Origin of the sequence: Sinorhizobium sp. RAC02, from assembly GCF_001713395.1 — a bacterium.
In the GTDB taxonomy this organism is placed as follows: Bacteria; Pseudomonadota; Alphaproteobacteria; order Rhizobiales; family Rhizobiaceae; genus Shinella.
In genome coordinates this window covers 2,027,612-2,082,345 of record NZ_CP016450.1, presented here as the reverse complement: position 1 = coordinate 2,082,345, position 54,734 = coordinate 2,027,612, and the positions used below count along the sequence as shown (strand labels likewise).

At 63.8% G+C, this 54,734-nt stretch carries 55 protein-coding genes and 1 tRNA gene (1 of these 56 cut by a window edge); 26 read left to right on the top strand and 30 right to left on the bottom strand.

The features are described from left to right. Positions 1–93: 93 nt before the first annotated feature. The 5 genes from BSY16_RS10000 to BSY16_RS09975 form a co-directional block, all read right to left on the bottom strand. The gene (locus BSY16_RS10000) at positions 94–357 is read right to left on the bottom strand and encodes a hypothetical protein (RefSeq protein WP_069059520.1); all 264 of its coding nucleotides are present in this window, start codon (positions 355–357) and stop codon (positions 94–96) included. Positions 358–479: 122 nt separating this feature from the next. After that, entirely contained in the window at positions 480–1,706 is a 1,227-nt protein-coding gene (locus BSY16_RS09995; protein WP_286157116.1) for an MFS transporter, read from the bottom strand. Between the two features lie 265 nt (positions 1,707–1,971). Next, positions 1,972–2,685 carry a peptide-methionine (S)-S-oxide reductase MsrA gene (gene msrA, locus BSY16_RS09985; protein ID WP_069061476.1) on the bottom strand — a complete coding sequence of 238 codons (714 nt, stop codon included), beginning with the start codon at positions 2,683–2,685 and terminating at the stop codon, positions 1,972–1,974. Positions 2,686–2,753: 68 nt separating this feature from the next. Further along, entirely contained in the window at positions 2,754–3,245 is a 492-nt protein-coding gene (gene msrB / locus BSY16_RS09980; RefSeq protein ID WP_083242877.1) for a peptide-methionine (R)-S-oxide reductase MsrB, read from the bottom strand. A gap of 484 nt (positions 3,246–3,729) precedes the next feature. Next, positions 3,730–3,806 (bottom strand) — tRNA-Pro (locus BSY16_RS09975). A 155-nt stretch (positions 3,807–3,961) separates the two neighbouring features. Between BSY16_RS09975 and BSY16_RS09970 the strand changes: the two genes are divergently transcribed. From BSY16_RS09970 to BSY16_RS32605, 5 genes are all read left to right on the top strand, one after another. After that, positions 3,962–4,474: an MgtC/SapB family protein gene (locus BSY16_RS09970; protein ID WP_069059517.1), complete on the top strand. Its 513-nt coding sequence runs from the start codon at positions 3,962–3,964 to the stop codon at positions 4,472–4,474. Positions 4,475–4,681: 207 nt separating this feature from the next. Beyond that, positions 4,682–6,418 (top strand): type I secretion system permease/ATPase, encoded by a 1,737-nt coding sequence (locus BSY16_RS09965; protein WP_069059516.1) that lies wholly within the window; start codon positions 4,682–4,684, stop codon positions 6,416–6,418. Between the two features lie 12 nt (positions 6,419–6,430). Continuing rightward, the gene (locus BSY16_RS09960) at positions 6,431–7,747 is read left to right on the top strand and encodes an HlyD family type I secretion periplasmic adaptor subunit (RefSeq protein ID WP_210187391.1); all 1,317 of its coding nucleotides are present in this window, start codon (positions 6,431–6,433) and stop codon (positions 7,745–7,747) included. A gap of 66 nt (positions 7,748–7,813) precedes the next feature. Further along, a complete protein-coding gene (locus BSY16_RS32380; RefSeq protein WP_171902358.1) occupies positions 7,814–7,951 on the top strand; it encodes a hypothetical protein in 138 nt (45 codons plus the stop codon). 202 nt (positions 7,952–8,153) lie between these two features. Next, entirely contained in the window at positions 8,154–10,943 is a 2,790-nt protein-coding gene (locus BSY16_RS32605; RefSeq protein WP_210187406.1) for a patatin-like phospholipase family protein, read from the top strand. 142 nt (positions 10,944–11,085) lie between these two features. Here BSY16_RS32605 and cysN read toward each other — a convergent pair whose 3' ends face one another. The 3 genes from cysN to BSY16_RS09940 are packed head-to-tail and all read right to left on the bottom strand — an operon-like array spanning position 11,086 to position 14,329. Continuing rightward, a complete protein-coding gene (cysN, locus tag BSY16_RS09950) occupies positions 11,086–12,576 on the bottom strand; it encodes a sulfate adenylyltransferase subunit CysN (RefSeq protein WP_069059514.1) in 1,491 nt (496 codons plus the stop codon). Position 12,577: 1 nt separating this feature from the next. Next, positions 12,578–13,531, bottom strand: a complete 954-nt coding sequence (gene cysD / locus BSY16_RS09945; protein ID WP_069059513.1) for a sulfate adenylyltransferase subunit CysD — start codon at positions 13,529–13,531, stop codon at positions 12,578–12,580. A gap of 45 nt (positions 13,532–13,576) precedes the next feature. Then, positions 13,577–14,329, bottom strand: coding sequence for a phosphoadenylyl-sulfate reductase (locus BSY16_RS09940; RefSeq protein ID WP_069059512.1), 753 nt, complete (start codon positions 14,327–14,329; stop codon positions 13,577–13,579). Positions 14,330–14,595: 266 nt separating this feature from the next. Between BSY16_RS09940 and BSY16_RS09935 the strand changes: the two genes are divergently transcribed. Beyond that, positions 14,596–15,714: a calcium-binding protein gene (locus BSY16_RS09935; protein WP_150129920.1), complete on the top strand. Its 1,119-nt coding sequence runs from the start codon at positions 14,596–14,598 to the stop codon at positions 15,712–15,714. A 63-nt stretch (positions 15,715–15,777) separates the two neighbouring features. Here the strand turns inward: BSY16_RS09935 and BSY16_RS09930 are convergent, their stop codons facing one another. The 5 genes from BSY16_RS09930 to betI all read right to left on the bottom strand — a co-directional run bounded on the left by BSY16_RS09930 (position 15,778) and on the right by betI (position 21,632). Continuing rightward, positions 15,778–16,056 (bottom strand): hypothetical protein, encoded by a 279-nt coding sequence (locus BSY16_RS09930; RefSeq protein ID WP_069059511.1) that lies wholly within the window; start codon positions 16,054–16,056, stop codon positions 15,778–15,780. A 63-nt stretch (positions 16,057–16,119) separates the two neighbouring features. Beyond that, positions 16,120–17,775, bottom strand: a complete 1,656-nt coding sequence (betA, locus tag BSY16_RS09925; RefSeq protein WP_069061472.1) for a choline dehydrogenase — start codon at positions 17,773–17,775, stop codon at positions 16,120–16,122. 149 nt (positions 17,776–17,924) lie between these two features. Next, complete coding sequence (gene betB, locus BSY16_RS09920) at positions 17,925–19,388, bottom strand: betaine-aldehyde dehydrogenase (RefSeq protein ID WP_069059510.1); 1,464 nt, start codon at positions 19,386–19,388, stop codon at positions 17,925–17,927. 1 nt (position 19,389) lies between these two features. Continuing rightward, entirely contained in the window at positions 19,390–20,919 is a 1,530-nt protein-coding gene (betC, locus tag BSY16_RS09915; RefSeq protein WP_069059509.1) for a choline-sulfatase, read from the bottom strand. Between the two features lie 56 nt (positions 20,920–20,975). Continuing rightward, complete coding sequence (betI, locus tag BSY16_RS09910) at positions 20,976–21,632, bottom strand: transcriptional regulator BetI (RefSeq protein ID WP_069059508.1); 657 nt, start codon at positions 21,630–21,632, stop codon at positions 20,976–20,978. A 149-nt stretch (positions 21,633–21,781) separates the two neighbouring features. On the opposite strand from betI, the gene BSY16_RS09905 reads away from it, so the two are divergent. From BSY16_RS09905 to BSY16_RS09890, 4 genes are all read left to right on the top strand, one after another. Beyond that, positions 21,782–22,330: an HdeD family acid-resistance protein gene (locus BSY16_RS09905; RefSeq protein WP_069059507.1), complete on the top strand. Its 549-nt coding sequence runs from the start codon at positions 21,782–21,784 to the stop codon at positions 22,328–22,330. 9 nt (positions 22,331–22,339) lie between these two features. Continuing rightward, a complete protein-coding gene (gene crcB, locus BSY16_RS09900) occupies positions 22,340–22,729 on the top strand; it encodes a fluoride efflux transporter CrcB (protein WP_069059506.1) in 390 nt (129 codons plus the stop codon). Further along, positions 22,726–23,163 carry an EamA family transporter gene (locus BSY16_RS09895; protein WP_069059505.1) on the top strand — a complete coding sequence of 146 codons (438 nt, stop codon included), beginning with the start codon at positions 22,726–22,728 and terminating at the stop codon, positions 23,161–23,163. The genes crcB and BSY16_RS09895 overlap by 4 nt, the downstream gene beginning before the upstream one ends. Before the next feature lie 122 nt (positions 23,164–23,285). Next, positions 23,286–25,100 (top strand): GGDEF domain-containing protein, encoded by a 1,815-nt coding sequence (locus BSY16_RS09890; protein ID WP_069059504.1) that lies wholly within the window; start codon positions 23,286–23,288, stop codon positions 25,098–25,100. Between the two features lie 144 nt (positions 25,101–25,244). Here the strand turns inward: BSY16_RS09890 and BSY16_RS09885 are convergent, their stop codons facing one another. Further along, positions 25,245–25,505: a DUF1344 domain-containing protein gene (locus tag BSY16_RS09885; RefSeq protein ID WP_069059503.1), complete on the bottom strand. Its 261-nt coding sequence runs from the start codon at positions 25,503–25,505 to the stop codon at positions 25,245–25,247. A 325-nt stretch (positions 25,506–25,830) separates the two neighbouring features. Here BSY16_RS09885 and BSY16_RS09880 point away from each other — a divergent pair, with 325 nt between their 5' ends. Further along, positions 25,831–26,832, top strand: a complete 1,002-nt coding sequence (locus tag BSY16_RS09880) for an NAD(P)H-quinone oxidoreductase (RefSeq protein ID WP_069061471.1) — start codon at positions 25,831–25,833, stop codon at positions 26,830–26,832. 5 nt (positions 26,833–26,837) lie between these two features. Here BSY16_RS09880 and BSY16_RS09875 read toward each other — a convergent pair whose 3' ends face one another. From BSY16_RS09875 to BSY16_RS09860, 4 genes are all read right to left on the bottom strand, one after another. Then, a complete protein-coding gene (locus BSY16_RS09875) occupies positions 26,838–27,770 on the bottom strand; it encodes a sensor domain-containing diguanylate cyclase (RefSeq protein WP_069059502.1) in 933 nt (310 codons plus the stop codon). Between the two features lie 156 nt (positions 27,771–27,926). Next, positions 27,927–29,363, bottom strand: coding sequence for an MFS transporter (locus BSY16_RS09870; RefSeq protein ID WP_069059501.1), 1,437 nt, complete (start codon positions 29,361–29,363; stop codon positions 27,927–27,929). Between the two features lie 144 nt (positions 29,364–29,507). Next, entirely contained in the window at positions 29,508–29,834 is a 327-nt protein-coding gene (locus tag BSY16_RS09865; protein ID WP_069059500.1) for a hypothetical protein, read from the bottom strand. Between the two features lie 129 nt (positions 29,835–29,963). Then, positions 29,964–30,422, bottom strand: a complete 459-nt coding sequence (locus BSY16_RS09860; protein ID WP_069059499.1) for a carboxymuconolactone decarboxylase family protein — start codon at positions 30,420–30,422, stop codon at positions 29,964–29,966. 106 nt (positions 30,423–30,528) lie between these two features. Between BSY16_RS09860 and BSY16_RS09855 the strand changes: the two genes are divergently transcribed. Beyond that, positions 30,529–31,395, top strand: a complete 867-nt coding sequence (locus BSY16_RS09855) for a sigma-70 family RNA polymerase sigma factor (protein ID WP_069059498.1) — start codon at positions 30,529–30,531, stop codon at positions 31,393–31,395. Between the two features lie 21 nt (positions 31,396–31,416). Here BSY16_RS09855 and BSY16_RS09850 read toward each other — a convergent pair whose 3' ends face one another. Together BSY16_RS09850 and BSY16_RS09845 are read right to left on the bottom strand one after the other, a co-directional pair. Then, positions 31,417–31,842 (bottom strand): GFA family protein, encoded by a 426-nt coding sequence (locus BSY16_RS09850; protein WP_069059497.1) that lies wholly within the window; start codon positions 31,840–31,842, stop codon positions 31,417–31,419. Between the two features lie 115 nt (positions 31,843–31,957). Further along, the gene (locus BSY16_RS09845; RefSeq protein ID WP_069059496.1) at positions 31,958–32,695 is read right to left on the bottom strand and encodes a DUF3750 domain-containing protein; all 738 of its coding nucleotides are present in this window, start codon (positions 32,693–32,695) and stop codon (positions 31,958–31,960) included. 83 nt (positions 32,696–32,778) lie between these two features. Between BSY16_RS09845 and BSY16_RS09840 the strand changes: the two genes are divergently transcribed. The 3 genes from BSY16_RS09840 to BSY16_RS09830 are packed head-to-tail and all read left to right on the top strand — an operon-like array spanning position 32,779 to position 34,401. After that, positions 32,779–33,786 carry an asparaginase gene (locus tag BSY16_RS09840; protein WP_069059495.1) on the top strand — a complete coding sequence of 336 codons (1,008 nt, stop codon included), beginning with the start codon at positions 32,779–32,781 and terminating at the stop codon, positions 33,784–33,786. Positions 33,787–33,824: 38 nt separating this feature from the next. Next, entirely contained in the window at positions 33,825–34,109 is a 285-nt protein-coding gene (locus BSY16_RS09835; RefSeq protein ID WP_069059494.1) for a type II toxin-antitoxin system RelE/ParE family toxin, read from the top strand. Beyond that, positions 34,081–34,401, top strand: coding sequence for a HigA family addiction module antitoxin (locus BSY16_RS09830; protein WP_069059493.1), 321 nt, complete (start codon positions 34,081–34,083; stop codon positions 34,399–34,401). The genes BSY16_RS09835 and BSY16_RS09830 overlap by 29 nt, the downstream gene beginning before the upstream one ends. On the opposite strand, the gene BSY16_RS09825 is transcribed toward BSY16_RS09830, so the two are convergent. Then, positions 34,402–35,157, bottom strand: a complete 756-nt coding sequence (locus BSY16_RS09825) for a DeoR/GlpR family DNA-binding transcription regulator (protein ID WP_069059492.1) — start codon at positions 35,155–35,157, stop codon at positions 34,402–34,404. Positions 35,158–35,257: 100 nt separating this feature from the next. Here BSY16_RS09825 and BSY16_RS09820 point away from each other — a divergent pair, with 100 nt between their 5' ends. After that, positions 35,258–35,623: a DUF4406 domain-containing protein gene (locus BSY16_RS09820; RefSeq protein WP_069059491.1), complete on the top strand. Its 366-nt coding sequence runs from the start codon at positions 35,258–35,260 to the stop codon at positions 35,621–35,623. Positions 35,624–35,731: 108 nt separating this feature from the next. Continuing rightward, the gene (locus BSY16_RS09815) at positions 35,732–36,127 is read left to right on the top strand and encodes a VOC family protein (protein ID WP_069059490.1); all 396 of its coding nucleotides are present in this window, start codon (positions 35,732–35,734) and stop codon (positions 36,125–36,127) included. A gap of 219 nt (positions 36,128–36,346) precedes the next feature. Here the strand turns inward: BSY16_RS09815 and BSY16_RS09810 are convergent, their stop codons facing one another. The 3 genes from BSY16_RS09810 to BSY16_RS09800 form a co-directional block, all read right to left on the bottom strand. Next, positions 36,347–37,084, bottom strand: a complete 738-nt coding sequence (locus BSY16_RS09810; RefSeq protein WP_069059489.1) for a DUF4198 domain-containing protein — start codon at positions 37,082–37,084, stop codon at positions 36,347–36,349. 100 nt (positions 37,085–37,184) lie between these two features. Beyond that, positions 37,185–37,529, bottom strand: a complete 345-nt coding sequence (locus BSY16_RS09805; RefSeq protein WP_069059488.1) for an MmcQ/YjbR family DNA-binding protein — start codon at positions 37,527–37,529, stop codon at positions 37,185–37,187. A 55-nt stretch (positions 37,530–37,584) separates the two neighbouring features. Next, positions 37,585–37,791, bottom strand: a complete 207-nt coding sequence (locus tag BSY16_RS09800; protein WP_069059487.1) for a hypothetical protein — start codon at positions 37,789–37,791, stop codon at positions 37,585–37,587. Positions 37,792–37,894: 103 nt separating this feature from the next. On the opposite strand from BSY16_RS09800, the gene BSY16_RS09795 reads away from it, so the two are divergent. Further along, positions 37,895–38,812 carry a LysR substrate-binding domain-containing protein gene (locus BSY16_RS09795; RefSeq protein ID WP_069059486.1) on the top strand — a complete coding sequence of 306 codons (918 nt, stop codon included), beginning with the start codon at positions 37,895–37,897 and terminating at the stop codon, positions 38,810–38,812. Here BSY16_RS09795 and BSY16_RS09790 read toward each other — a convergent pair. Then, complete coding sequence (locus tag BSY16_RS09790; RefSeq protein ID WP_069059485.1) at positions 38,796–39,455, bottom strand: glutathione S-transferase family protein; 660 nt, start codon at positions 39,453–39,455, stop codon at positions 38,796–38,798. The genes BSY16_RS09795 and BSY16_RS09790 overlap by 17 nt on opposite strands. A gap of 263 nt (positions 39,456–39,718) precedes the next feature. Here BSY16_RS09790 and BSY16_RS09785 point away from each other — a divergent pair, with 263 nt between their 5' ends. The 3 genes from BSY16_RS09785 (at position 39,719) to BSY16_RS09775 (ending at position 42,067) form a co-directional block, all read left to right on the top strand. After that, positions 39,719–40,090 carry a hypothetical protein gene (locus BSY16_RS09785; protein WP_150129919.1) on the top strand — a complete coding sequence of 124 codons (372 nt, stop codon included), beginning with the start codon at positions 39,719–39,721 and terminating at the stop codon, positions 40,088–40,090. 65 nt (positions 40,091–40,155) lie between these two features. Next, on the top strand, positions 40,156–41,544 hold the full coding sequence (locus tag BSY16_RS09780; RefSeq protein ID WP_069059483.1) for a PepSY-associated TM helix domain-containing protein: 1,389 nt from the start codon (positions 40,156–40,158) through the stop codon (positions 41,542–41,544). Positions 41,545–41,566: 22 nt separating this feature from the next. Further along, positions 41,567–42,067, top strand: a complete 501-nt coding sequence (locus tag BSY16_RS09775) for a copper chaperone PCu(A)C (RefSeq protein WP_069059482.1) — start codon at positions 41,567–41,569, stop codon at positions 42,065–42,067. Positions 42,068–42,166: 99 nt separating this feature from the next. Here BSY16_RS09775 and BSY16_RS09770 read toward each other — a convergent pair whose 3' ends face one another. Beyond that, positions 42,167–43,537 (bottom strand): TIGR03808 family TAT-translocated repetitive protein, encoded by a 1,371-nt coding sequence (locus BSY16_RS09770; RefSeq protein ID WP_069059481.1) that lies wholly within the window; start codon positions 43,535–43,537, stop codon positions 42,167–42,169. Between the two features lie 233 nt (positions 43,538–43,770). Between BSY16_RS09770 and BSY16_RS09765 the strand changes: the two genes are divergently transcribed. The 5 genes from BSY16_RS09765 to BSY16_RS09745 all read left to right on the top strand — a co-directional run bounded on the left by BSY16_RS09765 (position 43,771) and on the right by BSY16_RS09745 (position 50,132). Further along, complete coding sequence (locus tag BSY16_RS09765; RefSeq protein ID WP_069059480.1) at positions 43,771–46,071, top strand: EAL domain-containing protein; 2,301 nt, start codon at positions 43,771–43,773, stop codon at positions 46,069–46,071. A 63-nt stretch (positions 46,072–46,134) separates the two neighbouring features. Continuing rightward, positions 46,135–46,581, top strand: coding sequence for a MarR family winged helix-turn-helix transcriptional regulator (locus BSY16_RS09760; RefSeq protein WP_069059479.1), 447 nt, complete (start codon positions 46,135–46,137; stop codon positions 46,579–46,581). 94 nt (positions 46,582–46,675) lie between these two features. Next, positions 46,676–47,113, top strand: coding sequence for a VOC family protein (locus tag BSY16_RS09755; protein ID WP_069059478.1), 438 nt, complete (start codon positions 46,676–46,678; stop codon positions 47,111–47,113). Between the two features lie 63 nt (positions 47,114–47,176). Next, entirely contained in the window at positions 47,177–48,187 is a 1,011-nt protein-coding gene (locus BSY16_RS09750) for a ligase-associated DNA damage response exonuclease (protein WP_069059477.1), read from the top strand. Between the two features lie 319 nt (positions 48,188–48,506). Further along, the gene (locus BSY16_RS09745; protein ID WP_069059476.1) at positions 48,507–50,132 is read left to right on the top strand and encodes a cisplatin damage response ATP-dependent DNA ligase; all 1,626 of its coding nucleotides are present in this window, start codon (positions 48,507–48,509) and stop codon (positions 50,130–50,132) included. Between the two features lie 6 nt (positions 50,133–50,138). On the opposite strand, the gene BSY16_RS09740 is transcribed toward BSY16_RS09745, so the two are convergent. From BSY16_RS09740 to BSY16_RS09725, 4 genes are all read right to left on the bottom strand, one after another. Continuing rightward, positions 50,139–50,384: a hypothetical protein gene (locus BSY16_RS09740; RefSeq protein ID WP_069059475.1), complete on the bottom strand. Its 246-nt coding sequence runs from the start codon at positions 50,382–50,384 to the stop codon at positions 50,139–50,141. Between the two features lie 51 nt (positions 50,385–50,435). Beyond that, positions 50,436–51,395, bottom strand: coding sequence for a glutathione S-transferase family protein (locus BSY16_RS09735; RefSeq protein WP_069059474.1), 960 nt, complete (start codon positions 51,393–51,395; stop codon positions 50,436–50,438). A gap of 93 nt (positions 51,396–51,488) precedes the next feature. Then, positions 51,489–53,621 carry a methylmalonyl-CoA mutase gene (scpA, locus tag BSY16_RS09730; RefSeq protein ID WP_069059473.1) on the bottom strand — a complete coding sequence of 711 codons (2,133 nt, stop codon included), beginning with the start codon at positions 53,619–53,621 and terminating at the stop codon, positions 51,489–51,491. Further along, positions 53,618–54,734: the 3' portion of a methylmalonyl-CoA mutase family protein gene (locus BSY16_RS09725; RefSeq protein WP_069059472.1), read on the bottom strand. The gene runs 281 nt beyond the window's last position; 1,117 of the gene's 1,398 nt are visible here — the last part of the coding sequence; the start codon falls outside the window, past its right edge; it ends in the stop codon at positions 53,618–53,620. The genes scpA and BSY16_RS09725 overlap by 4 nt, the downstream gene beginning before the upstream one ends.

Below are 54,734 nucleotides of genomic sequence, written 5' to 3'. Positions count from 1 at the left end.
TCATACGCGGTCAGGCGGAGAGCTTCGAAGCAGGTACGGAGGGTGGCTTGAGCCACAGGTCCGGTAGCTCAAGCCGGCCGCCGGACCCTTCGATCAATGGGTCGTCGGCACATCGTCCTCTTCGAGGAAGGATTGGATTCCGTCGCGTGCCACGGTCGCGAGGAATTCGTGAAACGCTTCCCGATCCGTCGGGAACGGTTCGTCCCATTCAAAGAGGTCTTCGTTCTGCGTGACGACCTCCATCCGCCAGTCCTGCTGGGTGCCTGCCGGACGGTAGATGTCGACGAGCACGGTCACATCGTCCTCGGTGAATTCACCGGACAGCTCGGAATGTTCCAGTTTTGGTTTTTTCGTCATTCGTCGTCCCACTTAACCTTGCTCTGCCGGTTATATAGGGTCTCTCGTGTCTGTGGGAAGGCGGAGAATGACCGGCGGGTCACAAACGCCGTCCCAGCCGAGTTTCGGCAGCAGGCTTGGGCCTAACTCCCGCCTTCCTCGATCTTCGGAAGGAACCACGCGAGCAGGCCCGCAAGCGGCAGGAACGAGCAGATGGTGTAGACCATCTCCACGCCATAGGCATCTGCAAGAAACCCGAGAAGCGCTGCCGCTATGCCGCCGAGACCGAAGTTCAGGCCGTAGAACAGGCCGCCGATCAGGCCGATGCGGTGGGGCAGGAGCTCTATCGCGTAGATCAGGATCGACGCGAAGGCGCTGGCCATGATGAGGTTGATCATCACGGTCAGGACGCCCGTCCAGAACAGATCGACATGCGGCAGGATGAGTGTCAGGGGAAGCGGTCCGAGCACGGAAATCCAGATGATCCGGTAACGGCCGATTCTGTCGCCGACAATACCGCCGATCAGCGCGCCGGCGGCTGATGCCAGCAGGAAGATGAACAGCATCATCTGTGCGGATGGGATCGAGAGGCCGAACCGCTCCATGAGATAGAATGTGTAGAACGAGCGGAAGCTTTCGCCGTAAGCGTTCTTGGTGAACATCAGCAACGTCAGGACGGTCAGCGCCACGGCGATCGTTGCCGGTGCGTGGCGCACCGTGCCGCCCGCCTTCTTGCCGTTCGCCCGCATGGCCGCGAATTGCGTGCTGATTTCCCGCTGCTTGCCGCCGATCCACACCAGCAGCGCCATGGCCATCAAGGCGAGAACGGCGAACCAGGCAAGGCTTGGCTGTCCAAAGGGCACGATGATGAGGGCGGCAAAAACCGGGCCGAGCGCGCCGCCAGCCTGGCCGCCGACCTGGAACAGTCCCTGCGCCAGACCCTGACGGCCGCCCGCCGCATAACGCGCCATGCGTGTCGCCTCCGGGTGGAAAATGGAGGAGCCGATGCCGATCAGCGCGACGGAGACGAGGATCATCGCATAGCTGTGCGCGAAGGCGAGACTGACCAGACCCGACAGCGTGAACATCATGCCCACGACCGGGGAATAGGGGGCGGGGTGCTTGTCCGTTACCATGCCGATCGCCGGCTGCAGCAGCGATCCCGCGATCTGGAAGGTCATGGTGATCATGCCGATCTGTACGAAATCCAGCGCATAGACGTCCTTCAGGATGGGATAGGCCGCCGGGATCAGGGATTGCATCAGATCGTTGAGGAGATGGGTGAACCCCAGGATGACCAGCACGGAGAGATAGGTTCTGGAGCGCGCAGTGGTGGGAATGGCGGCCGTCATGTCGTCTTTCGCTATCATTTGGAGGTCGCCGCTCGGCATCGTGACCGGTGGCGAAAAGGCAAATCATTTTTCCACTATATCGCGGCAGATGCGAAGATCACCGCAAAACAACAGCCTGATCGTTTTCATGATGGCACACAACCCGCTCGTTGTGCGCTGGATGCTCTGCGGCGATCGATGAACGGGCAGGCGGCCAGTTTGCCGTCACATTCAGCAATGTATTGCCGCGGATATATCGATCCGCCGGTAAAGGCAACAGCCGGGTCAGTGACAGCCGTTTTCTTTATTCACCAAGGCCGACCTTGGCGACGAGAACCGGTTTCGCCTTGAAGCTTGCCGGGAACAGGCGCTTGAGGTTCTCGATCTTCGGCATGTCGTTATAGACGATATAGGGGTAGGTGGGATTGTTGGTCAGGAAATCCTGGTGATAGTCCTCGGCCGGATAGAAGGCCTTCTTCGTCTCGATCGTCGTGACGATGGCGGCCTCATAGAGGCCGGCCTTGTTCAACTGGTCGATATAGGCCTTGGTGATGCGCGCCTGTTCCTCACTCGTCGGGAAGACGGTCGAGCGGTATTGCGGGCCGATATCGGGGCCCTGTCGGTTCAGCTCCGTCGGGTCGTGCGCCACCGAAAAATAGATCTGCAGCAGCTTGCCATAGGTCACGCTCGCCGGATCGAAGGTCACGCGGACAGCTTCCGCATGGCCCGTATTGCCATTGCCGACCATCTCATAGTGGGCGGTGTCCTTCGCGCCGCCGGCGTAGCCCGAGACGGCATTGGAAACGCCCTCCACGCGTTGGAAGACACCCTGCACGCCCCAGAAGCACCCGCCAGCGAAAACGGCCGTTTCCTTGCCCGACGTCGCCGCTTCGTCGAGGGCGGGAGCCGGAATGGCAAGGCCTTCCTGCGCGAAGGCATTCGGTACGCTGAAAGACAAAGCGGCCACGGCAAGGTTCGTAGCGGCGGCGAATTTGATGAGTGTGGCGCTGCGCGTCATGACGGTCTCCTCAACCGAAGGGAAATGCATAGGCTTGCAGGCTAGGATCAAGGTGTCTGTTTCTCCAGTCAGGCCGCTTTCGGCGCGAACGTCATGGCAAAGCCGTTCATGCAGTAGCGCAGACCCGTCGGTTGCGGTCCGTCGTCGAAAACATGGCCGAGGTGGCCGCCGCAGCGGCTGCAATGAACCTCAACCCGCACCATGCCGAGGGAAGTGTCCCGTGTCGTTGCGACCGCATTGTCGATGGGGGCCCAGAAGCTTGGCCAGCCCGTGCCGCTCTCGAATTTCGTCTCGGAGGCAAAAAGCGCCTGATCGCAGCCGGCACAGGAGAACGTGCCCTTCCTGTGCTCGCTCAGAAGCGCACTCGATCCAGGGCGTTCCGTAGCTTCCTCCCGCAATATGCTGAACTGCTCCGGCGTCAGGAGCTTGCGCCATTCTTCTTCGCTATGGCTGACAGCAAATTTGCCTCGGGAGGCGGCGCGGAGAGGGCCGGCCCCTCGAACCAGAAACTCGGTTGCGAGCACTGCAATGCCGGCCGCAAGGAAACCACGTCTGTTCATCTGATGCACCCCTTCAATCATGTCCTGTCGATGGGTACGCGCCGCGCGGCGCGATTGTTACATTCCCTTCCATGCATGCTGTGACCAATTGGCCTGTAAAATAGATCGGTTGTTGGCCAAGCCGTTACAATCCACGTTTCGTTCAGAGTTTCGTGAACGGGCTGTCGGCAACGCGGTTAAATCCGACCGTCGCCCCACCGAAGGATCCGATGGATAGGGTTGCGGGCATGGTATTCTGGATCCCGCATCGAAACCATGCGCTCGGGCTTTCGAGCGTGGGTCTGGAGGCCCATCAGGCAACATCTTCTCGCGGTGTGACGGTCGAAGAATTCGAGCGCATTTAGGCCATGCCCGCCCGGATTTTCAGCAGGCAGCGGCAAACGCATTCCGAATGCGATCCGCAATCGGCCCGTTTTATTTTATATTGGTTTTCGAGGAGTTTTTCGGGAAAGTGACAAAGCCCTGATGATGGAGGCTTTTCCGCTGGTCGGAGTGAGAGGATTCGAACCTCCGACCCCCACGTCCCGAACGTGGTGCGCTACCAGACTGCGCTACACTCCGTGACCAGCGGCGCCTCCTATAGACCAGGCTTTTGGGTTCGACAAGCGCAAAATGTCAAAAAAACCGCTAGCTTGGGGAAAGTGCCGGGTGGCGGGAAATTTTCGTTTCGCCGATCCGCAAGGGAACCGGCTCGCGGCTCATCCGTTTCCGCCGCCATGGAACAGATCCTTGCCGACCTCTTTCCGAAGACCGAAGTGCCCTATCCGGTCATCCTTGCGCGCATGGTGGGCGCCATCCTGCTTGGCGCGGTGATCGGCGCGGAGCGAGAATATCAGGATCATCCGGCAGGCCTGCGAACACATATCCTCGTTGCGCTGTCGGCCTGCGTCTTCTCCATTCTGTCCATCGAGAGCGTGCACATGGCCGGCTTTTCCGACGAACAGGTGCGCATCGATCCGCTGCGCGTCATCGAGGCCGTCACCTCGGGCGTCGCGTTCCTCGCCGCCGGCATGATCGTCTTCTCGCGCGGCGAGGTGAGGGGCCTGACGACGGGGGCGGGCATGTGGCTGGCCGGCGCGGTGGGTCTTTCGATAGGGCTCGGCTTCTGGTTCGTCGCCGTCGTCGCGACATTTGCCTGTTTCGTGGTGCTCTTCATCCTCGGCAAGCTTCAGGCGAAGGTGGACGCAGCCGGCAAAGCGGACAAAATATCGGGCAAAGATGACCGCTGAAGTTGTGTTTGGGATTAGTTCGTCGAAAATCTGTTGATTTACGAATAAATCGCGCCCTATACCGTCTTCCAACGAGGCCGTGCGCAAACACGCGGACGGCTCCCGCATCCGGCCGGCCGCGGCGGAGCGGTCGAGTGGCCCTTCGCCGCACGGATAATGGCCGTCAATGGCCGTGCGTCCGGCGTCGATCTTTAAAGAGACATTGTCATGCGTTCATCGGGCAAGACCGGTGTGGACGAACTGAGAGCCGTGCTGAAGTCTAGCGCCGCGGGCTTCGTGGCCATCGGCCTCTTCAGCTTCTTCGTGAACCTGCTCGTGCTCACCGGGCCGCTCTTCATGCTGCAGATCTACGACCGGGTGCTCGCCTCCCGTTCGGAGGCGACGCTGGTGGCGCTGACCGGCCTCATCATCGGCCTCTACCTGATCATGGGCGTGCTGGACCACATCCGCAGCCGCGTCGCCGCGCGTATCGGCGCCCGCTTCCAGGCCCGCTTCGACAAGCGCGTGTTCAACGCGGTGCTCGACCGCACGGCGCTCAGCGCCCAGGGCATCTCGACGGTCACCGGCATGCGCGATCTCGACGCGATCCAGAAGGTGCTGTCCTCGCCCGCGGTCTTCACCGTCTTCGACATTCCGTGGACGCCGTTCTTCATTTTCATCATCTTCACCTTCCATCCCTGGATGGGTGTGCTCGGCCTCGTCGGCGGGCTCATCCTCGTCGCACTTACCTGGCTCAACCAGAATGGGACGAAGGAAGACCAGGAACGGGCGATGATCGCCGGTCGCCAGAGCGACGAGATGACCCAGACGCTGCAGAAGGAAAGCGACACGGTACGCGCGCTCGGCATGCGCCGCGCGGTCGCCAGCCGCTGGCAGCTTCTGCGCGACAAGGCGCTCGAAGCCAACATCCGCTATTCCGACAGCAACGGCTTCTATTCCATCACCTCGAAGACCTTCCGCGTCTTCCTGCAATCGGCAATCCTGGCGCTCGGCGCCTATCTGGTGCTGAAAAACGAGATCACCGCCGGCGCGATGATCGCAAGCTCCATCATCATCGGCCGCGCACTGGCGCCGATCGAAGGGGCCATCGGCCATTGGGCGCTCATCCAGCGCGCCATGCAGGGCTGGCGCCAGCTGGCCGAACTGCTGTCGCGCGTACCGGAGGAGGATGCCCGCACCGCGCTGCCGAAGCCGCGTGCGCTCCTGGAAGTCGAGCAGGTCACGGTCGTGCCGCCCGGCGAGAAGGTCGCGACGGTGCGCATGCTGTCCTTCGAGCTGAAGCCCGGCCAGGCGCTCGGCGTCATCGGCCAGAGCGCGTCCGGCAAGTCGACACTCGCCCGCATCCTCACCGGCATCTGGCCGCCCGCCGGTGGCAAGGTGCGCCTCGACGGCGCCTCGCTCGAGCAGTACGGCACGGACGGCCTTGCCGACCATGTCGGCTACCTGCCTCAGGACGTCGTGCTGTTCGAAGGCACGATCGCCGAAAACATCGCCCGCATGACGCTCGATCCCGATCCGGTGAAGGTCGTCGAAGCCGCGAAGAAGGCCGGTGCGCATGACATGATCCTGCGTCTGCCCGAGGGCTACGACACCAGGTTGCCGGCCATGGGCGGGCGGCTTTCCGGCGGCCAGAAGCAGCGTGTCGGCCTCGCCCGCGCGCTCTATGGCGATCCGGTGCTGCTGGTGCTCGACGAGCCGAACTCGAACCTCGATGCCGATGGCTCCATGGCCCTCAACCAGGCGATCCGCAACATGAAGACCGAGGGCAAGTCCATCGTCATCATGGCGCACCGCCCGGCGGCGATCGAGGAATGCGAGCTCATCCTGATCATGGAAAACGGCCAGCGCCTCGCCTTCGGTCCGCGTGACGACGTGCTGCGCGCCCACCTGCGCAACCACACGCAGGTCGTCGCCGGCACCGGCGCCGGCGGCAGCAACAAGTAAGGTTTTCGCTCAATGAACCGCGAAACGGGTAAGATGGAAAAGAAGTGGACCAATAGCGGCTACGCGATCGCCGGCTATGCGACGGTCTTCGTGCTGCTCGGCGGCATGGGCGCCTGGGCGGCGCTGACGCGCATCAATGGCGCGGTGGTTTCCGCCGGCGTTATCGAAGTCGCCAGCAACCGCCAGGTCGTACAGCACCTGACGGGCGGCGTCGTCGGTGAAATCCGCATGAAGGAAGGCGATACGGTCAAGGCCGGCGATGTGCTGATGCGGCTTGACGATACGTTCGATCGCTCCGAGCTCGCCGTCATCGAAGGCCAGCTCTTCAGCCTGCTCGGCACCGAGGCGCGACTGAAGGCCGAGCAGGACGACAAGACCGAGATCACCTTCGATCCCGACCTGTTGAAGGCCGTGGCCACCAATCCGGACGCCGCCGAAATCGTCACCGGCCAGAAGCGGCTGATGACGGCGCGCGCCGAAACACGCGACAAGCAGGCTGCCCAGCTTCAGGAGAAGAAGGCGCAGATCGCCAAGCAGAACGAGGGTCTCCAGGGCCGCATTACCGCGCTGGAAACCCAGTTGAAGCTGATCAGCAAGGAACTCGAGGCGCAAAACAAGCTGCTCGCCCAGTCGCTGACCAATGCCAGCCGCGTGCTCGCCCTTCAGCGCGAGGAAGCGGAAATCCGCGGCACGATCAGCCAGGCCCGCTCCAACATCGCGGAAAACACCGGCCGCGTCGCCGAAATCGAGATCGCGATCCTCAACATCCACTCCACCGTGCGCGAAGAGGCGACGACGACCCTGCGCGAAGTCGAGGCGAAGGTCGCCGAGCTCAAGGAACGGCGCAACGCCAAGTTCGAGACGCTGAGCCGCATGGATATCACCGCGCCGATGTCCGGCGTCGTGCTCGGCTTGCAGGTCCACGCGCTGCGCTCGGTCATCCGTCCGGCTGATCCGCTGCTCTACATCATCCCGCAGGAGCAGAATCTCGTCATCTCGACGCAGATCTCGCCGACGCAGATCGACCAGGTGCATGTCGGCCAGGTCGCGCATATCCGCTTCGGCGCCTTCGACCATCGCAACACACCGGAAATTTTCGGCCACGTGACGAAGGTCGCCGCCGACGTGCTCGCCGACCAGCGCACCGGCGCGACCTACTACAAGGCGGAAATCAAGCCGGATGCCGGCGAAATGATCAAGCTCGGCGACAAGCATGTCATGCCCGGCATGCCGGTCGAGACCTTCATCCAGACCGCCGAGCGCTCGCCGCTCGAATATCTTGTAAAGCCGCTTGCCGACTACTTCGCCAAGGCTTTTCGCGAGCGCTAGACCGCTGGATTCTACCGGCTTGCAAGGATCAAGGGGCGCTTCGGCGCCCTTTATCATGGCCTGCTGATGGAACAATTTGCCCGCCCGGACATTCTCCTTTCCGACAATCAACGAAAGGAAACTTCAATGGCTCGGGCTTTGATTCTTTGGCTGATGGGTGTGCCGATCTTCGTCGTGCTGCTGCTCTGGTACTTCTTCTTCTGAGTGGCATTTGAAACGACAAACGTCTGAAAAGGGGCCGTGGCACGGCCCCTTTTTTGCGTGTCCTGCACGGCGATGCCCCGTCGAGCGTTACCCGTCTGTCGATGGGCATCTCGATTTTTTAGGTATTTCTTAATTCCCTATACTCAACCGCCCTTTCATGCAGTATTTTGCAATTTATAGGCGATCTTGGGTGGGGGCGATCATGCAGGACGAGAGCAATGAGCTGCCGGATCACAGCAAGTTTGATGGCGTCAAGGCGGCCGAATACGACATCATCCTGAAACGTCGCACCGGCGGTTGGGGCAGCGGCGTTGGAAAGCTGGATACGTATGGGGCGCCGGAAGACCTCTTCGGGGTCGCCCTTTCCGGTGGCGGCATCCGCTCGGCGAGTTTCTGCCTTGGTGTTCTGCAAGCGCTGAAGGCCCGGGGCCTCATCCCGCGCATTGACTATCTCTCGACGGTTTCGGGCGGCGGCTATATCGGCGCCAGCATGGTGGCAGCGATGAGCCGTGCCGGTACCGAGGGGCAGTTCCCCTTTGCCGTGACGGATGAGGCTAGTGGGCCGAGTCCTGCCAACGGTTCCGCCCGTGCAGCCGCGAGCAGCGACGATGTGCGCGACAGCGAGCCGGTCAGCCATATTCGCGATCACAGCCGCTATCTCATTCCCCATGGCATGGGCGACATACTCCCTTCGCTGGCGATCGTTTTCCGGGGGCTCGCCGTCAACGCTTTCCTTGTGCTTGCACTGCTTTTGCCGCTCGCGACGGTCACGGTCATCGCCAACCCGACCGCGCAGGATTTGCCGCGCAGCATTTTCTACCAGATCGCGGCCTTCCTGTGGACCGGGGAGCGGGCGACATGCACGGCGCCAGGAGGCTGGTGTGGATTTCCCTTCGTGGTGACTGTCGCGTTGGTGGCTGTGACCTTCCTCTATCTTCTTGGCTGGGGGCTTTGGCGGTCCCTGCCGGAACGGCACGGCATCAAGGGGAAAATGAGTGACCGCGAGGTTAGTTCGCGCGGAACGTGGCTTTCCGGCGTGCTGATGACGTTGACGCTGTCGGTCTTCCTGGCCGAAGCGCAGGGCCCGATCCTCGCCTTCCTGCGCGACTACCTGATGCGGCAGGAGGAGGGGCACACGACCCTTCCGACGATCGCGACGGTGCTTACCGCATTCGTCGTGATGACGGCGAGCTTGCGGGCAACGCTGGTCGACTGGATCCAGAAGGCGATGAAGGACGCGACGATCGCGGTGAAATTGCGCGCCATCGCTTCGAAAGGTGCTCTCGTGGCGGCGGGGCTGATCGTGCCGTTGCTGCTCTACGCGGCGTTCCTGGCGCTCTCGCTGTGGGGGATCGCGGATCGGGTCGAATTCACCCGTGGCCAGTACTCGCTCAGCCCTGACTTCCTGTTTTACCAATCTCTGGTGCCTGTGCTTAGCGTCGTGGCCGGTCTCCTTCTCTGCTGGGAGATATGGGTCTTCCTTTTGCGCGCGCAGGGACTGGCCACGCTGGCGACACTTTTTCGCCTGATGGCGGAGAACAAACGCAAGGCCTTGAAGGGTGCGCTGGTCCTCGCCGCGATCGCGGCGTTTCTGGTTGCCGCCGCCATCGCGACACGGGGAAGCGGCGGCTACGGCATGGTCACGATATACCTGCTCGCCACGGCGATCGTGCTGATGCTGACGATCAATTTCTCCGAAAATGCCAATGGCCTGCACAGGCTCTATCGCGAGCGGCTGAGTACGGCCTTCCGCCTGGGTAAGAACCTCCAGCGCACCAGTTCCCTCAGGCTTACCCGGATCAATGGGAAAAAAGCGCCCTATCTGTTGATCAATACGACGTTGAACGCGCGTCAGCGTTCCGACGACAAGCGGGATCCGCAATTCGCCCAGGTCCCGAAAGGCGATCGCCGCAGTCTCGCCGAGCCGGACCCGGTCAAGCGGGGGCGCAATGCGGAGTTCTTCCTGTTTTCCCGCAACTTCGTCGGCAGCGACCTGACGGGCTACGTTTCGACGCGCCGAATGGAGCAGAAGGTGCGGCAGCTCGATCTCGCGACTGCTGTCGCCATTTCCGGCGCTGCCGTATCGTCCAGCATGGGGCGCGTGCAGATCGGCCTGTTGCGGCCGACCTTGGCGCTGCTGAACCTGCGGCTTGGCTATTGGATGCTGAACCCGCGCTTTATGAAAGCGGAGCCAGTTGTCGCGACGGAGGACGCGACCCCACCGTCGAGGAGGCCTTGGTACTATTTCGGGCTTGGTTCTCCGCCCGAGGCAAAGAAAGTCAAAGCTGCGCCGACGGAGACGCGGTGGTACGATTTTCTGCGCGCCTATCTAGTGGCGGAATCCTTCGGACTGCTGTCGGGCGACGCGGCCAAGGTTTACCTGACCGATGGCGGCCATATCGACAATATCGGCCTCTATCAGCTTCTCAAGCGCAAGTGCCGGGTCATCATCGTGGCTGACGCGGAGGCTGATCCGGCGATGACCTTCGGTGCGCTTGTCGATGCCGAGCGTTTCGCGCGCATCGATCTCGGCGTGCGCATCGATATCAAATGGCAGCCGGTGCGCGTCGCGGCCCTCAGCCGCAATGCAAGCCGCGAGCAATATATCCCGGAGGCGTCGCCTGCCCACGACTGCCATTTCGCAATCGGTGAGATCGACTACGGCGCGGATGAGAAGGGTGTCCTGCTCTACATCAAGGCGACGGCCACGGGCGACGAACCGGATTATGTTCTCGACTATGAGCGCCGCTTCCCCGCCTTCCCGCACGAGACCACCGGCGACCAGTTCTTTTCGGAAGAGCAGATGGAAGCCTATCGCGCCCTCGGCTTTCACGCGGCCTGGCGCGCGCTTGCTGAACCCGACCCGAAAAAGCCATCGGCGCCACGGCCCGAGGAAGTGGTGCGGCTGCTTAGGGATTTGAAGAAGCGGCTCGGCATAGCACCGCCTCCACCTGTCATTGATGATGATGGTGCTCTGCCGGGAACGGCTTAGGGAATTGGTATCGCCGCGAATGATGCGCGATACACGATCCCGATGCCTAAACGGTCGCGGCGCCCTGTGAGGGCGCCGCAACGGTAGATCAATTCGGTTCCGCGTCTCTCCAAGGCGTGGAGAGGCGGCGGATGCCGCCATCCTATTCGTCGAGATCGGCGAGGATTTCCGCCGCGCGGCCGGCGCTGGTGTGGCGCACGTCCACATCCTGGCGACGGTTCGCGAACAGTTCTGTCGCCATCAGCTTTTCGGCGAGGTCGGCGGGCAGCGACAGCAGCACGCGCTGGTCATCCTTGTGGATGCCACCGAGTTCCGAGCGACGGCCCGTGATCATGCCGCCGGCCACCGTGTTGTTGGTGTCGGGGTCGATCAGGATGAAAGCGCCGGTCGTGCGGTTCTGCTCGTAGGTGTCGAAGATCGCCTGCTCGTCGAAGGTGAGATGCACCTTGCCGATGCCGTTCATGTCCAGCCGTTCGGCGGCATTCCACTTCGAGGTCTTGAGGTCGAGCTGGCTGATCGGCTCGATGCTGACGCGCTGGCGGCGCGAACCGCTCTTCAGCCAGTAGCGCTTGCCGGGGTCGATGCCTTCAGCTTGGAGCGCGACGAGCTGCGCGTCAAAGCCGCGACCGGTCATTGGCTGGCTGTCGATGGCAACGATCATGTCGCCGCGCGACACGTCAACCTGGCGGTCGAGCACCAGCGTGATGGCATCACCCGCGACGGCGGCGTTGCGCACTAGGTCGAAAGTGACGATCTTGGTGACATTGGCGACCATGCCGGACGGCAGGATGACGACAGAATCGCCCGGCTTCACCGAGCCGCCGGCAACCGTGCCCTGATAACCACGGAAGCTTTCGCCCGGACGTGAGACGCGCTGCACCGGCAGGCGGAAGCCGACCGTCTGGTTGGAACGGGTCGTCGCCTTTTCCAGCGTCTCGACGAGGGTGGGGCCGTCATACCAGGGCATGGACGCGCGGCCGTCATAGACGACGTTCTCGCCCTTCAGCGCCGACATCGGGATCGCGGTGATCTGCTTGACGCCGAGCGTCAGCGCAAATTCCTTGAAGTCATGCGTGATCTGCTCGAAGCCGGCGCGGTCGTAGTTCGTCAGGTCGATCTTGTTGATGGCAAGCACGAACTGGCGGATGCCCATCAGCGAGGCTATGGTCGCATGGCGGCGAGTCTGTTCGAGAATGCCGGCGCGGGCATCGATCAGAAGCACGGCAAGGTCCGCCGTGGAAGCGCCGGTTGCCATGTTGCGGGTATACTGTTCGTGGCCGGGCGTATCGGCGACGATGAAGGAACGGCGGTCCGTCGAGAAGTAGCGATAGGCGACATCGATCGTGATGCCCTGTTCGCGTTCGGCCTGCAGGCCGTCGAGCAGCAGCGCGAAGTCGGGCAGGCCGAGATCGTTCTGCTTGCCGGAACTGTCGCGCTGGAGCGTCGCGGCCTGGTCTTCCTTGACGGCCTTGGTGTCCCAGAGCAGGCGGCCGATCAGCGTCGACTTGCCGTCGTCGACCGAGCCGCAGGTGATGAGGCGAAGCGGGCGGGAATCGCGGATCGCGCGAGCCTGATCAAGGGCTGGTTCTTCGAGCGGAAGAATTTCAGCGATTGCAGTAGCGGAAACGGTCATCTCAGAAATACCCTTCGCGTTTCTTCTTTTCCATGGAGCCGGACTGGTCGCGGTCGATCGCGCGGCCCTGGCGTTCGGAGACGGTGGCGGTCTCCAGCTCGGCGATGATGTCGTCGAGCGTCGTTGCCTGCGAGCGGATGGCGCCGGTCAGCGGGAAGCAGCCGAGCGTGCGGAAGCGGATGACGCCTTCCTGCTTCACTTCATCGGGCAGCAGTTCGAGGCGCGGGTCCTCGGCCAGGATCATCATGCCGTCGCGCTCGACGAAGGGGCGCTTTTCCGCGAGGTAGAGCGGCACGATCGGGATGTCCTCGGCCTGGATGTAGCGCCAGATATCGACCTCGGTCCAGTTGGAGAGCGGGAAGGCGCGCACGCTTTCACCTTGGCGGATCATGCCGTTATAGACGTTCCACAGTTCCGGGCGCTGGTTGCGTGGGTCCCAGCGATGGTCCGGCGTGCGGAAGGAGTAGATGCGCTCCTTGGCGCGCGAGGCTTCCTCGTCGCGCCGTGCGCCGCCGAAGGCCGCGTCATACTTGCCGGCGTCGAGCGCCTGGCGCAGCGCCTCGGTCTTCATGATGTCGGTGTAGCGCGACGAGCCGTGCGTGAACGGGGTGACGTTCTCGCTTGCACCGCGCGGATTGATATATTCGATGAGGTCGAGATCGTAGTCCGCGACGACCTTGTTGCGGAAGGCGATCATTTCGCCGAACTTCCAGCCTGTGTTGACATGCAGCAGCGGGAAGGGCACACGGCCGGGATAGAAGGCCTTGCGCGCGAGGTGCAGCAAGACAGACGAATCCTTGCCCACGGAATAGAGCATCACCGGCCGTTCGAACTCGGCGGCGACCTCTCGGAAGATATGGATGGCTTCGTTTTCCAGCGCCTTCAGATGCGGATCGAGCGGCGGCTTGTGCGGTGCGTTCTGCTTCGCTTCCGTTTCGTGACGGATATCGGACATTTAAACTCTACTCCGGATGGGTCGCCTTGGGAGGGCTTGTGTGGATCAGGCCGCGCTTGGGGCCGGGATGGGGGAAGCGGCGGTTTCAGGAACGTGGAGACCACATTCGCGCTTCTCGTCGTTCTCCCACCACCAGCGGCCGGCGCGCTCTGGCTCGCCCGGCTTGATGGCCCGCGTACAGGGCTCACAGCCGATCGAGGGATAGCCGCGCGTGTGCATCGGGTTCACCGGCACGGCATGGTCGGCGACATAGGCCTTGATGCGGTCGATGTCCCAATCCGCCAGCGGATTGATCTTGATGAGGTTGCGCTCCGCATCGAACTCCGCGAACGGCGTGTCGGCACGGTTGCCGGACTGGCCGCGGCGCAGGCCGGTGACCCAGAAGGATGCCCCTTCAAGTGCGCGCGCAAGCGGCTTCAGCTTGCGCACGCCACAACAGGCGTGGCGCGCTTCGACGCTGTCGTAGAAGCCATTGAGGCCGTACTTCGCCGCATAGGCGTCGATATCATCCTGGTCAGGCACGTAGCGGGTGATGGTCATGCCGTACTGGCTTTCGGTCTCGTCGATGAGATCGACTGTCTCCTTGAAGAGCCGGCCGGTCTCCAGCGTGACGACGTCAATCGCCAGGCGCTCGGTGCCGATCGCCGCGGTGATGACTTGGTCCTCGATGCCGAGGCTGGTGGTAAAGACGGCGCGCCCGCCAAGCTCGGCCACAAGCGCAAGGCGCCCGGCAAGCCCGAGGCTGGCGAGTTGGTCATTAAGGGCCTGCGCGGTCCCGTTTCCGGTGAGAGCAGTCATTCCGTTCCATGCCTTTGCGAGAATTGGCCAGATTATTGCAGGCTTGTCCGGTCGCGGACAGCAAAACGGATTTCCAAAGCGCAAGGATGGGGAGCAAATATCTCTCCATCTTGCCGTTCGGGCAGAAATCCTGCCGCCCGACCCTGCGCCCAAAAAACTCCAAGACGGCCGCCGAAAAAACTTGACAGAAAAAATCAGATTTAATAGCTGAGTATTGTATTCAAGTTTAAGCGTGAGCTGCGGTTCACAGGGGAAGGGTTGGGCAAATGGCCATTACAATCAACGCAAACGACGCCAACAAGGACGGCAAGGGCATCAACTTCGCCGCCTTCCTGGCAAACTACGACAAGACCTTCACCCGCGCAGGCTACGGCGGCTTCAACAGCACCGACCCGATGGCGATGAGCGGCACGCAATACACGACCAGCGACGCCAGTAAGTTTGGTGTTGTCCTGTCCTCCGGCAAGACGGCCTGGAACTACAACTTCGCGACCCACAAGATCACCGGCTCGCTGAACACGGTCGAATTCGGCAGCAACATCGCTCTCGACAGCACGACCAGCACCTTCAAGCTCACGTCCGACGTCAAGATCACGGGTCTCGGCGTTACTGACACGGCGCTCGGTGGCCAGATTCTGAGCGACCTGATGGGCGGCAAGTCGACGACCACTGGAGCGACCGCCGGCCTCGTGAAGATCCTGAGCGCCAATTCGATCGTCTTCAACGGCAGCACCGGTTCTGATTCCTTTAGCGGCTATGCCAAGGACGACACGCTGTCGGGCGGCAACGGCAATGACGCGCTCTACGGCAATGGCGGCAATGACACACTGCGTGGCGGCAACGGCAATGACGCCCTTTATGGCGATGCCGGCAATGACAAGCTCTACGGCGATGCGGGCAACGACAAACTCTATGGCGGCGCAGGCGACGACGCGCTCGCCGGTGGCGATGGCAAGGACACGCTGAACGGCGGCGCCGGCAACGATGCGCTGCGTGGCGGCAACGACGACGACTTCCTTTTTGGCTACGCAGGCAATGACAAGCTCTATGGCGATGCCGGCAACGACAGGCTGGAAGGCGGTGCAGGCAACGATACGCTTGACGGCGGTCTCGGCAACGACATCCTTTCCGGCGGCGTTGGCGCAGATACCTTCATCATCAAGTCAGGCCAGGGTAGCGACCGGATCACCGATTTCGAAGCTGGCAAGTCTGGCCTGGATGTCATTCAGCTCAACAAGGCCGTCCTGAAGAACTTCGCCGACGTCCTCAGCCACGCTTCGGAGACACGAGCGGGCGACGTGGTCATCAAGTACGGCGCCGACACGATCACCCTTGAGGGCGTCTCGAAGGCCGAGTTGCACACCAGCGACTTCCTCTTCGTCTAAGCTGCCTAGACCTCCAGGCGTGCTTGAAAGCCGGGCGAGAGCCCGGCTTTTTTGTTGGAAGATTTAGGTCGTGCTGCGCTCCGGATGCGGCACGAGCCTGCCCCAGTGTGTGTCCCAGAGATCGTCCTCATCGACGATGACGAGGTTACGTGGGTTGAGGTCTTCCCCGATCATCTGCCTAGCGCCGGCAAGTGCCTCCTCGACGGGAAGAGGGATGGTGTCGCGCGCCCGCACCGGGTCGGTGATGAAGGCGCAGGGACCGGTGACACCGTGGATCACGGTGACGACGAGGTCGGTCTCCTTGCTGACGTCGTGGCGCGAGACCTTTTTGTAGATGGTCATGGGGGTTTCCTTCGAGGCGATTGCCCGCCTCAACCCCTTGCAACCATTATGGTTCCGAAGTTTTTATCGGTCGCTGACCGCAGCGCGCGGGTTCGTCCACGGCTCCTGGTTGGAGCGCGCGAGCGGTTGCCTGCCAAGGATGTGGTCGGCAGCCTTCTCGCCGGTCATGATCGACGGCGCGTTGAGGTTGCCATAGGTCACATGCGGGAAGATCGAACTGTCGGCAACGCGCAGGCCATCGACGCCAATAACGCGGGTTTCCGGATCGACCACCGCCATCGGATCGTCCGCGGCACCCATGCGGCAGGTGCCGCAGGGATGGTAGGCGCTTTCCAGATGCTCGCGCAGGAACGCGTCGATCTGGTCGTCCGTCTCGATCGCCGCGCCTGGCTGGATTTCCGGCCCGCGGAACTCGTCGAAGGCCTGCTGACCGAAGATTTCGCGGGTGAGGCGCACGCAGTGGCGGAACTTGATCCAGTCTTCCTCGTGGCTCATGTAGTTGAAACGGATCAACGGATCGGCCGCAGGATCCGCGGAGCGCAGCGTCACGCTGCCGCGCGACTTCGACAGGTTGTAGCCGACATGCGCCTGGAAGCCATGGCTCTTGGCCGCCGCCTTGCCGTCATAGGAAATGGCGACCGGCAGGAAGTGGTACTGGATGTCCGGCTGTTTCACGCCGGGCGCGGAGCGCAGGAAGGCGCAGGCCTCGAACTGGTTGGAAGCGCCCAGCCCACCCTTCGAGAGCAGCCATTGCGCACCCGCCACGCCCTGCCAGAACCACGGCAGCCAGGAATAGAGCGAGACCGGCTTGGTGGAGATCTGCTGGAAGTAGAATTCCATATGGTCCTGAAGATTGGCGCCGACGCCCGGCCGGTCGACCTTCACGTCGATGCCCATCTCCTTCAGGTGCGCGGCCGGGCCGATACCGGACAGCATCAAAAGCTTCGGAGAGTTGAAGGAGGAGGCCGAGACGATCACCTCGCGGTTCGCCTTCACCACTTCGATCACGCCGTTGCGCTCGATCTCGACGCCGACCGCCCGGCCGTTTTCGATGACGATCTTCCGCGCGAAGCAGCGCACCAGCGAGACGTTCGGCCGCTTCATGGCGGGGCGAAGATAGGCATTGGCCGCCGACCAGCGCCGGCCGTTGTGAATCGTCTGCTCCATCAGGCCGAAACCTTCCTGCTTGGAGCCGTTATAGTCGTCGGTCACCTCGAAGCCGGCCTGCTTGCCGGCCTGGAGGAAGGCATGGAAGAGGGGATTGCTCACCGGCCCGCGCTGCACATGCAGCGGCCCGTCCGTGCCACGCCAGCCACTCTCGCCGCCATGCGAGGTTTCCAGGCGCTTGTAATAGGGCAGCACGTCCGCATAGGCCCAGCCGCGCGCGCCAAGCTCTTCCCAACGGTTGAAGTCCTCCGCGTGGCCGCGCACATAGACCAACCCGTTGATCGACGACGACCCGCCGATCACCTTTCCGCGCGGCGCGGTGATGCGCCGGTTGTTGAGGTTCGGCTCGGGCTCGGAGAGATAACCCCAGTTGTAGCGCTTCATGCTCATCGGCCAGGCAAGTGCTGCCGGCATCTGGATGAACGGCCCGATATCCGACCCGCCATATTCCAGCACCATGACCGTATGCTTGCCGTCCTCCGACAGGCGGTAGGCAATCGCCGAGCCGGCCGAACCGGAACCGATGATGATGTAGTCTGCTGCGTTCTGCATGGCGGTCCCCGGCCAGGTTGACATTCTTTACCCTCCCCTTGGGCGGGCGGCAGGCAGTGCCGGGGTGAGGTGATCCGCAACGTCACGGCGTTATCACCCCCACCCGCGCGTGCCGCGCGACCTCCCCCCTCAAGGGGGAGGTAAAACCCTCAATACGGCGCCTCGACCTTGCCCATCGACACATAAACCGTCTTCAGCTCCGAATAATGCTCCAGCGCTGCCAACGAGTTTTCCCGCCCGAAGCCCGACTGCTTGGAGCCGCCGAAGGGGATTTCCACGGGGGCGAGGTTATAGGTGTTGATCCACAGCGTGCCGGCTTCGAGCTGGTCGACGACGCGGTGGGCGCGGGTGATGTCTGAAGTGAAGACTCCTCCGGAGAGGCCGAATTCGGTGGCGTTGCCGCGCGCGATCACCTCGTCCTCATGGTCGAAGTCGAGCACGCACATGACGGGTCCGAAGATTTCTTCGCGTGCGATGGTCATGTCGTCGGTGACGTCGGCAAAGACGGTCGGCTGGATGTAGTAGCCATCGCCCGAAACGTCGTTCGGAATGCCGCCGCCGGTGATGAGCGTGGCACCCTCGGCCTTGCCCTTCTCGATATAGTCCAGAACCTTGTCGCGCTGCGCCTTCGAGACCATCGGTCCGAGCTGTGTCGCTTCTTCCATCGGGTCGCCGATCAGGATTTTCTCCGTGCGTGCCTTCAGACGGGTGAGGAACGTGTCCTTGATGCCCTTCTGCACGAAGACGCGGGTGCCGTTCGAGCAGACCTGGCCCGTCGAATAGAAATTGCCGAGCATGGCGCCGCCAATGGCGCTTTCGAGGTCGGCGTCGTCGAAGACGATGAGCGGCGACTTGCCGCCGAGTTCCATCGTGACATGCTTGAGGTCGGAGGCGGCTGCACCCGCCACCTTCTTGCCCGTCGGCACGGAGCCGGTGAGCGAGACCTTGGCGACATCCGGATGATTGACGAGCAGCGGCCCGGTCGCACGATCCCCCTGGATGACGTTGTAGAGCCCCTTCGGCAGCCCGGCCTCATGCAGGATTTCGGCGATCTTCAACGCGCCGAGCGGCGTGTTTTCCGATGGCTTGAACACCATGGCATTGCCGCAGATGAGGGCAGGGGCGCCCTTCCAGCAGGCGATCTGCTGCGGATAGTTCCACGCGCCGATGCCGACGCAGACCCCGAGCGGCACGCGCTTGGTGAAGGCGAAATCCTGGCCGAGTGGGATATAATCGCCGTTGAGGCCGGCTGCCGCGATGCCGCCGAAGAACTCGAAGGCATCGGCGCCCGAGGTCGGGTCGGCGATGATCGTCTCCTGGATCGGCTTGCCGGTATCGAGCGTTTCGAGCTCCGAAAGCTCGCGGTTCCTCTCGCGCATGATGTCGGCTGCGCGCTTCAGGATACGCCCACGCGCCGTGGGGCTCATCGCGGCCCATTCCTTCTGCGCGCGCTTGGCCGATGCGATGGCCTTCTCGACGATATCAGGCGTTGCCGCATGCAGCCTGGCGATCACCTCGCCGGTGGCAGGGTAAAGGCTCTCGAAGGGCGTGCCGGCGGCATCCTCGACATACTCGCCATCGATGAAGTGCGAGGCTTTCGGTTGGGCTCTCATCTTATTCTCCCCGCGGGTAACGTTTGGATTCCTCGAGATTGTCGAGGTTCATGTGGTTGCGCATGTAGCGTTCGGAGGCCTTCTGCAGCGGCTGGTGGTCCCATGGATAATAGGCACCGTTCCGCAGCGCCTCATAGACCACCCAGCGCCGCGCCTGGCTTTCACGCACGGCGGCGTCGAACTCCGCCATGTCCCAGCGCGCCTCGCGCATCTGTCTAAAGGCCTCCAGCGTCGCCTTGATGACCGGATTGTCCGAGGTCGCCAGATTGCTGAGTTCCAGCGGATCGGCATCGAGGTCGTAGAGTTGCTCCGGGTCGAGTTCGCAGTGAATGTATTTCCACTTCCCCTCGCGGATGCCGACGATCGGCGCATAGGAGGCCTCTGCCGCATATTCCATCAGCACGGGCGAGATGCGCTCGGCGCCGTTGATGATCGGCAGGAGGCTCTCGCCGTCCGTCCACGGCATGACGTCTTCCATGGAGATGCCGGCGAGGTCGCAGAGTGTCGGCGTGACGTCGAGGTTGGAGGAGGGGGCGAGGTGCAGGCCGGGGGTGACGCCGGGGCCTGATATCATCAGCGGCACGCGGGCCGAGCCCTCGAAAAAATTCATCTTGAACCACAGGCCGCGCTCGCCGAGCATGTCGCCATGGTCCGAGCAGAACAGGATCAGCGTCTCGTCCAGCATGCGCGTGCGCGTCAGCGTATCGATGAGTTCGCCGACCTTTTCGTCGAGATAGGAGATGTTGGCGAAATAGGCCTGGCGGGAGCGGCGCACGTCCTCGCCGCTGATCGCGAAGCCGGCATAGTCGCAGGAGTGCAGGATGCGCGCCGAATGCGAATCCTGCTCTTCCAGCATGCCGACCTCGGGCATCAGGTGTTCGCAATCCTCGTAGAGGTCCCAGAATTTCCGGCGTGCCACATAGGGGTCGTGCGGGTGGGTGAAGGAGACGGCGAGGCTCCACGGCCGGCGATAGATATCGTCATTGTCACGCGACAGCTGATAGAGCTTCTGATTGGCGAGGAAGGCGACCTCGTCGTCATATTCCATCTGGTTGGTGATCTCGGCGACACCTGCGCCCTTCACCGAACCCATATTGTGGTACCACCAGTCGATGCGTTCACCCGGCTTGCGGTAGTCCGGCGTCCAGCCGAAATCCGCCGGGTAGATATCCGTCGTCAGCCGCTCCTCGAAACCGTGCAACTGGTCCGGCCCGACGAAATGCATCTTGCCGGACAGTGCCGTGTAGTAGCCGGCACGGCGCAGGTGATGCGCGAAGGTCGGGATGGAGGAGACGTATTCCGCCGCATTGTCATAGACCCGCGTACGGCTCGGCAGTTGCCCGGCCATGAAGGAGGCGCGGGCGGGCGCGCAGAGCGGCGAGGAGGTATAGTTGTTGCGAAAGCGCGCCGAGCGCGCGGCGAGCGCCTTGATATGCGGCGCATGCAGCCAGTCCGCCGGGCCATCCGGGAAAAATTTCCCGTTGAGCTGGTCGACCATGATGATCAGGATGTTCGGCTTGCTGGCGGTCACGGACGGATCCTTGGAACGAAATCAGACTTGGCGTTTGGCAGATTTTACCGCTCCCTTTAGGGGGGAGGTCGCCGCGAAGCGGCGAGTGGGGGCGATCCTGCGACAGCGCTTGGCGTATCGCCCCGACCCGCATTGGCAGCGGCCAGCTGGGCCGTCACATAGCCCTCCGTCAACGCAATCGACGACTCGATGCTGACCGGCGCGGATTTCAGCCCCTGCCGGAGATACAGGCCGTCGATCATCGCGGCTGCACCGTCGGCAATATCCGACGCGATCCCGGCCGGGCAGAGCTGCCTGAGGCTCGACAGCAGGTTGGAATTCAACCGCCGTGCATAGACGACGAGCAGGCGGCGCACTTCTTCCGAGCGCTGCGCCTCCGAATAGAAGGCGAGCCACGCAGCCACCGTCTCCGGTGCGAACTGGTGCGCCTGGAAATTCACCCGGATGACCGCCGACAGCTTTTCGCGCGGCGTCGTGGCCGCCTTGAGGGCCGCAACCGCGTCCGTGCGCAGCTGGCGCAACAGGCTGCGGATCGTCTCGATGACGAGCTGTTCCTTGGAGCCGAAATAGTGGTGGGCAAGCGCTGGCGATACACCGGCATGGCGGGCGATCTCCGACATGGTGACGGTCAGCGAGCCATGGTCGCCGACCGCCCTCAGCGTCGCGTCCACCAGCGCCTTGCGGCGCACCGGCTCCATTCCAACCTTCGGCATGTCGGTTCCTCACTCTCGGGCCAGCGTATTTTTAATTGAGTGATCAATCAATAAAAATCTTTCGCCTTTTGCCGCACAATCAGATGTCGCGAAGGTGATGCTTTTCGTGTTAGCGTGGTCTTGTTTTCATTCATTTTTCGAGGTGAAACATGGTCCTCTCTCCCGGAATGAACCCTCTCTCCGAGGTTCGCGCCAAATGGGGCTGGTTCGTCGCCCTTGGCGCCGTCCTGCTGGTTTTCGGCGGCATCGCCGCGGCCAACCTGTTCATCGCGACGGTCGCCTCGGTATATTATGTCGGCATGCTGATGATCGTCGGCGGCGCGGTGCATCTGGCTCACGCCTTCCAGGTCAAGGCGTGGCGGGAGACCATCGCCTGGGCGCTGAGCGCGCTGCTTTATCTCGCGGCCGGCGTGCTGGCCTTCGTCAATCCGGTGCTGACATCGGCCGTGCTCACCCTGCTGATGGCCGCGGCACTGCTCGTCGCCGGTGTCTTCCGCATCTTTGCCGCCTGGCGCGTCCGGCCGGAAAAGGGCTGGGGCTGGCTGATGGCGGGCGGTGTCGTTACCGCGCTCGCCGGCGTGGTCTTCCTGCTCGGCTGGCCGGTCAACAGCCTGTGGCTGCTCGGCCTCTTCCTCGCCTTCGACCTCGCCATGCAGGGCTGGGCGCTGATCGCCTTCGGCCTGGCGCTGCGCAAGTAGCCGACGGCCATGGGTTACCTGATCGTCTTTCTCGGGGCCGGCATCGGCGGTGCCGGCCGCCATGGCGTGAATGTGTTGGCCATGCGGCTGTTCGGCCCGGCCTTTCCCGTCGGCACGCTCGTCATCAACGTCTTCGGCTGCCTGCTGATGGGGTTGATCGCCGGTTTCTTCGCCTTTCGCGGGCACCTGCCGCAGGAGGCGCGGCTGTTCCTGACGACCGGTATCCTCGGCGGCTTCACCACCTTCTCCGCCTTTTCGCTTGATGCGGCGCTGCTCTGGGAGCGCGGCGAGGTGGGGCTTGCCGCGCTTTATGTCGGCGCCTCGGTGATCCTGTCGCTCGTCGCCGTGGCGGCGGGGCTTGCGCTATCGCGCCTTATGCTCGCAGGAGGTGCACTGTGAAGGCGCTTTTGACGTCCTGGCAGGTCTGGGCGCTCGGCTCCGCCGTCTTCGCCGCGCTGACGGCGATCTTCGCCAAGATCGGCATTGCCGAGGTCAACTCCGATTTCGCCACCTTCGTGCGCACCGTGGTGATCCTGCTGGCGCTGGCCCTCATGCTGACGCTTGCCGGCAACTGGCAGGCGCCCGGTTCCGTGCCGGCAAGGAGCTGGATTTTCCTCGTTCTCTCGGGTTTGGCGACCGGCGCGTCCTGGCTCTGCTATTTTCGCGCCTTGCAGATCGGCAAGGCCGCGCAGGTCGCTCCCGTCGACAAGCTCAGTGTCGTGCTCGTCGCGGTCTTTGCCGTTCTGTTTCTCGGCGAGCAGCTTTCGACGGCCCATTGGCTCGCCGTCGCGATGATCGGCGGCGGTGCCCTGCTGCTCGCTTTGCCTATATGAGGCGCTTCTTTTTCAACTCCTTGTAGTCATTGAAGTTTCATCGAACTGTCACATTACGGAAACGGATTTTTCAGCTCTCGCAGGCGAGACTTCGCGGCAAAGTTCACGCCCCGGAGTGCCCTATGTCCGCCGCCGAATTGCTAGCGCTTCGCCGTTTTGGAGATGGCGAGATCGTCACCCTCGCCAAGCTGGTGATCGAAACGGCCTTCCAGCCGATCGTCGAGGCTGCCACCGGCGCGGTGTTCGGCTACGAATCGCTGATGCGCGGCTTCGACCGCCTCGGTTTCCGCTCGCCGCTCGACCTGATCGACCGGGCGCATGAGGCAGGCCAGCTTCTGGCGCTGGAGCATATGGTCAACAGCCGCGCGATTGCCGCCTTCGCGGCCCTGCCGGATTTTCGCTCGCGCACGCTGTTCATCAATCTCGATTCCCGCCTCGTGCCGGAGGGTGCGGACCTCGTCGAGCGGCTTGCCGGTCATCTTGGCCGCGCCGGCATTCCGGCGTCCTCGATCTGCTTTGAGATTTCCGAGCGCTTCGACAACGATACGCTGCCGGATTTCGCCATCCTGGTCCGCAAGCTGCGCCTTGCCGGTTTCAAGCTCGCCATCGACGATTTCGGCGTCGGCCATAACGGGCTGAAATTGCTCTGCGATCATCAGGTCGACTATCTCAAGATCGATCGCCATTTTATCTCCGGCATGGAGTCCGATGCGCGAAAACGCCATCTGGTGCGCAACACGGTCAACGCCGCCCATGTGTTGGGCATCCGCGTCATCGCGGAAGGCGTGGAGAGTGAGGCGGAATTCGTCGCCTGCCGTGAGGCCGGCTGCGATCTGGTGCAGGGCTGGTTCGTCTCCCGGCCCGTCACCGATTTTTCCACGCTGAGCCCGGTCTACCCGCAGGTCACCCGCGCCGGCGGCATCCGTCGCAATTCCCGCACGCTGGACAGCATCCTCATCCGCCGCGAGATCGAGCAGGTCGCGGTGCTGCGCGAGAACGAAAGCCTGGAATCGGTCTTCGAGTTCTTCCGCCGCGATCCCAAGCGCACCTTCTTCCCGGTGCTCAACGCCAATGACGAGCCGCGCGGCATCCTGCACGAATACCATGTGAAGGAGCTGAGCTATCACCCGTTCGGCCGTGACTTGCTGAAGAACAAGCTCTACCAGAAGACCCTCTCGCATTTCGTCACGACGGCGCCGATCGCCGATCTCGACACGCCGGCCGAGCAGCTGCTCGACGTCTTCACCGGCATGGGCGGCAATGAATGTGTGATCATGACGGAGAACCTGCGTTATGCCGGCATTCTGTCCGCCTCGTCGCTCCTGAAGATCATCAACGAGAAGCGGCTGAAGACGGCGGAGGACCAGAACCCGCTGACCGGCCTTCCCGGCAACCGCTCGATCCGCGACTACCTGCAGGACAAGGCGCTCGACGGCGACGAGCTGCGCTGCCTGTGCTACTTCGATTTCGACAATTTCAAGCCGTTCAACGATCTCTACGGCTTTCACAAGGGCGACCTCGCGCTCTCGATGTTCGCCTCGCTGATGCGCCGCGAATTCATTGGTGACGATGTTTTCATCGGCCATGTCGGCGGCGATGATTTTTTTGCCGGCATCTGCAACCGGCCGGTCGAGGCGGTGCGGGAGATTCTGGAGCGCCTGCTTGCCGATTTCGCCCGCGAGGTGCGCTCGCTCTACTCGCCGGAGGATCGTCTTGCCGGGGAAATCCGCGGGCGCGACCGCGCCGGCAATGCGACGCGTTTCCCGTTGATGCGCTGCTCTGCCGTGGCTCTGGTCGTGCCGGAGGGCGAGGTGATCGGCGAGGCGGGGCAGATCAGCAGCCGGATCGCCGCCTTGAAGGCGGATGCCAAGGGAAGCGACGGGGGGCTCGTGCTGTCCTCGACATCCGCCGGAGCGCAGCCCGTGGCTGCGCCGTAGAGCAATTCCAGCAAAAGTGCGCGGCGGTTTTGCATTTGGAATTGCGCGAAAACAAAAGGGTATGAGCGTTTTCGCAATTCGAAGAAATGCGGAAATGCTTTCGTCAAAGGAGGCGGGCTCGTCGAAACCCGCCCCCCAGCCACATCAGCGAAGGATTTTTACGGTCTTCGCCTGGTGGTTCTTGCCGGACATGTCAAAGGAGACGGATACCTTCTCGCCAGTCTTCAGTCCGGGATCGTGGAACCCCTTGGGAAGCTGGAAGGTGGTGCCGTCATTGAGCGTCAGAGACATCGACGCCTTGTTATAGTCCTTGACCGTCCCGGTCGCCATTTGGGGGGCGGCCAGCGCAAGAGCCGGTGTGGTGAGAACGGTGACGATGGCAAGATTGGAAAGAAGAACACGCATTTGTGTCGTCCTGGATTGGCCCCGGGCGGGGCACAAAGAAGCCGTCCGGGAGACGTCGCGTCGCGGTCTTGGGGGATGACCGCCGGCGCTCCCCGGCTTCGGAATGAAAGCTAGGCCCGGAAAAATCCGTTTTCAAATTAACAAGATTTAATTCTTGCCGTCCTGAAACGGGCGGAATTTCAGTGGTTTGCGGCAAAAAAGGGGCAACGTTTCCATGGTCGCAAATGTCGCAGGCACGGGCGGAACCGATTCAAATGGTTCGCGCTTTAGGCTAGAATCATCGAAAGAGGTTGCGCGCCACAAACGCGCCCGGGAGGCCAAAGCCATGACAGTTCCATCGTCCATGCTCTATGTCGGGCTCAGCGAACACGGCGGCCCGGATAATCTGGCGGTCGCCGAGGGCAGGACGCCTCAGCCCCGCAGCGGGGAACTTCTGGTGCGCGTCGAGGCGGCGGGCATCAACCGGCCGGACGTGCTGCAGCGCAAGGGCGATTATCCGCCGCCGCCGGATGCCAGCCCCATCCTCGGCCTGGAGATTGCCGGCGAGGTCGTCGCGATCGGCGACGATGTGACGGGCTACGAGATCGGCGACAAGGTCTGCGCGCTGGCGAATGGCGGCGGCTACGCACAATATTGCGCAGTGCCGGCGACCCAGGCGCTGCCCTTTCCGAAGGGCTTCGATGCCGTCAAGGCGGCGGCCCTGCCGGAGACCTTTTTCACCGTCTGGGCCAATCTCTTCATGATGGCCGGCCTGAAACCCGGCGAAAGCGTGCTGATCCACGGTGGCTCGAGCGGCATCGGCACGACGGCGATCCAGTTGGCCAGCGCCTTCGGCTCCCGCGTCTTTGCGACGGCCGGCACGTTGGAAAAATGCGACGCCTGCGTGGATCTCGGCGCCAGCTGTGCCATCAACTACCGCAGCGAGGATTTCTGCACCGTCATCGCGGAAGAAACCGGCAAGGCGGGCGTCGATGTCATCCTCGACATGATCGGTGCTGCCTATTTCGAGCGGAACCTGAAGTCGCTCGCCCGTGATGGGCGCCTGTCGATCATCGCCTTCCTCGGCGGCACCTTTGCCGAAAAGGTCAGCCTCGCCCCCATCCTGCAAAAGCGCCTGCATCTCATGGGCTCGGCCATGCGTCCGCGCACCGCGGTGGAAAAGCAGGCGATCCGCGACGAATTGCTGGAGAAGGTCTGGCCATTGCTGGAGGAGGGGCGCATCGCGCCGGTCATCCACGCGGTCATGCCATACAATGACGCCGCCGCCGGTCACCGCATGATGGAGCATGGCGATCACATCGGGAAGATCATGCTGACCTTCGACTGAGGTTCTCAGTCCGCCTGCTCGATGCGGTCGCGGCCGTGACGCTTGGCGCAATAAAGCGCCCGGTCGGCCCGCTCGAAAAGATCCTCCGCCGCCGTGTCGCAATATTCCGCGACACCGGCCGACATGGTGTAGGCGCAGTTGAGGTCCGCGCGGTTCTCCTCGCGGGCGATGTGGCGGCGTAGCCGCTCGATGGCGTTTACCGCTTCCTCGATGCCGGTTTCCGGCATCAGCACCAGGAATTCCTCGCCGCCGATGCGGGCAAAAACGTCGCCGCCGCGCAACTGCTGGCGCCCGGCGGCCGCGAAATGCTGGAGCACCTGGTCGCCTTTGCTATGGCCATAGCGGTCGTTGACCGACTTGAAATGGTCGAGGTCGATCAGGGCGAGTGACAGCGCAGTGCCGTCGCGCGCGGCACTGCGCATTTCCGCCGCGAGCCGCTCCATGCCGGCACGGCGGTTGAGGAGGCCGGTGAGGGGGTCCGTGTCGGCCGCACGCTGGGCGGCATCACGCGCCAGCTGCAACACCTGTTCGTTCGATTTCAGCATGGTGATGTCGGTGAAGACGTGCCACAGCCAGCCGCCGGGCAGCAGCGTCTCGTTGACCAGGAACCAGCGATCGTCGCTGGTGTCGATCTCGAAGGTGCGCTGCGGGCTGCTGCGCCGCTTTTTGCGCGCCATGTCGAGAAAATCCTCGATCGGCGTGTCGACCTTCGGGCCGGTGCTCGTCATGTGGCAGTTGCGCATGATCTCGGCGAAGGTGCGCGTGCCGGGCCGCACGTCGAACAGCGCCTTGAACGCCGTGGAACCGTAGGAAAGGTCGTCTTCCGGCGAAAACAGCGCGAAGGCGACGCCGGAGGCATCGAGCCCGGAAAGAATGAGGTCGGTCGTGGCCCGGTCGCGGATCAGCGTGAGCGGCAGGATCGCATCATTGTGCGCCATGCCGCTTTCGCCCGGGAGTCTCTGCCTGTTGCTGCGTCTCACGGACGGCATTCCTTCCCACGACAGAATCACCGAGACACGCCCGACGACAGGTGCCCTTTGTGGCAGAAGGCGGCGGCGTCGCAATCGAGACCGCCGGAAGCCGTTAACAAATCCTCAATGCCCCGCCGCAGTTTTGCCGACGGGAAGCCTGAGTGTCAGCAGGATCGCGAGCGCCGCCGGCAATGCAAGCAGCGAGTAGAGCCAGCGTGCCGCCGTCAGCGCCCCTTCGGTGCCGCCCGGTTCGATGAGCCCGGTGGAGTTGACGATGACACCCGCAAGGGCTGCCCCGAAGGCTGCGCCGAGCGCCTGCATGGTGGTGATCGCCGCCGAGGCCTTGTCCGTCTCGCCGGCGGGGGCGAGGCGCAGCACATGCGTGACGAGATGCGCCCAGCCCATGCCGATGCCGAAACCCATCAGGAAGATGAAGACGGTGGCGATGGTGAGCGGCAGGATGTCACTCTGCGGATTGTACCGCGCGAGCGTGACGACGAGCAGCGCCGTCGCCACCGCCAGGATCGCGGCACCCGCAAGGATGACCTGATTGGCCCGCCGCCCCTTGAGGCTTGCGGTGGTAAAGGCGGCGACCGTCCAGCCGAGCGCCAGAAGCGCCACGAGATAGCCGGAGACCAGCGGCGTCACGGCATGCAGCACCTGGAGGAAATAGGGAATGTAGACGTCCGAGCAGATCGTCACCAGCAACAGCAGCATGGTGAGATAGACGCGGGCGAGCGGCGAGGAGAGGCTGATCGTGCCGGCCGGCAGCAGGCGCGCCTCGGTATGCCGCTCGATCGTGATGGCGGTGATCACGCCGAGCACGGCGGCGGCGGCCAGGGCGCCGCGCAGGATCGGTGCCGTCACGGAGCTTGCGAAGGAGAGCAGCACGACGGCCGCCACCAGCAGCACGATCTGCGGGAAGGGTGTTTTTGTCGTCACCCGCTCGCCTTCGCCTGATGGCAGCAGTTTCGGCGCGGAAAGCGCCATCAGGATCGACAGCGGAACGAGCAGTGCAAAGGCCTCGCGCCAGGCGCTGCCGGCCGCAAAGATGCCGCCGATCGTCGGGCCGAGGAAGGTCGCGATGCCCCAGACCGCCGCATAGAGCGTCGATGCCGTGCTCCACAGCGGCTCCGGATAGACGAAGCGGATGAAGGCATAACCGAGGGCCACGAGAAAACCTGCGCCGAGCCCCTGGATCGCCCGGCCGATCAACACCGTCTCCATGGTCGGCGCGATGGCGCAGACGAGGCTGCCGATGCCGAACAGCACCGCGCCGAACACGTAGCAACGGTTGAGCGTCACGCTTTCCGGCCTGACCGCGACGAAGGTCGAGCCGAGCACGGAGGCCGCGACATAGATCGTCGTCGCCCAGGCAAACAGCGAAAGGCCGCCGATATCGCGCACGATCGAGGGCATCAGCGTCGCGGTAATATACGTCTCCACCGCATGCAGCATGATTCCGCCACCAAGCATCAGCGTGCCGAACAGATAGGCGCGGGAAAACAGGCTGGAAAGCCGCGGCGCGGCCTCCTTCGGGGTGATGACGCTCTCGGACATGAAAAGGGACCTTGGTATGCGAAAAGAGTATGGAACAGACGTCGCACGCCGGCGAATGGACTGCAAGCGGTGACTTTTGGGTGTGAAGAGGCGCGGTCAGATGGGCAAAGTCGCCCCGCAAGAGCGGGAGCAGACGGATGCGTGCTACATCAGATGCCCGGTCCACCAGCCGCGATCGCTCGACACCCTGATCAGGACCATGATCGCCGTTGCGATGATCCCGCCGATGAACAGCTTCGTGGCGTGCCGGACAAGGGCCGGTGAATCCGCCGTGGCTGCCGGCACCATCGGCTTGATAATGAAAAGCGCGACCATCACCAGAATGTCGGAGATGACCGAGACGAGGGGCCATGGTGGCATGGCGTATTCCGAGCCCGGGATAAACACGCGCCAGAGGCAACGGAAGATCAAGAAGCCGGAAACAAACGCAAGGACGACTGCTGCTCTGGATTGAGAACCCTGCTCGGCCATGCGTTGCTCGCCTCTGAAAGAGTTGCGGATATGAAAGCACGGTGTTGCTGAAACGGCAATCGTGGCAGTGGTGCTCGCCGGCCCCTTATCCGGCAGGGCAAGGGGCCGACGGGCTGGTGAGGGAGGGGCTTACGGGTTCCACTCCCCCGCGACCTGCCGGGTCGCGACGTTGAAGCGGTTCCACACATTGATCGAGGCGATCTCGACGACGAGGGCGGCGAGCGTCTTCTCATCATAGTGGCGGGCGGCCTCGTTCCAGATCGTATCCGGCACCGGCTCCTCGCGGTCGGCGATGCGCGTCAGCGCCTCGGTGAGCGCAAGGGCCGCCCGCTCCGCATCGGTGTAGAACGGTGCCTCGCGCCAGGCGGCGACCGAAAGGATGCGCCGGTCGGTCTCGCCGGCCTTCTTCATGATGCGCGGATGCAGGTCGACGCAGAAGCCGCAGCCATTGATCTGGCTGGCGCGCAGATGCACGAGATGAGCGGTCTTTTCTGGCAGGCCACTATCCTGCGCGACTGCCTGCAGCGACTGCATGGCGGTCATGACCTTCGGGAGAACGGCGACGATGTTGTTCATACGGGATTGCATTTTGACACTCCTTGCAATGATTTTGCGCTTCGACTGCGAACCCTGTCACATCGGTGCGGCTTCGTTCGTCATGGCCATGACGCCGCTGAACGAGGGAGTGTGACCGATGGGCGAAAAAAATATTCTGACGGATCGTTTCGAGGCCGAACGCGGGCGTCTCAGCGCCGTGGCCTTCCGCATGCTGGGCTCGCGCGCGGAGGCGGAAGATGCGGTGCAGGAGGCCTGGCTGCGGCTCGAGCGCACGGGTGGCGATGGCATCGACAATCCATCCGGCTGGCTGACGACCGTCGTCGGCCGCATCTGCCTCGACATGCTGCGCGCCCGCACGAGGCGCCGCGAAGACCCGATCGACGGCGACGATGGCGAGATGCAGCATGTCGATCCGCAGGCGGCGGCGGACGAGCAGACGGCGCTTGCCGATTCCGTCGGCCTGGCGCTCCTCGTCGTACTGGAACGCCTGGCGCCGGCCGAACGGCTCGCCTTCGTGCTGCATGACATGTTCGATGTGCCCTTCGAGGAGATCGGCCGCATCGTTGGCCGCACGCCGGTTGCCGCGCGCCAGCTGGCGAGCCGCGCCCGCCGCCGCGTGCAGGGCCTGCCGGAGACGCCGTCAGCGGATTACGAGCGCCGCAAGCGCGTGGTCGCCGCCTTCCTCACGGCCTCTCGCGACGGCGATTTTTCCGGCCTGCTCGCCGTGCTGGATCCCGAGGTGGTCTTCCACGCGGATGCCGACGCGGTGCGGCTCGGCTCGCTCTCGGAAATGCACGGCGCTCAGGCCGTCGCGACAAACTTCAAGGGCAAGGCGACCGCCGCAAGGCTCGCGCTCATCGACGGCCAGCTCGGCCTTGCCGTGGTGCTCGGCGGCGAGCTGCGTGTCGTCGTGCTCATCGAGGTGGAGGGCGAGCGGATCGTCACCATCGATTCCTTGGCCGATCCCGCCCTGCTCGCCGCCATGGAGGTGGTCTATCTCTGATGCAGCAAGACGGCTTCGGCGTCAGGTCGCCGGCTCGAACCGGAGGATTCCGGCGATCCGGGGGCCGGCGCTGGAATCGGCGGGATGGGAAACGCCGTCCATGACCTCCACCGCCGCGAAATCGAAGGGGCTGACGCCGTCGATGCAGGCGACGTTGATGCCGAACTGGTTTGGATTGGAACGGCGCTGGTGGTGGGTGTAGATGCCGCAGGTCTTGCAGAAATAGTGTTTCGCCGTGCCCGTGTTGAATTGATAGAGGGTCAGATTATCTTCGCCCGCCTCAAATTCGATATCCGAAAGCGCTGCGGAGGCGGCGATGGCCCCGCGCATGCGGCAATAGGAGCAGGTGCAACGGCGGATCGTGTTGAATTCGTCCGTCAGCCGCACATGGAACCGCACGGTGCCGCAATGGCAGGCTGCGGCGTATTGTTTTCTATCGTCGCTCATGGCCGCTCTCCGCATCCGACAACGGCACGCGGGGGCGCCCGCGTTGCCAAGTCTCGATTCCATTGCGGCTTACGATCCGTTGATGACACGCGGATGTCCAGCGGCTGTTTTGCCGCTAGATCCCGATCCGCCCGATCGCGGGGATCTTGATCGCCGGCCGGGAGAAATCCACGCCGGCGACGAGGCCCATGATATGCAGCTCCAGCCCGCTGCGCAGGCCGGCCGACACACCGAGCAGGCCGTAGAGCGTCGCATGCACGTCCTTGCCGTCCGCATCGACCGCGAAGAGCTTGCCTTCCGGCAGGTAGTCACGCCCCACTGCATCCGGCGGCAGCACGACGCCGAGTTCCGGCACGGAGCGCAGCACGTGGGCGACGAAAGTGTTGGAGTTCGGCCCCGGCCAGATGCGGTAGCCGCCGGGTTTGGAGTAGGGATAGGCGGCGATGGCCTTCTCGATCTTCGGGATCAACCGCGCCGCCTCGTCGCCGCTGACGCTCACCACCACGCGCGGCGTGTTGGAATACCAGTAGGCATCCGGTGCATAGGCATTCTTGCGCACCGGCGTGCCCCAGCCGACCTTGTCGTAGCGATTGTAGGTTTTCGCGTTCGCCGCCTTGGTGACGATCCAGGCATGGCTCGCCACCGCGCCCTTCATGCCGCCCGTCGCGGCCGAGAAGATGTGGATCGTCGCCCGCGACGTGTCTTCCGCCTTGGGCAGGACGCCGGCCGATTTCCAGTTTGCTTCGCGCCAGTTCGCGGGGCGGTCCTTGATGTACCAGTACCCTGCCGAGGCGAGCGCTGGCATGAGGTAGATCACAAGGAAGAGGACGAGGACGTTCCTCAGCAATTTCATGCGCGACGCTCTAAAACCGAGTGGGCAGGATCAGGAATTTCGGATAATACCGCAGCCGAAACCGGAATTTTGAGGGCATAATCATGGCAAACCCCGTCCTTGTCGAAGTCACCCGCGGCAATCTCGTCGAAAGCCGCCATCGCGGCTTGGTCGTCGTGGTCGATGGCGATGGCAAGGTGGTGTTTTCGCAGGGCGATATCGAAGCCGGCGTCTTCCCGCGCTCGGCCTGCAAGGCCATGCAGGGACTGCCCTTCATTGAAAGCGGCGCAGCCGATGCTTACGGCTTCGGCAACAAGGAACTGGCGCTTGCCTGCTCCTCGCACAATGGCGAACCGGAACATGCCGCCCTTGCCGGCACCATGCTCGCCGCTGCCGGCGTCGATGAGAGCGTGCTGGAATGTGGCGCCCACTGGTCGTTCGAGCAGCCGGTGCTGATCGGCCAGGCGCGCGGGCTCGATCATCCGACCGCGCTCCACAATAATTGTTCCGGCAAACATGCCGGCTTCATCTGCGCTGCCTGCCACACGGGCAAAGACCTCAAGGGCTACGTCCGCTACGAACACCCCGTCCAGGCGGAAATCCGTGGCGTCATGGAAAGCCTGACGGGTGCAGCGCTTGCCACCGACAATTGCGGCGTCGACGGTTGCTCGATCCCGACCTACGCCGTGCCGCTGAAGAGCCTCGCCCACGGCTTCGCCAGGATGGCGACCGGCACCGGCCTGGCCCCCGAGCGCGCCAAAGCCTCGCGTCGGCTGATCGACGCCTGCATGGCCGAACCCTTCTACGTCGCCGGCACCAGGCGCGCCTGCACCCGTCTCATGGAAACCGCGCCTGGCCGCATCTTCGCCAAGACCGGCGCCGAAGGCGTCTTCTGCGCCGCGATCCCCGAACAGGGCATCGCGATTGCCCTGAAATGCGAGGACGGCACCACCCGCGCCGCCGAAAGCATGGTCGCCGCCGCGCTCGCGCGCTTCTTCAAGAACGAACCGGACATTCACGCCGCCCTGATGGCCCAGGCCAACCGCTCCATGTCCAACTGGAACGGCATCCATGTCGGCGATATCCGCGTGACGGAAGCGTTTGCCGCCTGAAAATTGACGCCCTGTAACGTTATGCGTTATACTGATGCATGATCAAAAGCTTCGCCGACCGCGAGACCGAACTGATCTGGTCGGGCCGTCGAAGCCGCCGGCTTCCGGCTGACATGCAGGCCATTGCATTGCGCAAGCTGCGCATGCTTCACGCTGCGATGGCGATAACCGACCTTCGGGTGCCGCCCGGCAATCGGCTGGAGCTTTTGAAGGGAAACCTGGCCGGGCTTTACTCGATCCGGATCAATGACCAGTGGCGCATCTGTTTCGGCTGGTCGCAAGGAGATGCTATCGATGTCCGCATCATCGACTATCATGACTGACGACCTGCTGCCCAACCCGCATCCCGGCGATATCCTGCTGGAGGAATTCCTTCAGCCGATGGAGATCAGCCAGAATGCGTTGGCGCGCGCTGTCCATGTTCCGCCGCGCCGCATCAACGAGATCGTACTCGGCAAGCGGCAGGTCACCGCCGATACGGATTTGCGGCTCACACGCTATTTCGGCCTGTCGGAAGGCTATTTCCTGCGCCTTCAGGCTGAATTCGACCTCATGCAGAAGCGTCGAGAGATCGGTCACGATCTCCAACGCATCACGCCGCGCGACGCTGCCTGATCACGCTTCGACGATCTCCACATCCAGGTCCCGATAGGGCGCCAGCACCTCCGGCATCAGCCCGGCCGGCACGATGAGGCCGGTGGCGGCGGGCAGGGGCATGATGCGCCATGGGGACGCGCGGCCGAGTTTTTCCTGTGTCAGTAGCACGAAGGTTGCAGCCGCGTTTTCGGCGATGATGCGCTTGGTCGCCGCTTCCTCCATGTCGCCGGTGGTCAGCCCGTGCGTCGGGTGGGCGGCGGTCACGCCCATGAAGTAGAGATCCGCCTTCAGGCTGCGGATCATCTCGAGCGCCGCCGCGCCGCCTGTCACCATCGAATGTTTGTAGAGCCTGCCGCCGATCAGCACGACCTCGGCTGTCGGGTGGCGTTCCAGCTCGCAGGCGATCGTCGGGCTGTGCGTGACGACCGTGAAGGCGAAGCCGCGCGGCAGGGCGCGGGCCAGTGCCGCCGTGGTGGTGCCGCCGTCGACGAAGATGACCTGTTCCGGCTTGACCATATCAGCCGCCCGGGCGCCGAGCGCTGCCTTCTCGTCGCTTGCGACCGCTTGGCGGGCCGCAAAATCCGGCAGCGGTGGGACAAGCGGCAGCGCGCCGCCGTGCACCCGTTTCAGCAGGCCCTCCGCGGCCATTTCCCGGAGATCCCGGCGGATCGTGTCCTCCGATAGCGCCAGTTCGCCAGCCAGCGTCTTGGCGACGATTTCCCCCTCGCGGTTCAGCCGCTCGGCGATCAGGGCTTTTCTCTGGCTGGTCAGCATGTCTGCACGCTCCGTCTTGACTCTGCGCGAAACTACACGAATATTCATGAAGTATCCAGAATTATCCGGATATTTCATGCAAAATTGTAAGGAGTACGACATGTTGATCCTGATCGCCGGCCCCTATCGCTCGGGCACCGGGGACGACCCGCACAGGATGGCGGAGAACCTGAAGCGGCTGGAGGCGCCATCCTACGCGTTGTTTCAGGCCGGCCATGTGCCGATGATCGGCGAATGGGTGGCGCTGCCCGTCTGGAATGCCGCCGGCGGCAAGACGATCGGTGACGCGCTGCACGAGGAGATTTTTTATCCCGTGGCGCACCGTCTGCTGGCGCTGTGCGAAGGTGTGCTGCGCCTGCCGGGTGAATCGAAAGGGGCGGACAATGACGTGCGTATCGCGCGCGAACGCGGCATTCCGGTCTGGTATCGGCTGGAGGACGTGCCGGGCTGCGCGGTTGCGGCATAATTTTTCGCCGGCCTTGTCGGGAAGGGTCGGCCTGCTACGTCCTTGTGGCATGACGGGGTGATCCGCCGGCGGCGGACCCCGCATCGCAAACAAACCAGGAGGATTTCCATGCGCATGATTTTCGTCAACCTGCCCGTCAAGGACCTGCCCGCAACCCGCCGCTTCTTCAATGCGCTCGGCTTTTCGTTCAACGAGCAGTTCAGCGACGACACCGCCGCCTGCATGGTGGTGGACGAGAATATCTTCGTCATGCACCTGACCGAGGAAAAGTTCGCCCAGTTTGTGACGGGCAAGGTCGGCGATCCGGAACAGCAGACGCAGGTGCTGACCTGCCTCTCGGCCACCAGCCGCCAGGAGGTCGATGACTTCAAGGCCAAGGCGCTCGCTGCCGGCGGCCGGGAGTGGAAGCCGAACATGGAGTTCGGCCCGATGTACGGCTGCTCCTTCCAGGACATCAACGGCAATGTCTGGGAATTAATGCACATGGACCAGTCGGGCGGCTGATCGGCCTGCATTGGAAGCAAGAGCCTGCGCCTCCCGGCGCAGGCCTCAGCGCATTGAAAAACCGCGCCTCCCACTGCCGTCATCCTCCGCCTTGAGCCGAGGATCCAATCTTCTCAACGGCTTATGGACGCTCGGGTCGAGCCCGAGCATGACGGAGGAGGGATTTTCGGGATTTTGTCAGCAGTCTCGGGCCTGCGCCTTCTGGCGCAGGTCTTTTTCTCAGTCGTCGTGGCTATGTGCCTCGGCGACAAAACTCAGCGTCGCGGTGTAGCCGATCTTGTCGGCCTTCGGGTCGTTTTCCAGTGGCACGCTGTGATCGACCGACAGCACGTTCAGCCCGTCATTGCGGATCGCCACGACGACCTCGCCATCCGCGTCCGTCGGGTCGCTCTTGAGTGTCGCCTGGTTAATATAGTCGAGCGTCACGACCGCGCCGGCAAGCGGCTTGCCGTCATGGAGCACGCGCAGCCGGATCGGGTCGCCGGCCTTGCGGCCGATGGGGTTGTCGAGCGGTACGATCTGCAGGTCCTGCTTCGGGAAGGCGGGCAGCGCGTCGTGTACGTGCAGAAGCGAGAGGCTGTTCTTGATGTAGTGGCCGGTGGCCTTGGCGTCCGCGACCTTGTCCTTCGCCTCGTTCACCCATTTGCCGTCGGTCTTTTCCGTCCAGTAGCCGTTGTCGAAGGTCAGGACGATGGCGGCGGGCTCGCCTTCGGGCTTCAGGATTGCGTGTTTTTCCCGCTTTTCGATCGCAACCGGCGTCGCCGCGCCATTCTCGCCAATCGCAACGGCCGTGCTGATGCGCGCCGGGTCATAGGCATCGTCGCCGGCGCCGTGGCCATAGATGACGCCGAGTTCACCCCAGCGCTCCGCCACCCAGGCGCCATGCGCGCTGGCGGTGACGGGAAGAAGAAGGGCGAGCGAAAGCGCACCCGAAACAGCGATGATCTGCCTCAGCATTTTTGTCTCCAAAATAGTAATGTTATTACGTTACGAAACTGGTTTAGCCTTCGCCCGGGCGGGCTGTCAAGCGTGGCAAGGTTGAAAGGGGATATGCGGTTCAGGTGAGCTTGCGCAGCTTTGCCGGCGCCTTGAAGCGCCAGGCCTCAGCCATGCGGTGGCGCAGTTCCGCATCGTCGATCGCCGCGGCCCGCACGAGCAAGGCGGGCCAACCCTTGTAATGGTTGGTTTCGTAGTAGATCCCGGGCGCCATCTCGATCAGGCGCTCCTTCTCGTCCATTGGCGCCATCAACACCAATGTCTGGGCATCCTTGATGCGCAGGAAGAGTTTCCCGGCCACCTTCAGCGCCGGCGTGCCATAGGACGTGCCGGTCTCGACGCCCGGCAAATCCACGGCAAGGCGCTGGAGGCGCGCCACCAGCATCTGGGTCTCATCGTCCGGCATGCCAAATCCTCCCCGGTGATCTTACACCGGGGAGGCGCCGACTGCGAAGGGAGGATCAGGTCGGGCGGATGCAGGGACGCGATGCGGCCTCGGAGGAGAGGCGCGGTGTGCGGAAGAGACCGAAGGGCAGGTCTCCCAGCGCGCGGGCGTCCATCGTCTCGATATCGGGATGGGAGAGCGGATCGCGCATCCAGACGGGCGCGTCCGCTGCATCAGCCTCGGCCCTGAGGGCTTCGGCGAACCTGGAGAAAATCTTGAGCATTGCCTTCTCCTTGCGGTGCGTTACCATTGTCGATGCCTGATAATCACGCCGAAAGGCAAATTCCGCAATCGAGTAGTTCAAGACCTGGTTATAGAAAAGCTATATGAAAAATCTCAACCGCATCCATCTCAACGGTCTGCGCGCGTTGGAAGCGGTAGGGCGGCTCGGCTCACTCCAGGCGGCGGCGGAAGAGCTGGGCGTCACGGTCGGCGCGGTCAGCCAGCAGATCATCAAGGCGGAAGAGCAGCTTGGCCGTGCGATCTTCGACCGCACCGCCCGCGGCCTGCAGCAGACGGCCTTCGGCACGCCGTTCCTTTCGCGCCTCTCCGCCGCCTTTCGCCAGCTCTCCGAAGCGGTCGCGACCACCCAGCGCCGCGACGATGCGATCCTGACCATTTCCGTCGCGCCGATCTTCGCCTCGCGCTGGCTCATCCACCGCATCGACCGTTTTGCCGCCGCCCATCCCGACATCAGCCTGCGCATCGAGGCGACGACGACGCTGGTCGATCTCGCGCGCTCCGACGTCGATCTCGGCATTCGCGTCGGCCCCGGCACGTGGCCGGATGTCACGGCTGAGTTTTTGCTGCCGCAGGTGATGTTCCCGGTCTGCGCGCCGGCGCTGGCGGAAAGAATCAAGACACCGCAGGACCTCGCCGAGCAGCCGGCGGTGGTCGATGGCAACGATGCCTTCACCTGGGAGCGCTGGCTGAAGGCGGCAGGCCTTGCCATTGCGCCGCCGAAGGCGCGGCATGTGTTTTCCGACGCCTCGCTCTGCCTGGATGCGGCGCTCGCCGGGCAGGGGGTGCTGCTCGCCTGGCCGGTGCTGGCCTCCTGGGCGCTGAAGGAGGGGCGGCTGGTCGCGCCGTTCCCCATCCGCGTGGAGACCGGCATGGGCTATTATTTCGTGACGGCCCCGGGCATGCCGGAGCCGCGCAAGGTCTCGCTCTTCAAGCGATGGCTGCGCGCAGCCATCGCCGAGGATGAGGATGGTTTTGCCGGCGCGGTCATTCCAGCTCGGTAAGCCGCGTCGCCATCATCGCTTTGAAGGCCGGGCGCGACTGGCAGGCGTCGAGCCACGCCTTGACGTTGGGCGCCGCATCGAAAAGCTCCGGCTGGCTCATCGCATAGCGGAAAACCTCCGCAACATTGAGATCGGCAACGGTGAAGCGGTCGCCGACGACATGGCCGGTCGCGGCAAGATGCCGGTCGAACCGCTTGAAACACTTTTTCAGCGCCTTGGTCGCCGCACGGATCGTCAGCCGTCCCTGTTCGGTTTCGGCGGCCCGCGTATCGAGCGCCAAAATGATCTTCACCGCGTGCGGCTCCACCTCCGTCGCCGCCCACATCGTCCATTCCAGCATCTGCGCCTCTTCCGTCACCGTCTGGCCGGCGAGCGGGCCGCCATGCTTGCGGGTGAGATAGAGGTTGATGGCGAGCGATTCCGTCATCACGAAGCCGCCGTCGTCGATGCAGGGGATAAGGCCGGTCGGATTGACGGCCAGAAAATCCGGCGACTGGGTGTTGATGGGCGCATCGGCCGCCAGCGGATCGTCGACGCGGCGCGCCTGCACGATCGGAACCGAGACGAAGGGCAGGCCAAGCTCGCCGGCGAGCCAATAGTTGCGCGACGCGCGGGAGCGATAGACGCCGTAAATGGTGAGCATGGATCCTCCAGGGGGCAAATCCGCTTTCGCCGGGACTTGCGCGAGAACAAAGAGCCGGGCCATGTTTGCCGTTAGAGAAGGACGAAACTGCCGGGCGCGGGCGCCACAATAGGGGGCGGTCGGGTGAAGTGGTAGAGCGCCGGCCTGATCGATCGATGAATTGTCGTGATGGCAGGCCCGCTTGTCGCATTGACCTTCCACCGGCATAGGTCTAAGGGCGAAATGTCCGCAAATGCGGATGGGGACGATCGATGACACGAGGCATGACACGCTGGGCCGCCTGCCTGCGCATTCTCTGCGCAGTTGCCCTGCTGTTTGTCGGTTTTGCCCACCAACCCGCCTCGGCCACGCAACCCACCGCACTCGAGCTTGTGCAATACACGCTGCCGGATGGAACGCTGCCGGACCTCTGCCTCGATGGCAGCGTCGACGGCAAGACCAGGCATGTCATGCCGATCAAATGCGAGGCCTGCCGCATCGGCAGTGCCATGCTGATGCCGGCGCCGGCCGATCTCGACGGCGCCGTTCTTGCCTTCCGCCATGTCTCAGCCCTGCCGCTCGCCGAAGAGGCGCTGCGCTCCAGGCGCGAACGGCCCGGCTCGCCGCCGCGCGCGCCACCCTTCCTGTCCGTCTGATGTTCTGAGCCTGAGCGGCGGCATGCCGTCGCGCGCCTGAAATCCAGCCTGACGGGACTTTTTGCATGTCCGTAGTTTTTGATGCGCCGGCCGCTGCCGTCGCCGAACCTTCCGCGCTTGCGCAGCGCCTCTACCGCGCCATCTGGCGCTGGCACTTCTTCGCCGGCCTTCTCGCCGTGCCCTTCATGATCAGCCTCGCCATCACCGGCGGGCTCTACCTCTTCAACGACGAGATCGACGCCAGCCTCTTCCGCTACCGCAACTATGTGACGGTCGGCAGCGCGGAACTTGCCCCCTCCGTCATCGCGGAGAAGGCGGTCAGCGCCGTGCCGGGCGCAAAATTCTCCACCTACCGCACCCCGGCCGGTACCGACCGGTCAGCGCGGGTGACGGTCTCGACGGAGGCCGGCAAGGTGCTCGTCTTCGTCGACCCCTATACGGGGAACGTACTCGACACGGTGGGCGCGGCAGAAGAATTCAACCAGGTCGTCGAGGACCTGCACAGCCTCGATTATTTCGGCACCTCCTGGGAGCGCATCATCGAAGTGGTCGCCGGTTTCGCCATCGTCCTGACGCTGACCGGCATCTATCTCTGGTGGCCGCGCAACCAGACCGGCGGCGTCGTCAGCGTGCGCGGCACGCCGGCGCGGCGCGTCTTCTGGCGCGATCTGCATGCCGTCACCGGCATTTTCGCCAGCGTCGTCATTCTGTTCCTCGCCTTCAGCGGCCTCTTATGGTCCGGCTTCTGGGGTGCCAAGGTCAACGCGACCCTGACTGCGAACGGCATGGGCTATCCGGTCGAGCTTTGGGACCAGGTGCCGCATTCCATGCTGGTGACGACGGATGTGCTGCCGAAGGCCTCGTGGCTGATGGAAAACGCCCCGGTGCCGGAATCGACCGTCCCGACCGATGGCCAGACCGCGCTGCCGCCAATCGGCCTCGACAATGCCGTGACGATCGCCAATGCCGCCGGCATGTTGCCCGGCTACGACCTGTCGCCGCCGTCAGGCGAGACCGGCGTCTACACCGCGGCGATCTTTCCGGCCGACCTGGACTACGAGCGCACGATCCACATCGACCAGTATACCGGCGAGCGCCTCGTCGATACCGCCTTTGCCGACTATCCGGCGACGGGCAAGCTGATCGAATGGGGCATCAACGTGCACAAGGGGCAGGAATGGGGACTGTTCAACCAACTCCTCATGCTGTCCACCTGTTTCGTCGTCATCGCCATGAGTGTCTCGGCCGTCGTCATGTGGTGGAAGCGCCGTCCGAAGGGCCGCATCGGCGTGCCGCCGGCGCCCCGCGAAACCCGCATCTATCTCGGCCTCTGGGCGATCGCCGCCGTCTTTGGTGTGCTCTTCCCGCTGACCGGCCTCACCATCCTCGCCATGATCGTCCTCGATCAAGGCGTCATCCGCTTCGTGCCGCCGCTGCGGCGCATCTTCTCCTGATCGTAACCGAAAGGACTTTTCCATGAACCGCATTCTCGCAACCGCCCTTGCGCTGGCGCTTTCCGCCTCCGCTGCCTTCGCCCACGATTTCAAGGCCGGCATGCTCGAAGTCCACCACCCGACCTCCAAGGCGACGCTGCCCGGCCAGCCCGTCGGTGGTGGCTTCATGACCATCACCAATACCGGTCCGGACGCCGACCGGCTCGTCTCGATCACCGCGCCGGACGTCTCCGACGACGTGCAGATCCATGAAATGGCGGTGGAAAACGACGTCATGAAGATGCGCCAACTGCCGGACGGCATCGAAATCCCGGCCGGCGCCAAGCTGGAACTCAAGTCCGGCGGCCTGCACATCATGTTCATGCGCATCAAGCACCCCTTCAAGGAGGGCGAAACCTTCAAGGCGACGCTGAATTTCGAAAAGGCCGGCAAGCTCGACGTGGACTTCAAGATCGAAAGCGCGAAGCCCAACGCAAAGCAGGGCGAGGGCGCCTCCGGCAACCACGAAGGCCATGGCGGCTGAAAAAGCGGATGAGGGAGCGATGCGGAAGGCTGCTCCCTCATCCACCATGGCACCTCCCCGTTCGGGCAAGAAGGAGAGGTGCATGCGAAGGGGCGGTGTTTAGCCCGCCCGGTTCCGTTCGATCGTCAGGTGCGCGTAATCGGAAGACGCCCTGGCGAGGTCGCCGGTTGTGCGTTCCTTCCAGCGGTAGCCGGCAATGGCTGCCTCCGGTGTGTCTTCGAAGATGTTGCCTGTGATGAGGGCGGATCCCGCCTCCTCGACGACCGTCACCATGCAGCCCACCGGGCTCTTGCGCACCAGGTTGCCGCTGACGACGAGGCCGCGCATGAAGGGCCCCCAGCCGAGTGCCAGCCCCCATTTCGGCGCGTTCTCGATTGTGTTGCCGGAGACGACGGTGTCGGCCTCCACCGCGATGCCGAAGCCGAAGCCGGCGCCGTCATGCACATAGGGGCCTTCAAGCTTGAGGTTGCGTACGACATTGCCGGTGACGGTGGCGAGCCTGCCGCCCTCGTTGAAATTAACGATGAGGATGCCGTTGGCGGCCCCGTCGATCAGGTTGCCGTTGACGATCGCGCCCTCGAAGCCGAATTCCGAGTAGATCGCCGTCTCGCCGCTGTCGAGGCAGGTATTGCCTGATATCTGCACGTTCGAGCCGGCATTGGATCGGATGGCGGAGAAGGCGCAGCCGGAGACGTGGTTGTTGGTAATCATCACGTCGTCGGCTCGAAAAATGTTGATGCCGTTGCCGTACTGGCCGGTGCCGCCCTGGGTGGCGGCGATGCGCGCGATGCGGTTGCCGGAGACGATGGTGCCGTCGCGACCCTTCTGCCAGCGATGGATCAGGATGCCGCCATTGCCGCAATCGAAGACCTGGTTGCCGGTGACGAAGAGATCGTGGCTGTCGACGGCGTAGAGCGCGTATTCGGCGGCACCCGACAGCCGGTTGCGTTCGATGCGGCCGCCGGAGCGTTCCAGGCTGACGGCGGTCTTCGAAGAACCCCGGATCTCGCAGTTCTCGATCGTCACATTGACGACATTGCTGAGATGCACGAGGCCCTGGACGGTATCGTCGAGCCAGCGGTTGGCCCCGTCGATGACGAGATTGGCAAGTTCCACGCGGGCAAGTCCGTCGGCGGCGAAGAGATGGCCGTCGCCGCCATAGATGATGCGGGTGGCGCCCGGCACGCCGGTGATGCGCGCATTGTCGGGCAGCGTGATGTTGGAGATGACATAATCGCCCGGCGGCAGGAAGACCGGCAGGTTTTTAGCGGCCGCTTCCTTGATGAGCTTGGCGAAGGCCTTGCTCTTGCGGTCGCCGGCACCCGGCCGGATGCCGTGGGCCGAGGCATCGATACTGCCCCGTAAATCGACATCGATGATCGGCAGCCGCGGCGTCTGGGCAAGCGCCGGGGTAGCGATGCCTGCCGCGCCAAGACCCAAAGCTGAGAGAAACAACCGTCTGCTAACCATGATAACTCCTAGTCCGCCAAGGAGCAGGAACCGTGCCAGTTGCTTCCGTACCGAAACGGAACAATTTGGGTGATGCCCGCTGCGGTTGCCGATCCTGTGCCTCAAACGCCGGATCGGCGGCATTTCGCCGGTTTCCTTTAGGGTTGGATAACGACTCTAGGTGTACCTTCGGGCGTTCGGGAGAGGCGGCGGCCCGCAGTGTCCTTCCTTGCCCTAGAAAATTGCAGGGGTTCATGTCGACGCACTTGTCTCACCTTGGCAATGACGACGCCGATGCGACGGCGCGTCTGATGTCCGCCAGCCAGCGCCTCATGAGCGAGGCGGCGCGGCTTTTTCCGCTGGCCGCTGCCCAGAACGAGCGCACGATCTGGCTTGAAGCCATGATCGACGAGGTGCCGGACTACCTCTACTTCAAGGACCGGAACGGCCGTTTCGTCGTCGCCAACCGGGCAATCGTCAGCGACAACCGGCGCGACGGCCTGGACAGCCTGGAAGGTCTTTCCGATTTCGACATCCACCCCGAGCCCGTCGCCCGCGGCTTTTTCGAGACCGAGCAGGAGATCATCCGCACCGGCCGCCCGATGCTCGACATGGAAGAGCTGATCCGCGATTCCAGGGGCAACCTCAAATGGCTTCTCACCTCGAAACTGCCGGTACGCGACGGCGCCGGCGCGGTGATCGGCCTTGTCGGCATCGCCCGCGACATTACCGAGCGCAAGCGGTCCGAGAACCTGCATCTCGGCCAGGCACACCTCCTGAAGATGATCGCGCTCGGCGCGCCGCTGGTCGAGGTCTTCTCCTCCCTCATCCTGCTGATCGAAGCGCATGTGCCTGACGTCACCGGCTCGATCCTGACACTTGCACCCGATGGCAAACGCATCGTCAACGGCGCCGCCCCCAATCTCGATCCCGCCTATTGCATGCTGATCGAGGGCCTCGAGATCGGCCCTGCCGTGGGCTCCTGCGGTACCGCCATGTGGCGCGGCGAGCCGGTCATCGTGTCCGATATCGAGACCGATCCGCTCTGGGCGGACTACAAGGCGTTCGTCCTGCCCTATGGCTTCCGGGCCTGCTGGTCGTCGCCGATCTCGTCCTACCAGGGCAAGGTGCTCGGCTCGTTTGCGCTCTATTCCCGCCACCGCGGCGAGCCCTCCGCCGAGTGCATGAAGCTCGTCGGCATGGCGACGCACATTGCCGGCATCGCCATCGAGCGTAAGGAGGCGGAAGACAACATCCAGTACATGGCGCACCACGATGCGCTGACCGGCTTGCCCAACCGCAGCATGCTCGACGAGCGCGTGGCCTCGGCCATCGAGGCGGCGGATGATCGTGGCGGCACCATGACGCTCGCCTTCATCGACCTCGACAATTTCAAGCTGGTCAATGACAGCCTCGGCCACCACGCCGGCGACGAGCTGCTGAAGATCGTCGCGGCCCGCATGCTGCGTTGCGTGCGCGCTTCCGACAGCATCGTGCGTCTCGGCGGCGATGAATTCGTCGTACTCATCAACGGCGCGATGCGCCGCGGCGAGACGGTGGACGACCGGCTGCGCGCCGTGCGCGAAGCGATCGCCGAGCCGGTGGAAATCGAGGGACGCGCCTTCCAGGTCACCTGTAGCATGGGGGTCGCCGCCTATCCGGAGCACGGTCGTAACGTCACGGAACTGCTGGCCCGCGCCGATGTCGCCATGTACCGCGCCAAGGAGATCGGCCGCGACGCCATACAGGTCTTCACCGCGGAAATGGCCACCCACGCCTCTGAAAAGCTGGAGCGGCAGGAAGAATTGCGCCGCGCGCTCGCCCAGCAGGAGCTTTTCCTGCAGTACCAGCCGCAGATGGATCTCGCGACCGGCCGCATCTTCGCCGTCGAGGCCCTCATCCGCTGGCGCCATCCCGAACGCGGGCTGGTCGCGCCGGGCGATTTCATTCCGCTGGCCGAAGAGACCGGCCTGATCGGCCCGATCGGCGACTGGACGCTGCGCGCCGCCTGCCGGCAGAACAAGGCCTGGCAGGTTTCCGGCCTGCCGCCCATCGTGGTCAGCGTCAATGTCTCCGCGCGCCAGTTCCAGGAAAAGGACTGGGTGGAGCGTGTTGCCGCGGCCCTTGAGGAAAGCGGGCTTGAGGCGCGCTATCTCGAGCTGGAACTGACCGAGAGCATGATCATGCAGGATGTGCAGCAGGCGGTGGAGACCATGCACCGGCTGGAAAAGCTCGGCGTGCACCTTGCCATCGACGATTTCGGCACCGGCTATTCCAGCCTTGCTTCGTTGAAACGCTTCCCGGTCGGCCGCCTGAAGATCGACCGTTCCTTCGTGCAGGATCTGCCGGATGACGGTGACGATGCGGCAATCGCCCGTGCCGTCATTTCACTCGCCCATTCGCTCCAGCTTCGCGTGATCGCCGAAGGGGTGGAGACCCGCGAGCAGATCGACTTCCTGCGCGAAGCCGGCTGCGATGAAATCCAGGGTTACTACCTCTCCAGGCCGATCGACGCCCGCGCTCTCCAGGCGATCCTCTGCATTCCGAACCTCTAATAATTCCTGCGGTCCCGCACGTTGCTTCTTGACATTGTTACGTTGATATCAACAGTAAGAAACATGTCTGATGAAGTCCTGATTCCCTACGAAACGACGCTGTTCGTGCGTGACCATTGCCTGTGCCTGCATGCCCAGCGTGCGGCCCGCGCCCTGGCACGCCGCTTCGACGATGCGTTGCGCCCGCTCGGCCTCACCAACGGCCAGTTCTCGCTTTTGATGTCGCTGAACCGCCCCGCACCGCCGCCGATGGGGCCGGTCGCGAACCTGCTCGCCATGGATCGCACCACGCTGACGGCAGCGCTCAAGCCGCTCGAACGCCGTGGCCTCGTGCGCGTAGAGGCCGACCCCCGAGACCGCCGCGGACGCCTCCTGCGCCTGACGGAGGAGGGCCGCAGCCTGCTGACCCAGGCCTTCCCGATCTGGAAGGAAACGCACGAAAAGGTCGATGCCCAGCTTTCTGCCGTCGACATGAAGGCGCTGCGTGCGGGCATGCTGGCGATTGCCTAGCCGCCGCCGACGGTTGTCAGGAGAATGCCGGGAACGCACATCCCACCACAGGCATTCCTGTTTTCACGGTTCGTAGACTTTCGGAGATTGAAACATGGCGATCAAGCGGATGGACAATGTCGGCATCGTCGTCGAGGACCTCGATGCGACGATCGACTTCTTTCGCGAACTCGGCCTTGAGCTCGAAGGGCGGGCCATGATCGAGGGAGAATGGGCAGGGCGTGTCACGGGACTCGGCGATCAGCATGTCGAGATCGCCATGATGCGGACGCCCGACGGCCATAGCCGGCTTGAGCTCTCCCGCTTTCTGCGGCCGGCCGTCGTCGCCGATCACCGCAACGCCCCGGTCAATGTGCTTGGCTATCTCCGCGTCATGTTCGCCGTGGACGACCTCGACGAGACGCTGGAACGGCTTCGCCCGCGCGGCGCGGCACTCGTCGGCGACGTCGTCGATTACGAAGGCGTCTATCGGCTCTGCTATATCCGTGGCCCCGAAGGGCTTCTCATCGGGCTCGCCCAGGAACTGCGCTGAAGCGGCACCGCAAACGACGCCACCCCTCTGGCAGAGCGCCGCAAAGCCGCTATCTTCTCCGTCATGAAGCCCGATCAGCTCCTCAAGCCGGCGCCCGCCGGTCTTTATTGCCCTGCCGGCGATTTCTACATCGATCCCGTCCGCCCCGTGGCGCGGGCGCTGATCACGCACGGCCACTCGGATCATGCCCGTGCCGGCCACGGTGCCGTGCTGGCGACGCGTGAGACGCTCGACATCATGGCGATCCGTTATGGCGAGGATTTCTGCGGCACCATGCAGGCGGCCGCCTTCGGCGAGCGCATTGATCTCAACGGCGTCACTGTCTCGTTTCATCCGGCGGGCCATGTGCTCGGCTCCGCGCAGATCGCGGTGGAGAAGGATGGCCTGCGCATCGTCGCCTCGGGCGACTACAAGCGCGGTGCGGACCCGACCTGCGTCGCCTACGAGCCTGTCCCCTGCGACGTCTTCATCACCGAGGCGACCTTCGGCCTGCCGGTCTTCCATCATCCGGAACCCAAGGCCGAGATGGGCAAGCTGCTGACCTCGCTGAGGCAGTTTCCCGAGCGCAGCCATCTCGTCGGCGCGTATTCGCTCGGCAAGTCGCAGCGCGTCATCCGCCTGCTGCGCGATTGCGGCTATGACGCGCCGATCTATATCCATGGCTCGCTGGCGCGGCTCTGCGACTATTATGTCAGCCGCGACATCGACCTCGGCGACCTGCGTCCCGCCACATTGGAGAAGGGGGACCCGACGGATTTTCGCGGCGCCGTCATCGTCGGCCCGCCCTCCGCCTTTGCCGATCGCTGGGCACGCCGCTTCAACGAACCGCTCATCGCCTTCGCCTCCGGCTGGATGATGGTGCGCCAGCGCGCCAAGCAGGGCGGCGTCGAACTGCCGCTCGTCATTTCCGACCATTGCGACTGGCCGGAACTCACCGAAACGATCCGCGAACTGGCGCCAAGCGAGGTCTGGGTGACGCACGGCCGCGAGGAGGCGCTGGTGCGCTGGTGCGAGCTAGCCGGCGTGCCGGCCAAGCCGTTGCATCTCGTCGGCTATGAGGATGAAGGGGATTGATGATGCCACCTGTTCTTCTCGCCCGCTCGTTAGGTGCATCTTTTCCCGGAACTGCGAAAGGCCGAGTGGATTTTCGGCGAGCCGGCCTGCTCCTTTACCCTCCCCTCGAGGGGGAGGGTCGGAGCGAAGCTCCGGGGTGGGGTGATGCAACTGCTCCGCAAGCGCCGCCCGCGCGGATGCGGGTCACCCCCACCCGCCGCTTTGCGGCGACCTCCCCCCTCAAGGGGGAGGTGGGAGTCTGCCGCCCTGACGGTGCGCCTCTGCCAGCGCAATTCGCGCGGAAAGGTTCAAAGCCTAGGGCAATGGAAGGGCCTTCTCCATGAGAGCCTTTGCCACACTGCTCGACCGTCTCGTCCTTACCCCCTCGCGCAACGGCAAGCTGAAACTGCTCGCCGACTATTTTCGCGACACGCCTGATCCCGACCGCGGCTACGGCCTTGCCGCGATCGCCGGCACGCTCGATCTAAAGAGCGTCAAGCCGGCGCTGCTGCGCGAACTCGTGCTGGAGCGCATGGACGAGGTGCTGTTTCGCTATTCCTACGATTATGTCGGCGACCTCGCCGAGACGATCGCGCTCGTCTGGGACCAGGAGCGCAAGGAGCGCGTGCCCGACGAGGCGCAGCCGCAGCTGAGCAGCGTCGTCACCCGAATGAACGCGCTCGGCCGCACCGAGGTGCGCACCGCCGTGCGCGATCTGCTCGACCGGCTGGATCCCTCCGCCCGCTTCGCCTTCATCAAGCTTGCGACCGGGGGCCTGCGCATCGGCGTGTCGGCGCGGCTTGCCAAGCAGGCGCTTGCCGAATTCTCCGGCATGGATGTCACCGAGATCGAGACGCTGTGGCACGGTCTGGCGCCGCCTTACGAACCGCTCTTCGCCTGGCTGGAAGGGCGCACCGAGCGACCGGTGCTGGCGACGCCCGCGATCTTCCATTCCGTCATGCTCGCCAATCCGGTGGGCGAGGGCGACCTCGACACTCTCGACCCCGCCGATTTCGCCGCCGAATGGAAATGGGACGGCATTCGTGTGCAGATGTCTTCGGCAGGCGCGACGCGCCGGCTCTACTCCCGCTCCGGCGATGACATTTCCGCCGCCTTCCCGGATGTGCTCGACGCGATCAATTTCGAGGGCGTGGTGGACGGCGAGCTGCTCGTCGGCGGCACCGACCGCACCAACAGCCCCACGCGCACCTTTTCCGACCTGCAGCAGCGCCTGAACCGCAAGACGGTGAACGCGAAGATGCTGGACGACTACCCCGCCTTCGTGCGTGCCTATGACGTGCTGTTCGACGGCGAGGCGGACGTGCGGCCGGAAACCTTCGTGGCGCGCCGCGCCCGGCTTACCCATCTCATCGAGACGGCGCCGCACGACCGGTTCGACCTCTCGCCGCTCGTGCCCTTCGGCTCCTGGGAAGAACTCGAAACGATCCGTCGCGAGCCGCCGGACCCCGTGATCGAGGGCGTGATGATCAAGCGCCTCGACAGTCCCTACCAGGCCGGCCGCATGAAAGGGCCGTGGTTCAAATGGAAGCGCGATCCCTACAATGTCGATGCCGTGATGATGTACGCCCAGCGCGGCCACGGCAAACGCTCGAGCTACTATTCCGACTTCACCTTCGGTGTGTGGACGCAAGGCCCGGACGGCGACGTGCTGGTACCCGTCGGAAAAGCCTATTTCGGCTTCACCGATGCCGAGCTCGAAGTACTCGACCGTTATGTGCGCAACAACACGACGGAACGCTTCGGCCCGGTGCGGGCCGTGCGGGCGGAGCCCGCCTTCGGTTTCGTGCTCGAGGTCGCCTTCGAGGGTATCAACCGCTCCACCCGCCACAAATCCGGTGTCGCGATGCGCTTTCCCCGCATCGCGCGGCTCAGACAGGACAAGCTGCCCGCCGATGCCGACCGGCTGGAAACGCTGATGGCGATGGTGGAGGCGAAGGAGGTTTGACGGTTTTTACCGCGAGCGAAACCAGGCGATGAGCTTCCACGCTGCGATTGCTGCCGATACGACGAGCACAGCGAATGAGGCAAGGGTCGTTGTGAGCAGCGTCTCGCCATAACCGGAGAAGGGGCTATTGCACTGGAAGCCGCCGAATCCGAAGGCGCAATGGCGCTGCTGTATCGTGTTGGAGACATTGAGAACGACAGTCGAAATCGCCGCCGCCGCGATGCTGATATAGGGGAATGGCCGGGCTCTCATCGGCCGACCATTCCGTATCCCATGCACATGGTCAAGGTGGCGGACTGAGGTTTACAGCCCCAGCGCCGAGAGATCCGGCCCGATCGGTACGATGCGGTTCGGGTTGAGCGACTTGATCGAGTAATAGCCGTGTTTGATGTGATCGATGTTGACCGTGTCGCGCACGCCCGGCAGATCGAGCACGCGCTTCGTGTAGGCCGAGAGTGCCGGATAGTCGGCCAGCCGCTGGCGGTTGCACTTGAACAGGCCGTAATAGGCGGCGTCGAAACGGATGAGCGTGACGAAGAGGCGGATATCAGCCTCGGTAAATGTCCTGCCGGTGAGGAACGGCCCGCCAGCGGCAAGGCGTGTCTCCAGCTCGTCCAGCATGGCGAAGACGCCATGGAAGGCCTCTTCATAGGCGACCTGCGTGGTGGCGAAGCCGGTGCGGTAGACGCCGTTGTTGAGCGACGGGTAGATGCGCTCGTTGAGGGTGTCGATGTCGCTGCGCAGGGCTTCCGGGTAGAGATCGACGCTTTCGTCGGCCAAAGCGCCAAACCCGCTGTTCAGCATGCGCACGATATCGGCGGATTCGTTGTTGACGATCGTCTTGCGTTCCTTGTCCCAGAGCACCGGCACGGTGGCGCGGCCGGTGAAGGCGGCGTCGGCGCTGGTATAGATCTCGTGCATGTAGGTCGCGCCGTTGAGATCGTCGCGGTTGGCGCCGGGATAGTCACCGAAGCGCCAGCCCTGCTCGGACAATGCCGGCTCGACGACGGAGATGGAGATCACGTCGTCAAGCTTCTTCAGCTTGCGGGTGATCAGCGTGCGCGACGCCCAGGGGCAGATCAGCGCGACATAGAGGTGATAACGGCCGGCTGCGGCGGCAAAACCGCCTTCGCCCGTCGGGCCGGCGCTGCCATCCGGTGTCACCCAGTTGCGAAAACTCGACACCTGGCGCACGAAGCCGCCCTTGGCGTCCGTTGCCTGAACCGGCTGCCAGTCTTCCGTCCATTTGCCATTGACCAGCATCGCGTCACCTCACATCGGTTGATTGTGACCCCGACCTACCGCCCGCGCGCGAAAACGGCAATTCGCGCGGCAATTGACACAGCGTTCACAAACTCACGCCATCAGCCGGTCGATCAGCGCGGAGGCAGCATCCGCGATCACCGTGCCGGGCGGGAAGATCGCGTCGGCGCCGGCCTGTTCCAGGGCTGGAAAATCCTGCGGCGGGATGACGCCGCCGACGGCGATCAGCATGTCGCGCGCACCGCGTTTGATCAGCGCGGCCTTCAGTTCCGGCACCAGCGTCAGATGGCCGGCGGCAAGCGACGAAGCGCCGACGATATGAGCGCCTTCGCGGATCGCCAGCTCCGCCACCTCTTCCGGCGTCTGGAACATGGCGCCGACTATGACATTGAAGCCGAGGTCCGCAAAGGCGGTGGCGATGACCTTCTGGCCGCGGTCGTGCCCATCCTGCCCCATCTTGGCGACGAGGATGGAGGGCTTTTCGCGCCGGAGCTTTTCGAAGGCGGCGACCTTGTCTACGGCGGTGTTGAAAGCCCGGTCGTTGGCGCCCATCTCCTTGCGGTAGACGCCGGAGATCGTGCGGATTTCCGCGACATGGCGGCCAAAGGCCTTTTCCAGCGCATAGGCGATCTCGCCCACCGTTGCCCGCGCGCGGGCGGCCTTCACCGCGAATTCCAGAAGATTGCCGTCGCCGCTTTTCGCCACGTCCGTCAGGGCATCCAGCGCGCTTTCGGCCGCCGCCGTGTCGCGCGTGCCCTTCAACTGCTGGAGTTTCGAGAGCTGGCTGGCGCGCACCTCGGAATTGTCGACCTTCAGCACGTCCACCTCGATGTCGCGCTCCGGCCGTGAGAAATTGACGCCGACGACGGTCTGCTGGCCCGAATCGATGCGCGCCTGCGTGCGGGCCGCGGCCTCCTCGATCCGGAGCTTGGGAATGCCCTTCTCGATGGCCTTGGCCATGCCGCCGAGCGCCTCCACCTCCTCGATATGGGACAGCGCCCGCGCAACGAGATCATGTGTCAGCCGCTCGACATAGGCCGAGCCGCCCCAGGGATCGATGATGCGCGTCGTGCCGCTTTCCTTCTGCAGCAGGATCTGCGTGTTGCGGGCGATGCGGGCGGAATGGTCGGTCGGCAGCGCCAGGGCCTCGTCGAAGGAATTGGTGTGCAGCGACTGCGTATGCCCCTGCGTCGCCGCCATCGCCTCCACCATGGTGCGCATGACGTTGTTCATCGGGTCCTGCGCGGTCAGCGACCAGCCGGAGGTCTGGCAATGGGTGCGCAATGCCAGCGACCGCGCGTCCTTCGGGGAAAAGTTCGTCTTCATAAGGGCTGCCCAGATCAGGCGCGCGGCGCGCATCTTGGCGACTTCCATGAAGAAGTTCATGCCGATCGCCCAGAAGAACGAAAGGCGCGGCGCGAAGGTGTCGATGTCGAGCCCGGCGGCGACACCGGCGCGGGCATATTCGATGCCGTCGGCGATGGTGTAGGCGAGTTCCAGGTCCGCCGTCGCGCCCGCTTCCTGCATGTGATAGCCGGAAATCGAGATGGAGTTGAACTTCGGCATGCGCCGGCTGGTATAGCTGAAGATGTCGGAGATGATCCGCATCGAGGGCTGCGGCGGGTAGATATAGGTGTTGCGGACCATGAACTCCTTGAGAATGTCGTTCTGGATGGTCCCGGACAGCTTGTCCTCGGAAACGCCCTGTTCCTCCGCCGCGACGATGAACAGCGCCATGATCGGCAGCACCGCGCCATTCATGGTCATGGAGACGCTCATCTCGTCGAGCGGAATGCCGTCGAACAATTGCTGCATGTCGAGGATGGAATCGATCGCCACGCCCGCCATGCCGACATCGCCTGCCACGCGTGGATGGTCGCTGTCATAGCCGCGGTGGGTGGCGAGGTCGAAGGCGACGGACAGGCCCTTCTGGCCGGAGGCGAGGTTGCGGCGGTAGAAGGCGTTCGATTCCTCCGCCGTCGAGAAGCCGGCATATTGCCGGATCGTCCAGGGCTGCTGGACGTACATCGTGGGGTAGGGGCCACGCAGATAGGGCGCGGCACCAGGCCAGGTATCGAGATAGGACAGGTCGGCCAGATCCGCCGCGCCATAGGCGCCGCTGACGGCAATGCCCTCCGGGGTGAGCCATGCAGCCTCGCCGGTTGGTGCGGCGGGTGCGGCTGGCTTCGACCAGGTGATGGTGGAGAAGTCGGGGATCCGGCTCATGCCGCCACCTCCGCAAGATCGGCGAGAAGAACGGGCGACAGGCCCGTGTTTTGGTCAGGCGCAAGCGGCCCCAGCAGCGTGAATGTCCGCTCGTCCTTCAGCGGGAACAGCGTCGTGCCGACGATCGGCTTCACCGAGCGCTCGGCGCGTGCCGCCTCCACCAGGGCCTTTATCTCTCCCGAGGCGATGGCGGCCGAAAGCCCGCCCTTCTTCTCGATCCCGGCAAAAATCTCCCACGCCTTTTCCGCCAGCGCATCCGTCAGCGCCTCGATACCACCGGCGCCCGCGGCGGGGTCGGCGACATGGGCGAGGTTGCTTTCGGTGATCAGCACGACCTGCGTGTTGCGGGCTATGCGGCGGGCGAAAGGGTCCGGTATGCCGAGCGCCAGCGTGTGCGGCAGCACGGTGATCTCGTCCGCACCGGCGGTGCCGGCGGAAAAGACGGCGATGGTGTTGCGCAGGATGTTGGTTTCCGGATCGCGTTTGGTGAGCATGCGCCAGCTCGTCTCGGCGTGGAGATGCGCAGGCTTCGGCTCCGAGATACCGCAGGCGGTCTGCATCTTTGCGTGGATCAGCCGCGCGGCGCGGAATTTCGCGATGGTGAGGAACTGGTCCTGGTCGGCGGCAAGACACAGCGACGTTGCGGCGAAGGTGTCTTCGGGCGCGATACCCTCCGCATCGAGCAGGCGCAGGTTTTCCGCGAGTGCTGCCGCGACGATGGCAAGTTCCAGCGCTTCGCCGGCCCCGGCATTGTGGGCCAGCCGTCCATCGGCATTCAAAACCGTTCCGGAAAAACCAAAGCCGATCAATGTTTTGGCGAGCGCGGCGGACTCTCCTGCTTCACCGTAAGTGCCGCTAAGCGCGGAGGTGAAGGGGTCGAGCCCGAAATGCACAGTCGCCTTCTCTGCGCCCGCGTCGCCCAGCGCACGCGCGAGCGTCGTCGCCAGCGCCCGGTCGACAAAACCGGCTTCGAGGCGGAGCGAGAAGGGCGCTGCGGCGCGCGCGGCGGCGGTCTTGCGGAAGGCGGTTTCGCTGCCGGCCGTAATGCCCGCGCCGTGGGCGGCGGCGCTGCTTTGAAAGATCAGGGCGATGCCCGTTGCACCATTTTCGAGG

Coding starts and splice junctions, on each gene's coding strand:
- betA (WP_069061472.1), bottom strand. CDS start 17,775: ATGCAGAACGCAGCAGACTACATCATCATCGGTTCCGGTTCGGCCGGC.
- BSY16_RS09855 (WP_069059498.1), top strand. CDS start 30,529: ATGGGCGAAAAAAATATTCTGACGGATCGTTTCGAGGCCGAACGCGGG.
- BSY16_RS09825 (WP_069059492.1), bottom strand. CDS start 35,157: ATGCTGACCAGCCAGAGAAAAGCCCTGATCGCCGAGCGGCTGAACCGC.
- BSY16_RS09750 (WP_069059477.1), top strand. CDS start 47,177: ATGAAGCCCGATCAGCTCCTCAAGCCGGCGCCCGCCGGTCTTTATTGC.
- BSY16_RS09905 (WP_069059507.1), top strand. CDS start 21,782: ATGGTCCTCTCTCCCGGAATGAACCCTCTCTCCGAGGTTCGCGCCAAA.
- BSY16_RS32605 (WP_210187406.1), top strand. CDS start 8,154: ATGCAGGACGAGAGCAATGAGCTGCCGGATCACAGCAAGTTTGATGGC.
- BSY16_RS09795 (WP_069059486.1), top strand. CDS start 37,895: ATGAAAAATCTCAACCGCATCCATCTCAACGGTCTGCGCGCGTTGGAA.
- msrA (WP_069061476.1), bottom strand. CDS start 2,685: ATGACGCGCAGCGCCACACTCATCAAATTCGCCGCCGCTACGAACCTT.
- BSY16_RS09810 (WP_069059489.1), bottom strand. CDS start 37,084: ATGCTGAGGCAGATCATCGCTGTTTCGGGTGCGCTTTCGCTCGCCCTT.
- cysN (WP_069059514.1), bottom strand. CDS start 12,576: ATGACCGTTTCCGCTACTGCAATCGCTGAAATTCTTCCGCTCGAAGAA.
- BSY16_RS09770 (WP_069059481.1), bottom strand. CDS start 43,537: ATGGTTAGCAGACGGTTGTTTCTCTCAGCTTTGGGTCTTGGCGCGGCA.
- BSY16_RS09870 (WP_069059501.1), bottom strand. CDS start 29,363: ATGTCCGAGAGCGTCATCACCCCGAAGGAGGCCGCGCCGCGGCTTTCC.
- betI (WP_069059508.1), bottom strand. CDS start 21,632: ATGCCGAAGGTTGGAATGGAGCCGGTGCGCCGCAAGGCGCTGGTGGAC.
- BSY16_RS32380 (WP_171902358.1), top strand. CDS start 7,814: ATGGAACAATTTGCCCGCCCGGACATTCTCCTTTCCGACAATCAACGA.
- BSY16_RS09805 (WP_069059488.1), bottom strand. CDS start 37,529: ATGCCGGACGATGAGACCCAGATGCTGGTGGCGCGCCTCCAGCGCCTT.
- BSY16_RS09865 (WP_069059500.1), bottom strand. CDS start 29,834: ATGGCCGAGCAGGGTTCTCAATCCAGAGCAGCAGTCGTCCTTGCGTTT.
- cysD (WP_069059513.1), bottom strand. CDS start 13,531: ATGTCCGATATCCGTCACGAAACGGAAGCGAAGCAGAACGCACCGCAC.
- BSY16_RS09785 (WP_150129919.1), top strand. CDS start 39,719: ATGACACGCTGGGCCGCCTGCCTGCGCATTCTCTGCGCAGTTGCCCTG.
- scpA (WP_069059473.1), bottom strand. CDS start 53,621: ATGAGCCGGATCCCCGACTTCTCCACCATCACCTGGTCGAAGCCAGCC.
- BSY16_RS09930 (WP_069059511.1), bottom strand. CDS start 16,056: ATGACCATCTACAAAAAGGTCTCGCGCCACGACGTCAGCAAGGAGACC.
- BSY16_RS09765 (WP_069059480.1), top strand. CDS start 43,771: ATGTCGACGCACTTGTCTCACCTTGGCAATGACGACGCCGATGCGACG.
- msrB (WP_083242877.1), bottom strand. CDS start 3,245: ATGAACAGACGTGGTTTCCTTGCGGCCGGCATTGCAGTGCTCGCAACC.
- BSY16_RS09860 (WP_069059499.1), bottom strand. CDS start 30,422: ATGCAATCCCGTATGAACAACATCGTCGCCGTTCTCCCGAAGGTCATG.
- BSY16_RS09835 (WP_069059494.1), top strand. CDS start 33,825: ATGATCAAAAGCTTCGCCGACCGCGAGACCGAACTGATCTGGTCGGGC.
- BSY16_RS09880 (WP_069061471.1), top strand. CDS start 25,831: ATGACAGTTCCATCGTCCATGCTCTATGTCGGGCTCAGCGAACACGGC.
- BSY16_RS10000 (WP_069059520.1), bottom strand. CDS start 357: ATGACGAAAAAACCAAAACTGGAACATTCCGAGCTGTCCGGTGAATTC.
- BSY16_RS09735 (WP_069059474.1), bottom strand. CDS start 51,395: ATGCTGGTCAATGGCAAATGGACGGAAGACTGGCAGCCGGTTCAGGCA.
- BSY16_RS09815 (WP_069059490.1), top strand. CDS start 35,732: ATGCGCATGATTTTCGTCAACCTGCCCGTCAAGGACCTGCCCGCAACC.
- BSY16_RS09755 (WP_069059478.1), top strand. CDS start 46,676: ATGGCGATCAAGCGGATGGACAATGTCGGCATCGTCGTCGAGGACCTC.
- BSY16_RS09760 (WP_069059479.1), top strand. CDS start 46,135: ATGTCTGATGAAGTCCTGATTCCCTACGAAACGACGCTGTTCGTGCGT.
- BSY16_RS09820 (WP_069059491.1), top strand. CDS start 35,258: ATGTTGATCCTGATCGCCGGCCCCTATCGCTCGGGCACCGGGGACGAC.
- betB (WP_069059510.1), bottom strand. CDS start 19,388: ATGAGAGCCCAACCGAAAGCCTCGCACTTCATCGATGGCGAGTATGTC.
- BSY16_RS09845 (WP_069059496.1), bottom strand. CDS start 32,695: ATGAAATTGCTGAGGAACGTCCTCGTCCTCTTCCTTGTGATCTACCTC.
- BSY16_RS09885 (WP_069059503.1), bottom strand. CDS start 25,505: ATGCGTGTTCTTCTTTCCAATCTTGCCATCGTCACCGTTCTCACCACA.
- BSY16_RS09890 (WP_069059504.1), top strand. CDS start 23,286: ATGTCCGCCGCCGAATTGCTAGCGCTTCGCCGTTTTGGAGATGGCGAG.
- BSY16_RS09970 (WP_069059517.1), top strand. CDS start 3,962: ATGGAACAGATCCTTGCCGACCTCTTTCCGAAGACCGAAGTGCCCTAT.
- BSY16_RS09875 (WP_069059502.1), bottom strand. CDS start 27,770: ATGGCGCACAATGATGCGATCCTGCCGCTCACGCTGATCCGCGACCGG.
- BSY16_RS09800 (WP_069059487.1), bottom strand. CDS start 37,791: ATGCTCAAGATTTTCTCCAGGTTCGCCGAAGCCCTCAGGGCCGAGGCT.
- BSY16_RS09775 (WP_069059482.1), top strand. CDS start 41,567: ATGAACCGCATTCTCGCAACCGCCCTTGCGCTGGCGCTTTCCGCCTCC.
- BSY16_RS09960 (WP_210187391.1), top strand. CDS start 6,431: ATGAACCGCGAAACGGGTAAGATGGAAAAGAAGTGGACCAATAGCGGC.
- BSY16_RS09840 (WP_069059495.1), top strand. CDS start 32,779: ATGGCAAACCCCGTCCTTGTCGAAGTCACCCGCGGCAATCTCGTCGAA.
- BSY16_RS09850 (WP_069059497.1), bottom strand. CDS start 31,842: ATGAGCGACGATAGAAAACAATACGCCGCAGCCTGCCATTGCGGCACC.
- BSY16_RS09965 (WP_069059516.1), top strand. CDS start 4,682: ATGCGTTCATCGGGCAAGACCGGTGTGGACGAACTGAGAGCCGTGCTG.
- BSY16_RS09780 (WP_069059483.1), top strand. CDS start 40,156: ATGTCCGTAGTTTTTGATGCGCCGGCCGCTGCCGTCGCCGAACCTTCC.
- BSY16_RS09940 (WP_069059512.1), bottom strand. CDS start 14,329: ATGACTGCTCTCACCGGAAACGGGACCGCGCAGGCCCTTAATGACCAA.
- BSY16_RS09790 (WP_069059485.1), bottom strand. CDS start 39,455: ATGCTCACCATTTACGGCGTCTATCGCTCCCGCGCGTCGCGCAACTAT.
- BSY16_RS09935 (WP_150129920.1), top strand. CDS start 14,596: ATGGCCATTACAATCAACGCAAACGACGCCAACAAGGACGGCAAGGGC.
- BSY16_RS09995 (WP_286157116.1), bottom strand. CDS start 1,706: ATGATAGCGAAAGACGACATGACGGCCGCCATTCCCACCACTGCGCGC.
- crcB (WP_069059506.1), top strand. CDS start 22,340: ATGGGTTACCTGATCGTCTTTCTCGGGGCCGGCATCGGCGGTGCCGGC.
- BSY16_RS09745 (WP_069059476.1), top strand. CDS start 48,507: ATGAGAGCCTTTGCCACACTGCTCGACCGTCTCGTCCTTACCCCCTCG.
- BSY16_RS09740 (WP_069059475.1), bottom strand. CDS start 50,384: ATGAGAGCCCGGCCATTCCCCTATATCAGCATCGCGGCGGCGGCGATT.
- BSY16_RS09830 (WP_069059493.1), top strand. CDS start 34,081: ATGTCCGCATCATCGACTATCATGACTGACGACCTGCTGCCCAACCCG.